This is a genomic window from Thioclava sp. (assembly GCF_048263065.1).
In the GTDB taxonomy this organism is placed as follows: Bacteria; Pseudomonadota; Alphaproteobacteria; order Rhodobacterales; family Rhodobacteraceae; genus Thioclava.
Window position 1 is genome coordinate 1 of the sequence record NZ_JBLXEM010000021.1, and the last position, 41,008, is coordinate 41,008.

Here is a 41,008-nt window from a genome sequence, read left to right on the forward strand (position 1 = left end):
AGATTGACGGGCGTGCCAAAGCGATGCGCGGCCTCCCAGATCACCAGCACGACGCCGATCAGAATGGCGGTGGCGTTGAGCATCGCCGCCAGAATTGTCGCGCGGCCATAGCCGAACGTGTAGCGGCTATTGCCCACGCGTTTGGCCAGAACCGTCGCGCCCCAAGCGATCAAAAGCCCCGCAACATCGGTCAGGTTATGCGCGGCATCCGCTAACAGTGCGAGCGAGCCAGTCAAGAACCCCGCCGCGCCCTCAATCAGGACATAACCTGAATTCAACCCCACAGCCCATCGAAACGCGGGTCCGAGGTCGGTTGGGGCTGCGTGCGTGTGCGCGTGATCATGCGGCATGGGTTAGTCCTTTCGCCGGATCGTGCCCGAAAGTTCGGTTGCGTCCGCTAATGTGTTGTAGATCGTGCCGTACTTCTGAAGATTGCGGTGCAAAAGATCAATCCGCTGGTCGGTCTCATCGGTTTCCACCGCGATTTCGTAGGTGATTTGCACCATCTTTGGTGGGGCGTCCTGACGCACACCGCGCAGCGAAACCTCAATTCCGCGTAGATCAAATTCCAGCATCGGAATGATCCGTTCGGTGCCCTTGAGAATACAGGCCGCAAGGCTCGCCAGCAGCATCTCGGCGGGATTAAAGGCATCCTGCCGCCCCGCCATATCGGTATCCAGAACGATGCGCGCCTCTTTTGTCATGGCCTCTGAGCCATGGCTGTCGATCCGGCGGGCGGTGACGTGATAATCCATGATATGCGTCCTTATGCAAAGTTCCAGAGCATCTTAGCGGCCATCAGCAGCAAGAGCACGGCAATCAATTTCTTGATTTGCGCGGGGTTAAGTCGGTTGTGCATGATCCGCTCTCCCAGATAGCCGCCCAAGATGGCTGCGACCGCCACAGTGGCCAGCAGTGGCCAGTTCATCGCGGTGAACGACAGATAGGTCAAAAACGCCCCCGCCGAGGAAAACGGAATAACAAAACTGATCGCGCGGGCCGATTTCTTGGCGTCATAGCCAAGCAGGATCAGCGCGGGCATCATCAGACTGCCCCCGCCCACGCCCAGCATCCCAGAGATCACCCCGACGCTACCCCCGATCAGGTAAAGCGGCCAAGAGCGGGTGTAGGTCACCAGCGTCGTGCGGCGCGAAAACAGCAGCAGCAGGGCGGCGGTAATGAGAAAGGCAATCAGCAAGCCTTCAATCACGGGGCGCGCCACAAACTGGCTGGACCAAGCGCCAATCGGCGTTGCGATCAGGATCGAGACCACAAGCGGCAGGGCAAATCGGAAATCCAGCACACCACGGCGAAAGTTCATCACCGAGGCGGTTACCGTCGAGGCGGTATTGACGAACAGCCCCAGCGATTTCGCCAGATCAATCGTCATGCCCAGCATCGAAAAGCTGGGCACAAGTGCAATCGCAGAGCCCACGCCGCCCATCGCAAATAGCGTCGACAGGATCAGCGTAAGCCCGAAATACAGGCTGTAATCGCCGAGGGTCATTTGCCTGACCTCAGCGAAAATGTCTCGGAGGTTTTGCCCTTGAGCGTGTCGGCAAGCCCCAGCAACCCGCCCATCAGGTATTTGGCGTTAAAGCCTTTCATCGCGAGATAGCTGCGCACAATGCCCGAGCGGTCGGAATTCGGACAGGCCACAACCAGCAGCTTGTCGCGGGGCAATTCATCGAGCCGTCCGGCCAACTCATCAGCGGGAATAGCCAGCCCGAATCCCATTTTCCAAACGCGGGTTTCGGACGCCACACGAATGTCGAGGAATTCACAAGTGCCCGCCTGCCATTGTTCAAGAAAAGCATCGGCGCTGATGCGCACTTCGCTCATATGGGCGGGAACGGCTTGGGCGGGGAGGAGGTCGAGGTCAGTCATCTTAGTGTTCCTTGGCAAGGTTTGCCATGTAATCGCGGGCCTTGTCGCCGCGCAGGTAGTCGACCAGCTTCAACATACCGGCCGTGAAATAGCGCGCATGATAGCCCTTGAGCGTTAGGTAAAGCCGGGCGATCTCGGCGCGGTCGTAATGGGGGCACATCGTTACGATGGTCTTGGTGTGGTCCAGCTCGTTCAGGCGGTCGGGCAACTCGTTGAGCGCAATGTGTTGGCCGATATTTACCGACCAAGCGGCATGTTCCTCGGGAAAACGGATGTCGATAAGCTGGACCTCGCCCTTGGCATAAAGATCAAGCAGCTCATCAAGGCTGATCTTCATCGCAAGGCGTTCGTCATAGTCAAAATCGCGTAGGTAGGTGTCAAAATCACGCTCCATCGGAGGCTCCTATTCGTAGGTGTTGCCCATAAGAGGGCCGCCGCGCGCCTTTGGGGGCGCGCGGGGATTTGGGGGGTGTTGCAAAGGGAAGGGGGCGGCGGTTTAGGCGCTCAGCCAGCCTGCAAGTTTCGCCGCGTCGGGCAAGCCGCCCGCATGCACCAGCTTTCCGTCAATTGCGATGCCGGGGGTCGACATCACGCCCGCCATTGCGATGGCTTTCGGGTCGGTGACTTTTTCGACCTCAACCTCGATGCCAAGGCTTGCAGCGGCGTCTTTCACCATCGCTTCAGTGGTTTCGCAACGTTTGCAGCCTGGGCCGTAGACTTTGATGGATTTCATGGGATGTCCTTTCAGAAGATAACATTAAAGAGAAAACCGACCGCCAGAATGCCGCTGGCGACGACGCCAACGAACACAGCGATCAGGCGCAGCGTCAGCACTTGGCGCAGGATGATCATTTCGGGCAGGCTGAGCGCGATCACACTCATCATAAAGGCCAGCACGGTGCCAAGCGCGGCCCCTTTTCCCAAAAGCGCCTCGACAATCGGGATGACGCCTGCGGCATTGGTATACATCGGCACGCCCATGATGACGGCGGCAGGCACAGACCACCACGCACCGGCGCCCATGATGCGCACCATCAGATCCTGAGGGACATAGCCGTGAATAAGCGCGCCCATCCCGATCCCGAGGATGATCCAGACCCAGACCTTGGAGAAAATCTCGCGCACGGCTTCGATGCCCAGACGATAGCGGTCAACCATGCTCAGGTGCTCTTCATCAACCAAAGTGGCGGTGTTGGCGCCGGAATGAATGTCACGCACCCAGTCTTGTAGCCAGCCTTCCAGATGAAGCTTGCCGATGATGAACCCGGCCACGATGGCAATGCTCAGCCCGAAGATCAGGTAAACCGCCGCCACCTGCCAGCCCACCAGTCCGACCAGCAAGACCAGCGCGACCTCATTGACCATCGGCGCGGCGATGAGAAAGGAAAACGTTACCCCCAGCGGCACCCCCGCCGACACGAAGCCGATAAACAGCGGCACCGCCGAGCACGAACAAAACGGCGTCACAATACCAAGTCCTGCGGAAAATATATTGCCCACACCTTCGCGGCGCCCCGACAGTAGTGCGCGGGTCTTTTCGGGCGAGAAAAAGCTGCGCACCACGCCCATCGCAAAGACGATCAGCGTGAGCAGCATCATCACTTTGGGCGTGTCATAAAAGAAAAATGCGATCGCCTCGCCCGTGTGGCTGTGACGCGCGATCGGAAACAGCGCGGTGATCCACTCTGAGGCCGGGATCAGTTGTTGATAAACCAGCCACCACGCTACGACAAAGGCGATGACGCCCAGATGCCAAACCCAATCGGGGCGGGGGGCGCGCTGCGGGGAACTCGTGATATCGGCGCTCATGCGGCAGCCCTTTCCTGTTTTTTGTTGGCTTCGAGAACCGCTTCGACGATCTGACGGATCTCGGGGGCCATGTCGGGGTTCAACCGATAACGCACCCATTGCGCGTCGCGCCGATCCACCACCAACCCGGCCTGGCGCAGCACCTGCATATGACGCGACATCCGGCTTTGCGTGGCATCCAGTTTCGGCATCAATTCGCAAACGCAATGCTCAGAGCCATCGGCGAGCAGAGCAATCACTCCAAGGCGGGTCGGTTCGGCAAGGGCGGATAGAACATTTAGAATCATCGGGCAATCTCCTTAATGCGCATTTGCGCATAAGCGGGAGGTGTCACCATGATCTGGATCAATCAAGCGGGGGCATATCCACGCGCCTCCCGCTGCCTGTTTACAGCGTTGCCATCCCTAGCGCAGTCGCCGCGATCTACGTTGATCGTCGCTCAAGAGCATCGCCATCTTCGCCAATGTGTAAAGGTGACGACGATGTCGCGCCATTTGCGCCATAGCTGCAAACTGTGTTCGGATAGATCGTCTGATGTTCAAAATCCGTTTACTTTTTGGTAAGGTTGATAACTTCGGGGAACCAAACCACTGCCAGAGCGGTTCCAGAACTGTCATGCGCTTGCGCAGTCGAAAGATTAAGGATTGATCATTTCGGAGACTGTCATGAGACCTTGGGATACCATTCTCGACCGTATGCTGCGCCACTTGATACGCGTTGGCACGTTGGAATTGACCTATCGCAGCGGCACGACCCGACGATACGGGAACGGCACGGGGATCCCTGTCAAAGTCACCGTTCGATCCCGCGACGCCGTCAAGAAGATCGTCGTCAACCCAGAACTGGGGGTTGGCGAGGGATACATGCTTGGCGATTATACGATCGAAAACGACGATCTGCGCGGCTTTCTGGCGCTTGCGATCCGCAATCAGACTGGCTCTGGGATGCCGTGGTTTGAAAAACCGCGCGAGGTTTCGCGGTTCTTTGGGCGCAGGTTCGCGCAGTTCAATCCGGTCAACAAGGCGCGCACCAATGTGGCGCATCATTACGACCTTTCTGGCGAACTGTATGATCTGTTTCTGGATGCGGACCGCCAATATAGCTGCGCCTATTTTGAGCATCCCGATATGACGCTGGATCAGGCGCAAGAGGCCAAGAAACGCCACATTGCCAAGAAACTTCTGCTCAAACCCGGCATGCGTGTGCTGGATATCGGCTGCGGCTGGGGCGGCATGGCGATCACGCTGGCGCGCGATTTCGGTGTCCATGTCGTGGGCGTGACGCTATCAACGGAACAACATGCGCTGGCGACGAAACGGGTGCGCGAGGCCGGGCTTGAGCATATGGTCGACATTCGCCTCACCGATTACCGCGACGTGCGCGAAACTTTTGACCGGATCGTCTCGGTCGGGATGTTTGAACATGTCGGCGTGCCCCATTACCGTGAATACTTCCGCCATGTGCGCGAGATGCTCAAGCCCGGTGGTGTGTCGCTTATTCATTTTATCGGGCGCTCGGGGCCGCGTGGCTCGACGGCCGGTTTCATCACCAAATACATCTTCCCCGGCGGCTATTGCCCGGCCATGTCCGAGGCTTCGCACGCGCTGGAACATGAGGGCTTAATCGTCACCGATCTTGAGGTCTGGCGGCTGCATTATGCCGAGACGCTGAAACATTGGTGTAAGCGGTTTGAGGCCAATCTCGACAAGGCCACGGCGCTTTATGACGAACAGTTCACCCGGATGTGGCGGTTCTATCTGATCGCCTCGGAAATGGCGTTCCGCTACGGCGGGCAAGTCGTGTTCCAATATCAACTGGCCCATGAGGTGGGCGACGTGCCGCTGACGCGCGACTACCTGTATCGCGATGACGCAGACGGACACGACAGCGCGCAAGATCAACGGATGGCTGCGGAGTAAAGCGTAAACAGTGATATACAAAAGCGATCACTAGCAGAATTCGCGCCATTCGCCATGTTTAAGCGTGATTTTTGGTGCCTTTGCGGGGGAGCTGCGGTCACTGTCGCAGTTTTGCTTCACCTCCCCGGCCAAGGGCTGGTCAGTGTCTGTGGTGTCCAAATTTTCTGCGCCCAAGATCCGCACTAATGCAGCCGGGTCGAGAACCTCGATCTCGTTTGCCATGCATTATCCCGGTGGCGCATCCAGCCCGCCATCGTGATCAGAGCTGGAAAATTCCAGCTTCCGGCGGTCCAAGGGTGGGGAGCAGAGCATAACCCCAGGGACTCCGTGCAAAGTTGGAGGAAACTTGGGGCAGGTCAGTCGCAAACTGTCATTGAGAGGTGCACTGCGCGAAAAACCGCTTGGGAAGCGGGGCTTCTCTTCCGTTCCCGTTACGCATCTATGCGAGAATCGGATACAGAAAACAATCTTGAACGAATGCGTTGACGCGCAGCATTTCTGATGGCTTCGGCCCAAACTTGAGCAAGATGGATCCGCGGCGATGTCAGGCGAAGGCCCTTTTGATCCTCCAGAAGGCTCGCTGCGCAGGTCCGTAGGACGTGGCGCGGTTGCCATTGCGCTGTCACAAATATTGCAAGTTGGCACGCAGATGGCCTCGGTCATGGTGCTCTCAAGGCTGCTATCGCCAACAGATTTCGGTTTGATGGCGATGTGCGCGCCCGTGGTGGCCCTGCTGGCGATGTTGCAGAATTTCGGTCTCGTTCAAGCCACGGTCCAAAAGAAGGATCTGAGCATAAGCGATGTGAATTTCCTGTTCTGGGTCAATCTGGGTTTCAGCCTCTTTCTGGCCGGTCTGCTTCTGGCATTTTCGCCACTGATCGCAATCTTTTATGGCGAACCGCGCGTTGGGCCGCTAATTGCGGCAATGTCCTCGACGATCGTGTTCTCAGGGCTTGGGGCGCAGCAAAGCGCAATTTTGACGCGTCGAATGCAATTTGGGCGCATCGCGATGCTCAGCGTCATTGGTGCCGTCACGACCTTGGCGGTGGCGATTGCATGGGCGCTGATCAGCCCGTCTTATTGGGCAATCTTTGCGGGCACGTTTGTGGGAACGATCGTCGCAACCGCGCTGACTTGGAGGGCGTCGGGATGGCTGCCGGGGCGACCACGGCGGGCCGACGAGATGCGGGCCTTGCTGGGGTTCGGGGCAGGGATCACCGGCTTTAACCTGACCAATTTTCTTGCGCGCAACCTTGATAATATCATGATTGGAAAGGTTTGGGGCAGCGTCGAGCTTGGCTATTACGACCGCGCCTACAAGCTGCTGCTTTTTCCGCTGCGACAGGTCTCAAACCCGTTGTCGCGCGTTATGATCCCGGCGCTATCGCGACTGCTTGACGAACCGCATCGCTATCGTCACGCCTATCTGCGCGTGCTGAACCTGTCGCTGTTGCTGATCCTGCCCGGGGTCGCTTGGGCCGCAGCGCTGGCAGACACCCTGATACCGTTCCTGCTGGGCGAGCAGTGGCGCGCGAGTGCGCCGATCTTCATGGCGCTTGGCTTTGCGGGGCTGGTGCAGCCGCTGAATAACCCGGCGGGGTGGTTGTTTATCAGTCAGGCACGCTCGAAAGACTACATGATCTGGGGGTTCGTCACCGCCGGGATTGCGATCACCGCCTTTGCCTGTGGGATCTATTGGGGGGCTTTGGGCGTGGCGATTGCCTATGCGATCAGCGAATATCTCAAAACCGTGCCGCTTTGGCGCTATATCTCGCGCCAAGGTCCGGTCAAGTCGCGCGATATCATGCGATCTTGCGGCCCGTTCATGCTGGCGGGGCATCTCAGTCTTGGAGCGGTGTGGTTGCTGCGCGATCAGATCGGCAATTCGACGCTTACGGTGCTGCTGAGTAATCTGGTTCTTTCCTACGCTTTGTTTATGTTGGCTTTGCTGCCCAGTGCGGCGGGGCGCGCGACGCTGCGCGAGGTGGCGGAACTTGTAAAAGGTCAGTGGAGCAAATTGCGTCCAAGCTGAGCCCTAGCCAGTCGGACAAAAGGGCTGCTTTCGAGATGAGAGGAAGATGCGCGATGCAGTATCGCTCTATTGCTGATATGAACGACGCCATTGTGCACGCAATGCACCGCCTGCCGCGTGATCTTGATCTGGTTGTCGGTGTGCCGCGAAGTGGAATGATTGCAGCGCAATTTATCGCGTTGCTGGCCAATATCCGGCTAAGCGATCTTGATAGCTACCTTGCGGGACGGGTCTATTCCTCGGGCGCGACCAAGGCTGCGGGAATGCGGCCCGACGGGCAGGGCGCGCGGCGTGTTCTAGTGGTGGATGACAGCATCAACGGTGGCACTGCAATGGCGCAGGCGCGGGCGCGCGTTGAAGCGGCTAATCCGGGCGATGAGGTGATCTTTGGGGCCGTTTATGGCTCCAAACCCCACCATCCCGAAGCGGACCTCGTGTTTGAGACCGTGCCATGGCCGCGTCTTTTCCAGTGGAATTTCATGCACCACAAGCTGCTGAAGAACAGTTGCATCGATATCGACGGCGTCTTGTGCCATGATCCCACGAGCGCCGAAAACGACGATGGCGCGGCCTATTTGCGGTTTCTAAGCGAGGCGCGCCCGCTCTATCAAATGAGTCGCCCGCTGGGCACTTTGGTGACAAGCCGACTGGAGAAATATCGCCCACAAACGGAAAGCTGGTTGGCGGCGCAAGGGCTGCGCTATGACCGTCTCGTTATGCTGGATCTGCCCAGCAAGGCCGAACGCCAGCGCCTTGGCGCGCATGGGGATTTCAAGGGTGCCCAGTATCGTGACAGCGATGCGATCTTGTTTATCGAAAGCGAAAACCGCCAAGCGATGCGCATCGCGGAAGTCTCCGGAAAGCCGGTGCTGTGCCTGCAAACGCATCGCCTGATTGAACCCTCGCAGGCCGCAGTCGTGGACGCGGGCCTGCGCGATGAGGCTCGCCCTGCGCGCCGGATCCTCAAGAAAGCCGCCTATAGCCTGCTGGGGCAACGACGGATGCTCAAGCTTAAGCAGCGGTTGGGGCGTTAAGCATCCTGCGTTGCGGCGTGCAAGACATCTAGTAGCGTGTCAATTTGGTGATCAGCGTCGATCTCGGGGCGCTGGGAATGGGCGCGCGCGGCCTCTGAGAGCGCTGCGTAATGTGCCGGGTCATCCCAAAACCTGCGTAGGGCGGCGACCCAATCATCAAGCGGTGCGTCGATATCAAGGATGGTGCCACCGGGACCGATGGCTTCGGGCAGACCGCCACGACTAGACCCAAGGACCGGGATCGCACTGAATTGCGCCTCGGTGGCGACCCGGCCCCATGCCTCTTCCCAAACGCTTGGCGCAAGCAGGACTTTTGCCTTGCTATAAACCGTTTTCATATCATTCGTGCGCGCGCGCAGCGTGACATTGGGTGTTTTGGCGATACGGGTGGTGATCCAGTCGCGCAGCTCGTCGTTGATCAACCAGCTTTCGCAAAAGGTGAACGGAATGTCGGGGCAGCGCTCGGCGATGTCAAACGCCAGATCGCGTCCTTTGACCGGGTAGGGATTGATAAAGGTCACCGTTTCGCGCGTGCTTGGCGTTTCATATAAAGAGCGCTGCACGAGGGGCGGGATAACCGTCGACTGAACGCCGAATTGGCGCTGATACTTTGCCGCTGTAAAGGCGGAGTTCGCGATGTGATGGGCGCTGTTCAGATCCGCCGGATCACCTGCGAGATCGTCAAATTCCACGTGGCGAAAATACAGCACGACGGGCACGCCCGCTGCCTCAAGGCTTTTGGCGATTTTCACCGTCTCGCCGCTTTGAACCACGGCGACATCAGGGCGAAACCGCGTGACCACTTCGCCTGCATCCGTCGGGTCCCAAGCGCGATACACCGCCAGACCCATCCTAGTGTCGCGCGAAAACCGATTGCGCCCGATCCGCCGTTTTATCCGCGAGTCCAGCTCGGTCCAGCCCCCGCCGATTAACTTGCTCATCACCCCCACCTCATGCCCGCGCGCGATGAGCGCATTGGCAAGTTGCATCGTGCTGGACTGCACGCCGCCCGAGTTTTGCGGCAAAAATGCCTTTCCAGAGGTAAATAGAATACGCATTTCAAGACCTTTCGGAGTACGTTTGCGCGCCGATGATCTTGAGAAGCGCGGCGATCTGGGCGTCGCTGTTCAGCTCGGGGCGTTGGGAATAGGTGCGCGCGGCGCTTGATACCGCAGCGTAATGATCGGCATCACTCCAAAGGCGCTGGATCGCGTCCACCCAAGGTTCAATCGGGCCGTCAGGATCAAGAATGACGCCACCGGGGCCAATAGCCTCGGGCAGACCGCCACGGTTGCTACCGACGACGGGGATCGCGCTGACATGGGCCTCTGCGGCGATCCGCCCAAACGCCTCGTCCCAGCGGCTTGGCGCCAGAATGATCGCGGCATCGGCATAGATCGGGCGCATGTCACGCACCGGCTCGCGCAGGGTGACATTTGCGAGCGACGCGGTTGCCGAGCGCAGTGCGGTGTCCTCTTGCGCGGACAGTTTCCACGCCTTGATAAATACGAACGGAATGTCGGGGCAGCGTTTGGCGATGGCAAGCGCGACATCGACGCCTTTATGCGCGTGAGGGTTCACAAAAGTCACGTTGCGGCGTGCTGGGGTCACCCGGTAACGCGCGCCCTCAATGAGCGGTAGCACCACCTGCGCCTCAAGGCCGTCGGTTTGGGCGAAATGCCGGGCTGTGAACTGTGAATTGGCGATGAACTGCGTCTTGCTGAGCGTGCCGGGGGCACCGCCCAGATCGTCTTGCTCGACATTGCGAAGATAAATGAAGGTGCGAACCGCATCGCGGTCAATCGCGCGCGCCATTCGCACCGGAAAACCAGATTGCAGGATCGCGACATCAGCTTTGAAATCGCGCGCAACGGCGGCTACGGCTGTCTCAGGAAACCAGGTGCGATAGACGGGGTATCCCATCACATCGTCGCGCATATAGGCTCGCCCCAGTTTCAGCCCGACGCGCGCGCGCAATCCCGTCCAGCCCTCACCGGTCAACCCCGCCAGCACGGCGACGGGATATCCAGCCGCGCGCAGGCGAATTACTAGCTCGTGCGTGCTGGATTGCGCGCCGCCATGTAGCTGCGGAAGGTAAGGGTGGGCGCTGCCAAACAGGATGCGCGTCGGTGTGTTAGGCATCAGCTGAACACCGTAAAGAGATTGATGCAAGCCGCATCGTCCAGATACGACACCGGAGCGCGATCCGTTCTGAGCTGGGCGGAAATAGGCCCCACCCTTAGCGTGGCATGTTGCGATTGCGAGGGGCGAATGCCGCGATAGGCGGTTTGCTCGCCGATCACGGCAATTCGTTTTACCGAGGATTGCGCAAGCAACCCTTGCAGAGAAAAGGCCACGCCAAAATCCGAGCCTGGGATATTCACATCGAAACTCTCTTCCTCGACTGCTTGCGGCGCCATGTTTAGCACGGCCAAGAGACCAAAGACCGATCAGAACACCGCCACCATATCGAGCGTGAACTCATAAGTGGCTCGGCGCTGGGTAGCCCGAAAACGAGTTGCGGCGACCAGCGCGTCTGCTGCTTAACCTCGCAAATATGCGTGACAGGGTTTGGTTGTGTCATCATCAGTCACCACGCATTTTTTGTTCGCCGGCTCACATCGCCGGTGTCAGAGTGTCTTTAGTGAGCCTGCCTGCGGGCAATGTTTCAAGCGCACCGACGATTCCTGTTTAAGTTGTGCACAAAAATTCACACAATTCTGGCGCGAATTCGCCGATACGATTTGTAGACAAGCGGTTTTTAGCTGCGCTGCGGCATGTTTTGCTGCGAGAGTGAACAAAACGTTACATCGGGTGTTAGGGTGTGACCTCTGAACGAGCCTCTCGCGTGATTCCCATGCAGTAATCTGCGGAAAATATGCAGGCGTTTCGTTTGGTAGGTCGTGCTTTTTCTTGATGCGTCTTGTGGTTTGGCGCTCTGTCAGACCATCTGATTGATCAGGTGCGATCATTGAAGCGATCCGGTGACACCTTGTCCGATGGGAGCAGGGCAGAGTGTAATTTTGAATGATTGCGGCGCAGACCGTTTGGTGGCGAACGCGATATGACGGACAATGATATGGGGGCCAAAATATGCCAAGTAGAGCCTTACGTTTCTTGACGACGTCGGCGGCTGAACAGGGGCGTTTCAGACTCGCGACGCCGACGAAAACTCTGAGTCACGGATGCAAGCCTTCCAGTGTGCCTACAAAGCGCTTGATGGATATCTGTGTGGCTGCGATTGCGATTATTCTCTTTTCGCCGCTGCTCCTTTGTGTCGCGATCATGGTCTGGCTGACCTCGCCCGGGCCGGTGTTTTATGGCCATGAACGGGTTGGCTACGGCGGACGGGTCTTTCGCTGCTGGAAATTCAGATCAATGGTTGTCGATGCCGATCTTGCGCTGGCGCATCATCTGGCGCAGTCCGCCGCTGCCCGGCGTGAGTGGGAGGAGACTTGCAAGCTGCGCAACGACCCACGCATCACTGCGATCGGTCAGGTCCTGAGAGCGGCGAGCATTGACGAACTGCCCCAGCTATTCAACGTATTGGTAGGGGATATGAGCCTTGTAGGTCCGCGCCCTGTCGCCAAGAAGGAGCTCGCGCGCTACGGTCGTTCGTCGCGCCACTATCTTAGTGTGCGCCCCGGTATAACTGGTTTGTGGCAAGTCAGCGGGCGCAGCAAGACGAATTATTTCCGGCGTGTCGCGCTGGATCGCGCATATGTGCAAAATTGCGGCATCGGCCTAGATCTGAAAATCTTGATGCGCACTGTCCCGACCGTGCTGAAGGCGGATGGCTCTTGGTAAGCAGAAGCCGTGCCATTTTGCGTCCAGGGTGCATTTTTGCGCTGTTGGGCGCCATCGCGATCTGGCTGAGTGTTACGACGCAAAGTCTTGCGCAGGAATTCCGGCTTGCCCCGCTGGATCAGGTCAGCTTGCGTGTGCTCGACTGGAACCCGATTGAAGAAACCGTGCGGGGTTGGGTCGATCTGTCGGGTGAGTATCACTTGGATGAAACCGGCCATTTGATGATCCCTTTTGTCGGAAAGGTCGCAGCCGAAGGCAAGACGCTGGACGAAGTCGGCACGTTGATCTCTCAAAAGCTGCGCGAACGCTTTGCACTTAGCGAAGCGCCCGATGCGACCCTCGATTTCATTGGCGTAAGAACCCTCACGGTCGGCGGCTATGTACGTGAACCCGGATCCGTCGCCTATCACCCCGGCATGACGGTGCGCCATGCGATTGCGTTGGCGGGCGGGCTGGAAGATTTGCTCAACCCCGGCACATCAGCCTTTCGCGACTATATTTCGAACCAAGGCGATCTGCGCCTCGCCCTTGATCGCCAGCAGCGCCAGCTTGCCGTGCTCGCAAGGCTCAACGCCGAACGCGACGGGGCCGAAGACATATCGGTTCCCGCGAAGCTGGCAAATCCAGATGGGCAGGCGCTGATTAAAGAGCAGACCGAAATTATGCAGCGGCGCCGCGCCCGGCTTGCCTCAGAGCGCGAAGCATTGGGCGAGCAAACCGATTTGCTTGAGGCGGAAATTGCCTCGCTTACCCATAAAACCGCGGCGCTGGAGCGACAGCGCGAACTGGCTGAAGAAACCCGTGAAACCGCGCGCAGCTTGGCCAAGCGTGGGCTGGTCAATAACGACCGGTTGATAGACGCGGAAAACACGCTGATCTCGGTAGAGAACCAACTTCTGGACACTTCGACGGCAATTTTGCGCGCGCGTCAGGCTGTCTCATCGACCCGACGCGAGCTTGAGGTGCTGATATCTGGCTGGACGTCGGATGTGATCGACCAGATCCAGACCGTCAGCGCCGAATCCGCCGAAACACTCGAACGCATCACCACGATCTTGCACTTGCTAGACGATGACTCCGCGCAACTGGCATTGTTGGAAGGGGCATCAATCACGAATGAGCAGGTCATTCCCGATCCGGTCGTCACGCTTTATCGTCAGGGCCGGGACGGGGTTCAGGCAGTGCAGTCTGACCTTGATACGCGGGTTCAACCGCGAGATCTGGTGGATATTGGGATCAGTGTCCCCAAGCGCGCGATGAAGCGTCCGCTCCCCGAGCGCCGCAGCAGCATCGACTAGAGGCTTCCGCTGGGCGAAGAGGGGCTTTGAGGCGGATCTTGGCGACGTCGAAAAAAGCGCGGAGTTGTTGCGGGCATCGGCCAAAGCGTCGCGTCTGACAGGGCGTGTTCGCGAGGGGCGTAACGGCGCGCAACACTCAGACTGGCACGTCCCTGCGCGGCGATCACGAAGATCAGCATGGTCATGATCTGGAATTGTTGAAAACCGACCACCTCGACCAGACTCATCACACTGAGCAGCACCATCAACATTGCGGCGAACAGCGTCTGCGCGCTTGCAACTCGGAGCACACGCCACAGCGACGTGACCAGTGCGACCAGAAAAATGGCGCCTTGCAGCACGACCCCGATAATCCCGATCTCTACCGCATTCGACAACCATGTGTTGTGGAAGTGGAACCCGGTTTTCGAGGCGATGCCAAACTCGCGCCACAGGCTTTCTGCCAGCGGGTTCCCAAGCACCCACACCGCCTGATAGCCCTGACCCTCTAGCGGATGACGGGCAATTTCGGAAAGCGCTGTCTGCCACAGATAGGTGCGTCCTGTTAGCGTGACATCCTTACCGCTGACCTCAAAAACCCATGCCAAAACCGCGTCTTCATTGGCCCATGCCAGCAACAGTGCCGAAAGGATGATCAACAAAATCAAGCCAAGCGCAAGCAATCTATAGCGGCGCGGCAACCGGCGCATGAACCCAAAAACGATGCCCGAGACCACTGCCAGCAATGCGCCAGATAGCCAACCAACGGAATTGGCCATCACCAGCAATAGTAAGCCCGGCAGCACCGAAACCAGCCCGGCAATGCGCCAGACCCGTGTTCCGTCCCGTCCCAGACCAAGCGCCATTCCCGTCACGACAAATAGCGCCGTCACCTGAGCGAGCGCGTTCTTGCTGCCGTAGATTCCAAGAAATCCAGCCCCGTCCAGCCGCTCTCGCCCCAGCACAAAGCTGGCAAGCGCAGCGAGGGCCAAGGCCATAAACAAGGTTCGCAACAGCGTTCTAGGCTGCAGGCGTTGGGCGATGACCAGCGCGATCACACTGGTCAAACCAAGCTGTATCCCATAGCGTAACGACAGCGCGGGGTGGGTCGACCACAAGACGCTCAAGACACACCACATCGGTAACAGCAATATCCATCCGTCGCGCCAGATTGCGCCAAGATTGGCATGTGGGCGGCGCGCTAACAGGGCTAAACCGGCAGACAGGAACAACAGCGCGCCCAATGAGCCGAGCCGGAATATGAACAGCACGGCGAGAAAGGCCACGAAGGCCAGCACCGGATCTACGCGAATAGCCAAGCATCCCGACGCGATTGACCGGGCTGGCGCGGCCGTCATTCTGCCTTTGCCTGCGCGCACAGAACTGACGCGTCAAACTGGCACCCTGCGCCGGGCGCGGTCCACGCGATCCAGTCGATTTCCATTTCCAGCGCCCGGCCAGGATCGGAAAACGACCCCATCCAATCGGTCAGCGTATCGCTGCTCCAATGGCTCAGAAAAAGTTTCTGCGCGTGATTTGGCAGCGGACCGCCTGCCGTTTCATGCACCTGTTCCCCATCAATAAACCAACGAATCCGATCTGGCTCCCAGATCACCGAATAGGTGTGAAAGGCTTCATCTGCCGGTGGTGAGACGGGCACGGTCTTGCCGTTATGCATCTTGCCGTCGACAAAGGTGTTAAAGCTGACCTTGCCGGGATCGCGCGTCAGAATTTCCACGTCGATTTCGTCATGTGGCTTGTCGTGAACCTCACCGATATAGGAAAATAGCGCGGCATTGACGCCCGATGCGCGATCGCTGCGCAGCCGCGCCTCAAATGTGCCGTATTGGTAGGTGGCTTTTGTCTGCACCTCGCTGCAGATATAGGGGCGCGCGTCGTTGTCGCTTGCTCGTAGCATCAAGACCAGCTTGCCATCGCGCAGATCCACGGCATCTTTGGACCACCAGCAATTTTGATGATCCCCGTTGGTCCATCCATCCGAGACATACCATCGCGATCTATCGAAACGCTCGAACCCATCATAGAAACTGTCCTGTGCGCTGGCCTGAGCGGCACCGATCAGCGCGCCCCCAAAGATGGAGGCTGCGATAGCCGAATTCGCGATAGATTTTCGTTGATGTTTCAACACTCGCCCTCGCTCAGTGACCGTTGCAACCTTGATCGCATATTGGCCGACATAAGTTTAGGTTTGCCTTGGCAAGCCTTGTTTCACTAGCGGATTTCAGCCGAATTATCCGCGCGCCGAAGTTCGGACGGGACTTGGCTGGCATTTGCGCGCACCCTGTCTTTATTGCCGGGAAAAGGAGGGCAGCCAACTCATGACCGACAGATCCGTTCGATCTTTTCAACCGGTGCCGAATCTCGTTTCGGTGGTGATGGCCAATTTTCGCGGCGCAAGATATCTTGAGGCCGCCATGCGCTCGGTTTTGGCTCAGACGCATCGCAAGCTAGAGTTGATCGTGTCCGATGACGCCTCCGATGATGACAGCTGCGCGATTGTGGAAAACCTTGCGGCGCGCGATCCACGTATCCGCCTGATTGAGGCGCAGTTTCAAGGCGGGCCGGCGCGGGTGCGCAATCTGGCGTTGGCGGCGGCGCGCGGCGAGTGGATTGCGATTGTCGATTCTGATGATTTGCTGGAGCCCGATCGATTGAGCGCAATGCTGGAGGCGGCCGACGCGTTGAACGCCAATATTGTGGCCGATGACATGGTGCCTTTCGGCGACGTGGCTGGTGCCACTGAAACGATGTTTGGTGACACGCTGACATCCGGCCAACGAATTATTTCTGCAATAGACATGATAACGTCGGAATGGCCCGATAGCCCGCAAACCCCGCTTGGTTATCTCAAGCCAGTGATCCATCGCACCGCGCTTGGGGCTTTGCGCTATGACGAGACGCTGCGCAATGGCGAGGATTTCGATCTGTATCTTCGCTTGTTATTGGGCGGAGCGCGGTTCGCCCTGATACCGCAAGCGAGCTATCATTATCGCCGCCATAGCGCCGCGATTTCGCATCGCTTGTCTGTCGACGTGCTTAAGCCGCTGCTGGAGGCGCATGATCGGCTTGTGCGCCAGCAAAGTGATGCGCCCCCCAAGATCGCCAAGCTCCTGCGCAAGCGACGCGTAAGGCTGGTTCGCTCGCTGCGCTATGCTCGGCTTGTCAGGGCAATCAAATCCGGCAATGCCAGACAGGCGTTGCTGCTGCTCGGCAAGCATCCGGTTTTGGTGTCGGATCTGGTCGAAAGCCTGCGCGACCGCCGTAAACGCAGTCAGGCGCGCCTGCGTCAGTCATCTGGCGAAAGCAGCAGCCGGTAGTTTTCGTTATTCAAACTGTGTCGATCGCGCCGAAGCGGGGCCAGCTTGTCGCGTGCGATGGCGGCCATGATACGGCCCAGTTGCCCGCCATCGACAAGCGTCCCGCGCAGCGCAGCGATCAAGCCTTGCGACGCCTTGCGGTCCAGAAAAACGCGATGCTCTAGTTTGGTGCGCAGCTCGCCACGATAGGCACGCATTGCCGCGCGTTCTGGCGCGCCAGCAGTGTTTTCATGACGTGCAATCGCGCCATGTAATGCGGCAAGATCGCCCGTGGCATGGCGCGCGCTTAGCGAACCCTCGCGAATGATCGCGCCGTAACCCGCCTGACGCGTGAGGCGGAATCGCGCGCCTGCAAGCAGTATGCGCACATAGAGATCGTAGTCCTCTCCCAGACGCAGGGTTTCGTCATAACGCAGCTTGTGTTTCTCAAGAAAGATTTTAGATATCAGAGGTTTGAGAAATCCCATCTCACCGCGCGCATAATCGCGCGAGGCCAGATTGCCGCGAATAAAACGTGCAGTGTCGAGTGTCTCAAAACCTTGTGTTGCCCCCGAAAGGGTTGCGAAATCAAGCGTATCGGCGCGGCTCTCAGAGAGGAAAACGACATTATCGGCGATCATGTCCCAATCTGGCTCGCCAAGTAGCCTCGACAGACGACCGGGTGCAAAGAAATCGTCCGAATCAAGAATGGCGAGCAGATCGCCCGCCGCGAGATCAATCGCGCGATTGCGCGCCCCCGCTGGGCCGGCATTCACATCAAGCCCCAGCAGACGAACCCGTCGATCGTGTGCGGCCCACTCTGCGACGCAGGCCCGCGTTTCATCTTGTGAGGCATCGTCGACAACAATGACTTCCGCCGTCTCTGGCTGGCTAAGCGCAGAGGCTATCGCGCGTCCGATCGTTTGGGCGCAATCATGGGCTGCGATGAGAACACTGACGGAGGGATTGCTCATAAGTGCGACCGCATAGCGGCTATTTGGGGCTGGTATTGTTGCCGTTCAGGTCGGTGCTGGTGTCTTGTTTTTGCGACCGTTCGAACTTGGGTTGATCTTGTTGTGTCTTCGCGCGCGACGCGAGTGCGCGCAGCGCGATCAAGCCCGCATAAAGCAGCTGCGACACTATCATGACGCTGACCCCAAGCCCGATGCAGGCCCAGCCTCCCAAGCCGAGGAACGCGCCAACGATACCCGTCGCGAAAGACGCGATAAACATCCCGATCGTAAAAGCGCCTATACCCACGGTCCCAATACTTCCCTGCAGTCCAAAACACCTGATGCGACGGACACTCTTGATCCTTAGCATCTTGGAGGGCGTCGAAATAGCCATTCTTGAAACATGACGGGCGGGGCGCGTCAATATTGGGCCAGTTAAGCCCGTTGCGCCAAAAATATCGGGCGATTGGGGGAGCGCACATCACTCGAAATACGCTGCAAATTCGTCGTCAAAGGATTCTGCCTGTCCGGGACCGATATAGCGCTTGAGTTGGCGCATATCGACATCGCCCAAAACCATTCCAAGCAGTCGCGAAGCCATTTCCGGTTCTTGCTGCAAGCTGCGACTGATAAGATCGAAGGGCGTGCTGCCCCATCGCGCCGTTAGCAAGATCTGATCCACGACAAGGAAAAGATCGCGCGCATCCACGACTGGCGAGAGCGGCGCCAGATCGACGACAACATGGGTGTAGTCCTGCGTGGCCGATAGCAAAAAGTCACGCATCGCACTCGAGGCCAAAATATCGGTCGGATGTGAGGCCGCCACACTGTCAGACCAGCCAATTACATCAATCGCCGCGTCTGCAAAGCTCGCCATGCAATCGCGCCAGTCCGAAGCGCCTGCAAGCACCTTGGCGAGGTCATTCTCTGTGCCCAGACCCAGCATGTGGCTAAGTCTTCGGCTGCGCGGGTCACCGTCGACCAACAGTACGCGGCTTTGCGGCACCGCAAGAATACCAGCAAGATCAGCCGCGAGGGTAGTTTTTCCCTCATACGGCAGGACCGAGGTCACGCCGATCATGCGACCCGAACTGCTTGCGAGCGAGGCGATAGACACATGGCGGATCGCGCGCAGCGTCTCGCAATAGCGCGAGCGCGGTTCTACAATATGCGCCAGCGGGTAGTGGATCAGACGCCTACCTGTTGGCGGGGCATCGGGCGCGCTCGCTGTCTGTCGCTCAGGCGCGGCAACCTCGCGGCGCGTCATCGCGCGCTTGCGCTGCGCCAATGAGATTGGCGGCAGATAGCCAAGAAATCTGAGCTTCAGCCCATCCATGACCTCCGCCGCCGTGCGCAGGTTGTGTTCGCGCGTCTCCCGGATCGCGGCATGCACCAGCCCCGCCAGCAACCCAAGCACGATCACCAGTGCTAGCACCCTTTTGGCAGAGGGCGCGGCCGCATCGCGGGGCACCTCCGCGGCAGTCAGAACCCGGATCTGACTGCTTGAATACAAGCGTAGCTGTTCGGCACCCTGAAACTGAGTGAGAAATGTCTCATAGAGCCGCATCAATGTGTCGGTGCGCTGTTGCAGAAGGCGGTATTCGATCTGAGCGCGCAGGGCTTTTGAATTTTCCTCGACCAGCGGCACAAGCGTTTCGCGCAGGGACGTCACGCGGGCCTCTGCGACCTGCTGCGCGCCGCGCGCGATCTCGGCCTGACGCGCCATTTCGGAATAAAGACGCTGTGCGGATTCGTCGATTTGCGCATCAAGGATGGCAATTTGGGGATGATCGGGGCCAAAGTTACGCACCACCCCGGCACGCCGTTCACTCAGCGCGGACAGCGCTTGTCCCATCTGGACCAAGCGCGCATCTCCGGGCAAACTTAGACGGCCCTGATCTGCCGATTTCAGCGCCGCCGCACCGCGCGAAAGCGCCTCGTCGTAACTTGCTACCAAGGCACGGCTGCTTGCCGCCTCACCGCGCGCGAGTGACAGCTCGGCGTTCAGGCGGTTCAGGTTTTCCTCGGTAATAAGACCATCTCCGGTTGCCACCAGCCCAGCCTCGGCGCGGTAAGCTTCGGCTGCCATCGCGGCTTTGCGCGCATCGGCTTCCAGCTCTGACAAGCGTTGCTGAAGAAACTCGGTTGTGCGGGTTGTCGCCTCAAAGCTCGTGTTCAACTGATCCGAGATGTAGGCCTGCGTGTAGGCATTGACGATCCGCGCAGCCAAAACAGGATCGTGCAGCGCGATCTCAATCTGCAAGGCGGTGCTTCGCCCGATCCGGCTGACGACGAGATCGGATTGCAAACTGCGCGCGACTTGGTTTCTCGCGGCGTTCGCGGCTGGATCATCACCCGATCCGTCTGCCTCTGTACCGCTGCTCTCGCGCTTGGGAGATATCAGACGCACACCGGCACGGATCGTTCCCGAAATCGTCCCCATGATCCGTGACGCCAGCGAGGTGGGCGCATTCAGATAGGCGGCGTTGTCGTGTAGTTTGAGAATGTCGTCGACCCGCAGCGCCAGATCGCGCGACTGAAAGATCTGTTGCGCCGTCTCGACAGATGCGTCCGAAACTGTTTCGGTCACGGCCAGGTTTTCGACCTGACCGCTGGATTGACCCGACAACAAAACTGTCGATGCGGCACGATAGGTCGACGGGGTCGTCGCAAGGTAGGCCAACCCCAGCACGCAAAATCCCGCGATCCACGCCAGCATTACCCAACGCTGGCGTCGTGCTGCGCGCGCGAGCTTGCGAAAGTCGATCAAGACCTCGCCATCGGCTGAGGCTTGATCCACGCCCTGTCGTGTGGCGTATTCGCTTGCGCGCGCGCGTGGATCATTCATGCGGTTTAGCTCTCTTGGAAATATGGCGCACGCCTTGGGCGCTGGGGGAGGGGAGACGCGGTGGCGCGCCATACAGGTTTATTTGGCGCAGCCCTGACAGATGCGCGATGACGCCAGCGTGAAACGCCCCGCGCACGATATTGCGGTTGCGCGCCAGGGGGGACGGAAACTGTACCAGTGCGGCGAGGGCGCACCATGCGGTTTTAGCCATCGCCACCGCAGCGCTTGCAATGCGCTTGATCGCTGAGGGGGCGTCATGATGCAAGCTGGCATAGGTCTGCCCCATGCGATAGCGACGCAGCACCAGCCAGCGCAGTTGAGCACGCGCTGGCGGAACGCCCTCGCGCACGATGGCATCGGGGGCAAAGGCCAATTGGGCACCGTTGCGCCGAGCCGCCTCGAACCATGCGCTGTCTTCGCCACCCGTCTGTCCGCGCGCCAGATCAAAGCGCAGGCCGCTAAAGGCAGGGGCCGCGCAATTGATCATCGCGTTGCAGCTGTGACCCGCAATAGGTCGCCCATCAACGCCGATTTCGGGCATCGTGTCGTGCACTTTTGCCAACTGCATCCAGCGCGCCGCGTCGTCTTGATAGATCGCGTGCACGGGCCCAATCACCGCATCGGCCTGCACGCGTGTCATCACTTCATCCAGTTGCGCAATCCAGTCCGGCTGCGCTATTTCGTCATCGTCGATGAAGGCTAACCGCGCGGCCTTGGCCCGACGAGCAACGTCCAGAATGGCATTGCGCGCGATTGAAATATTGCGCGCCGGAGCGTGGATATATTCGACTACGTGCGTTGAGCGCGCGCCAAATTCTCGCACGACCGCTTCAGCGCTCGGGACGTCATCATTATCGGCAATGATGAGCGTCAGTGACATATCTGCGGGCAGGTTTTGGCGCGCGAGGCTTTCCAGCGTTTCGCGGAGCGAAGGGCGTTGAAAGGTGCAAATCCCGATGGCGATGATGCGATCCGTCATGGTGCCGCCCTCGAGACTTGCGCCACGCTGCCCGTTGCCAAGCCCGACCAAAAGCCACAAGACCAAGCCAGATGCATCAGCGCCGCAATTGCTCCGGCCGGCAGCCCGGTCCAGCCATGCCCTTGCAACGCCAACACCAAACCACCCGCCAGACAGGCGCTTAGCCACAGCACTGCGGGCAGCGCAAATAGCGGGTGAAGAGGGGCGAGCAGAGCCAGCAGGACGGCGGGCAACACCGCGATGGGAAGAGTTTGCCGTAGACGTGGCCATATTCGATGCTTGAGTTGCGTCTGCGCACGCCCACGGCCGAAATTGAAATATTGGCGCGCCAGAGCCGTCACAGAGCGTCGCGGGATATAGCCAAGCCCGGTGCGCCCGGTCAGCCATATTTTGCGCCCCGACGCGACAAGGCGCCGGTCAAGTTCAGCGTCCTCATTATGTGAAAAGCCCGCGTCATAGCCACCCATGGCGCAAAACGCATCAAGGCGCATCAACGCATGGTGCCCGTGCTCGACCCTCGCACCTGCGGGGGCACTACGATGCGCCGCGCCGCCATTCCCGATCCGCGTGTTTTGCGCCAATGCGGCTGCGCGTTGGAACGGAGTCTCGCCAATCGCGCGCATTGCGACAACGACGCTATCGGCCGCAGTCGCTTCGGCCTCGTCCAGCAGGATATCGCAATAATCCTCGGGGTAGCGCGCATGCGCATCGATGCGGATCAGCCACGCGGCATCCTTGGCAAATTGTGAAACGGCAAGGTTCACAGCAGCACTTTGCAGCCGCGCAGGGTTATTGAGCAGGTGCAGGCCGTCAAATGATGCTTGCAGGCGGGCAACGATATCGCGTGTCCCGTCCAAGGATCCGCCATCGACCACGACGATCGTCACCTTGCGACCGGCGCTCGCTGCGCGTTCACTGAAGGGGCGCAAGCCGTTGATCACCGCAGCGATATGGGCCGCCTCGTTCAGGGTCGGTATCACGACCAGCACCGCGCCCATATCTGCATCGATCTTGGATCGGGCGGTGGCGAGGTGCGCGGGCACAAAATCGGCATTCATGGCGTGACACCTGCCGGGCTTGCAAAGCGGCGCGCGTTTTCGGTGTCACTCGTCACACCTGACACAATCGCGCCAACCAGATCGCGGCAATCTTCCGGCTCAACGCGCCAGACTGAGAGAGATATTTTCTGTTGCGCCGCGCGCAGGCTGGCCAGTCGGGTCTGATCAAGCGATGCGAACATTTGTGCCGCAGCTTTTGGCGATGCGGTCGCCATTTGCAGGCCGATCCCCAGCCGTTCCGTCATGCGTGCAACTTCGGTTCCGGCAAGGCAGATCGGGGGCACGCCATTCAAGCCGCTTTCATATAACCGATTTGGCAGTAGCCAGTCCGAATTCGCGCCCTCGTCATAACGATCCACCAGCCAGGCAAAGTCTACCTCGGCGTAAATATCTGAAAGATCATCGGGATAGCGGTAGGGCCCTTGAAAGCTGAGGTCAGGATTTGCTGCAACAGTTGCGTCGAAATCCGGCACCGCGTCGTAGGCAGGTTGACCGCGCAATACCACCTTGTAGCGCCCCGGTGTCGCACGGGTGAGCCCGTCAAGGCACGCAAGAGAGGTCGCGCAACGCAGGATGCCGAACCAGCCAATGGTGATCTCCTTCCCCTTGATCTCGCGTGTCTGTCTTTCCTGAAAAAGCGGTGTGTCTGGCGCGGGCATTACCTTATTTTCGACCAGACGCATGGGGGCGTTGGTCTGGTGATACGCCTCGAAATAGCGGGTCACGAAAGCGGGCGAAGAGACCAGCACAAGGTCCACCGCCCGACATAATCCGCGTTCTAGCGCGCGCAGCGCCCTGCCGAACAGATCGTCGCGCAGCATCAGCCGATGGATGTCCAGCACCTCATAAATCAGTCTCGGCGCGTGCTGGCCCTTGCGTCGCGCGCGCTTCACCAACGGCACCGCCAGTGCGAGCGTTTCAAGATTGCGCGCGATGATCGCATCGTATTGCTGAGCGTCTGGCAGCCGTGCGCCAAACCGGGCATGCAGCACGCTCCATGCGCGTCTTGCCATGCGCGCATTGTGTGTGTGACCCAGAACACAAGCGGCTTCGGGAAGTGGGCCGTTGGCGCGACGAAACCCTGCCAACGTCACATTGGCACCGCCGCGGCGCAGCATCGCAACACGACGCCAGATCGCTGGATCGTCGAGATCATGGGCGATATAAAGGATCTGAGCGATCGGCGTCTGCCCGGTTTCGGATCGATCACCATGCAAGCCCGTATTAGCCAAATTGATGTCCTGCGGTCGGGAGGTCTTTCGCAGAACCTATCACGTTCCGGTGCGGCTGCGGCCAGAAACTGGGCTGAACCCGCGCTGTTGGCTGAATTTCGCCACCGCTTAGATTGAAATCTGATTTTGGGGCGACGGGTCTCGCTCTTATTGATCTTACGGGCTTTGCAAGGTTGTCGTCGGATGCCCTGATCGAACTTGGCGTCGCTATCCTGGCTGTATTTCATCACCATTGTGAGTCCGGAGGCTGAAGGCATCAGCCTTGACGTATCGATATGATGTTGCGGAAAATCGATGGCGCTTCGGACGGAAAATGATGGTGGTTTGTTCATGGACCGATAGAAACCGCTAAGTCACTTTGAAGACTTGAAGCGGCCCATACCCTTTTCGCATCGCCGCGCGTGTCAACCGCTCGCGAAAGCCAGCGCTTCTTGCCTCAGATTGACATCACGACTAGCGTCCAAGTGCTTTTTATCTTCTGGTGCAGGACTGTCGCGCCGGATCCCGATTGCGATCTTCGGACCAAAGCTCTGGCACGTGTAGATACGCCTCTCCGCGCGGGACATTTGTTTTAACCTTGCTGATTTGGGACGAAGGATATGCTCATGACAAAGAAGCAACGCGAGACACAACGCAAGTTGCGGACCCTGAGATACGCAGCGGGGACCGGCCATGTTACCAAGCCCTGCCGCTATTTTGGGATCGGTCGATCCAGTTTCTATCGGCGGCGGTAAGCTTACGGCTTTTAAATCCAGCTTGGTAGCTGGGGTGCATGAGCAGACTGATATCCCCAACCTACAAGACCAGAAACTGGTCAGCCAATAACGAAGCGCTCAAACGCGAAGGTTCGCTGACGATCTGCTGGCCGGTAGGCGCCTGACGGTGAGCGCCTGCCATCACCTGACGGGCAGCGGATTGACCTGCCATCGCCGCCAAACCGACCTGCCTTTCCATGAAAGGTGAAGGGCGCCCTGAGAACGATCTGCGGAATCGCTTTGGCCCGAACGAGCGAAGCCCCGGGCTGTTCGGCACCGCGTTGCGGCAGACGACCGGGTTCGTCGAAAGCCCGTTGCGCGTAGTCGGCCTTGACTGGTCGGTGCCGGACTTTAGCACCCTGTTGCGTCGTCAGAAGACCTTGGCCGTGAACATCACGCATCGCCGCTCCAAGGGCCCACCGAACTTGCTGATCGAGGTGCCCGTGCCGTGATCCTGTCTCGCACAACGCCAGGCCATGGAAGGCCGTGGCCAATGGCACCACGGAATGAGGCCCTGCGCGCCGCCAAATACCTCGGCCGTGCGTCATGGCGACAACAAACGCCGCGACCATCGCCGACGCCGCGTCGAGATTATGTTCGGCCGTCTGAAGATTTTACTCTCATTGAGTGTGTCGATCGATTGTTGGACAACGGGCAACACGCTGCGACCGGGGCCGAAGGTCTTCCTCTCCAAGCGACATGGCTGAGAACATGGGGTGCTCAATTTGCGCAACGTCGAGGGCGCAAAAGGGCTATGCGCCGCCCGGCAGTCGTTTACTTGCAAACGATGGGAGGGCGCGCGCTGGCGCGCCGATCCGGCTGGAGGTTGCGACAACGACTTGATCCAAAACCCGTAGCCTGCCTTATCGTAGGCCCTTGAGGGCGCGCTGGGACGTTGTTGCGATGATACCATGCTCCGGACCGTCGCTGACATCAATCATTTTACGAGAAATGCGTTGACTGGGACGGACCCGTTACCGAAATCTGGAGCGTGAAAGCAGTTGATCGCCAATGGTTTTTCTTGGAGCATTCAGCAATCTTCTCATGTGAAAGATGCTTAGGCGTGCATTGCAGAATTTCGGCGGGTCACGACTGGTTTGGTGTCCATTCAGCCAGATCTCGCATTCCTCGTCGTTGTGGCAGTCATAGCAATCAATGATATTCTTGCGGTTTGCGGCATAAAGGGCGTCGCAGAGATCCCCTTTGGGCAGAGAAACGCCACTTATTGCAAGCATACGGCGCCGCAACGTCATACGCTTTTCAAAAGCTCCGACGGTGGTTGCAAGCATGTTGTCGGTCATTGCACCTTGCTCCTATCTCTGCGTAGTCCGGTTCGATTTTGGACTGCTGATCTGGCGATTGTCCGGGCGAATCTCACTGAAGCGGCGCTTACCCGGAAAGGCTCATCGAGCGGCGAAATAGCAAGAGGCTTGCGGTAAAGAAGACAATCCCTAACCCCGCCATGAGTGCCAACTCGACCCAAATGGCATCCAAGCCTGCACCGCGGAACACCACCGCTTTGGCAAAGGCTAGAAAATGTCGCGACGGCAGCGCCATTGTCAGCTTTTGCACGATGTCCGGCTGGCTTTCGATCGCGCCCATGCCGCCCGAGAGCATGATGATTGGGATGACAACCATGATGACCAAAAGCGCAAACTGCGCCATGCTGCGCGCAACGGTGCCAAGAAACATTCCGATGGCGGCAGCGGCGGCTAGGTAGGTGGCGGTCCCCGCCAGCAGCAGCGGCACGGATCCCGCCATCGGCACCTGCAAGAGTTGTTCCACCACGAAGAACAGCGACAGCGTAAAGGCCGCCAGTACCACGACGACATTGGCGAGCACCTTGGACAGCGCGATTTCGAGCGGCGTCAACGGCATCACCATCAGGTGCTCGATTGTGCCCTGCTCGCGTTCTCGCAACATCGCCGCACCCGTCAACGCAATGGTCAAAAGCGAGAGCTGGTTCAGTAGCGATGACACCGCTTTGAACCAGACCGGATTGCCATTGGGGTTGAACGCACGGCGTAGTTCGAGCTGCACGGCCGGGTCAGGCGCGTCCGGGTTGCCCGAAAGGAAGGCGCGGGTTTCGGACGTCAGGATATTGGTAATGTAATCGATGCCAAGCTGCGCCTGAGAGACGGCAGTGGCGTCCACCTCAAGCTGGGCGGCGGGCATCTGGCCCGCAATCACATCCGCCTCGAAACCGGGCGGAAAGCCGAGAACGAACATGACTTGTCCGGCATCCATTTCGCTCTGCACCTGATCAGGGGCAATCATGAACGGTGGTTGAAACCAGGGTGGGCCGAGCGCAGAGGTCAGTTGCCGGCTGAGCGTGGAATTGTCCTCATCAAGAATGGCAATGGCGGCGTTGTAGACGGTATCTCCGGCTCCGCTCGCCTCTAGCATGACGGCGACGACAAAGGACCACAGGATCAGGATAACCATCACCGGATCGCCCAGAACGCTTTTTAACTCCTTGCCTGCAAGCCAGAAGATATTTGTCAGCCGCCGCATGATCATCGCTCCTGCTTGCGCAGCGCCAGCACGGCCAACGCGGTCAAAACTGGCCCGAAGGCGGCCAAGCGCAGCAAGTGGCCGGAAAGCTCGGTCAGGCCAAGACCTTTGGTAAAGGTTCCCACGCTGATCCCCATATACCAAGTGGTGGGCCAAAACGTTCCCATGATCCGCGCCGCACCCTCCAGCGAGGACACCGGCGTAATCATGCCGGAAAATTGCAGCGTTGGCATGACTGACAGGATCGCCGCCGCGAAAACGGCCGTCACTTGGGTGGCCGTCATCATCGACACCAGCAGGCCATAGCCTGTCGCAGCGACCGCATAAAGAGTTGCGCCCAGAACCAATGCCACTGGGTCACCCTTGAGCGGCACACCCAGGACGGTCACGACCAGTGCCGTCAAAATCACGAAATTCAACAGAGTGATGCCAATGTAGACCAGTTGCTTGCCAATCAGAAATTCAACGCGGCTGGTGGGGGTGACATAGAAATTGGTGATCGTGCCGATCTCTTTTTCACGCGCCACGCTGACTGCCATCAGGACCGCTGGGAATAGCAGCAGCAAAAGCGGCGGAATCGATGGGGCGATCGCGGGAAGGCTTTCCAGCGCCGGATTGTATTGAAGCCGCGGGATCAGTTGCACCGGGGCTACCGCATCTTGAGATTGCGACATCGCCAGCACGTTCAACGTCGGGGTCTCCTGCGCATCACTGGACAGGATGTTGGCATGTGCGCCTTTGACATAGCTTTCTACGGTGCTCGCGCGATTGGTGTCGGACCCGTCAATCAGCCCCGCGATCTCGGTTTCCTCGCCACGCCGCACGGATCGGCCAAAATCAGGTGGGATTTGCAGCGCCAACGCCAACTCGCCGCTTGCCATCCGGCTTTCCAACTCGTCTGTCCCCGTGATCGGCGCGTGTTCGGAAAACCATGCCGAGTCCTCAAACCCCGAGAGATAGGCACGGCTTTCCGGGCTTTGGTCCAGATCAAAGGCCGCGTAGGGAATGTTGCGCACTTCTTGTGAAATTCCAAAAGACATAATAAGCAATAACAAGGCACTACCGACAAATGAGAACACCAGACGCACCGGATCGCGGCGCACCTGCATTGCCTCGCGGGTCGTATACGCCAACAGCCGCGCAAGGCTGAAACGCGGCGAGGACGTGGCCTGAGTTTGCGCAGCCTCAGTGGTCAACAAGCCTTCATCCGCCGGTGCCTCGGGTGGTGCGGCGTCGATCATGTAGGCGATAAAAGCGTCTTCCAGAGTTTGCACCCCGCGCGCCGCGATCAGCGCCTTCGGGGCATCCGACACCAACACTTTTCCAGCATGCATCAGCGATATTCGGTCGCAGCGCATGCCTTCATCCATGAAATGTGTCGAGATGAAAATCGTCACCCCGTCACGATGCGCCAGTTCCAGCAGCATCACCCAAAAGGCATCGCGTGCCTGCGGATCGACGCCGGATGTCGGCTCGTCGAGGATCAGAATGCCGGGCGCATGGATCACCGCAACAGCCAACGACAAACGTTGCCGCACGCCCAAGGGCAAAGACGCGGCCCCTTGGTCGAGATAGGGTTCTAGTCCGAAACGCGGCACCAGTTCTGCCATCCGTTTCGCCGTCAGATCGCTGCCCAGATGAAACAACCGCGCGTGCAGCAGGAGATTCTCGCGCACCGTCAACTCGCCGTAAAGCGAGAAGGATTGCGACATGAAGCCGACCCGGCGGCGCGCATCAAGATCCTGCGCATCGACTGGTTGACCAAAGATCCACGCCTCACCCTCGGTCGCGGGCAAAAGCCCGGTCAGCATCTTCATGGTCGTTGTCTTGCCGCAGCCGTTGGAGCCGAGGAAGCCAAAAATCTCGCCGCGTGCGATCTCAAAGCTGACGTTGTCCACGGCAGTAAAGTCACCAAAGCGTTTGGTCAGGTTCTGGGCGCGGATGGCGGGCGCTGCCGTCGCGGCATCGGTGCCCGGGTGGGGGTCGGCGGGGGCAGGGGGGCCGGCATCGCCCGTCGTGCCGCCCAGCAGCGCGACATAGGCGGCCTCGATGGTGCTGGTCCCCGTGCGCGCCTCTAGGTCGGCGGGACTTCCCTCGGCTAGGATCTTCCCCGCATCCATCGCCACCAGATGCCCGAACCGCGCCGCTTCTTCCATATAGGCTGTGGAGACGAGCACGCTCATCTCTGGGCGGTCGGCGCGGATCGCGTCGATCAAATCCCAGAACTGGCGTCGCGATAGCGGATCAACCCCGGTCGTTGGTTCGTCCAGCAGCAAGAAGTCCGGATCGTGGATCAGCGCGGCACAAAGCCCCAGCTTTTGCTTCATCCCGCCCGATAGCTTCCCCGCAGGCCGAGCCATGAACGGCGCCAGGCCGGTGGCGCGCGTCAGTCGTGAAATCCGCGCGTTGCGTTCAGCCTTGTCCAGCCCATAGAGTTTGCCGAAGAAGTCCAGATTTTCGCGCAGACTTAGATCATGGTAAAGGTTCTTGCCCAGCCCTTGCGGCATGAATGCGATCCGCCGGCCAGCGTCGGCCCGGTGGCGCGCGCTGGCCATGTCGCCACCCAGCGTTTCGACGTGGCCCGTCTGCAACTTTTTGGCTCCGGCGATCAGGCCCATCAATGTGGATTTGCCCACGCCATCGGGCCCGATCAGTCCGACCATTTGCCCGGCGGGCAGGTCCAGCGTCACCTCATGCAGCGCCTGCACCTTGCCGTAGAGGTGGCTTACCCCCTTCAGCCGTGCGGCATGTGGCTTTGGGGCGGTGGTCATTGCTCAGCACCCGAAACCGCAGTGCTCACGCCGCTTGATGCCGCCCCATCCTGCGGCGCAGGCAGGGCCGAGACAAGCGGCGGCGTCAGCCCGTCGGGCCAGTCGGGAACGGTGCCGTCCGTCCCCGCCAAACGCACCCACGCCACGCCACGCACGCCGGTTTTGACCTGAGCAAGACGTGCAGCCACAAGCTCTTGCGGAATGCGCACGCGGACCCGGAACATCAAGCTTTCACGCTCCTCGATGGTCTCTACCTGTTTGGGCGTGAATTGCGCCTGTGGCGCGACGAAGCTTACAATCGCGGGCACCGCGAAATCGGGCATGATATCAACCACGATGCGCGCCTCATCGCCAAGCCGCACCCTTGGGGCATCGCTCGCGGACAGGAAGAACTCCATATAGACATCGCCGAGGCTGACCAGTGTCAGCACCTTGCCACCACTGCCCAGCACCTCGCCCGGCTGCGCCAGACGGTAAAGTACGCGGCCCGCTTCCGGTGCGCGAAGTGTGCTGTCGGTGATGTTTGACTCGATGCCGCGCAGGTTTGCGTTTTCGGCGTCCACGGCGCGTTGCTTGGCAATGAGCGTCGCCTTGGCTGCCTCAAGACTGGCGACATCCACTTGCACCTTCGTGCGGCTGATATCGAGATTGGCCTGCGACACCACATCTCGCGCGCTCAGGGTCTCGTTGCGGGTCAATTCGCTTTGTGACAGCGCCAGGTTCGCTTCTGCCTGAGCTACGCCGGCTTGCGCTACGCCCACAGCAGCCTCTGCGCTGGCTATTGCCGCCTGTGCCTGCATCTTTTGCGCTTGCAATACGTCGGTGTCCATCACCGCCAGAACGTCGCCGGGCTGCACCAGATCGCCTTCGCGCACGCTGATTTTTGAGACACGCCCGGCCATCTGCGTCGAAATGTCAACCAGATCCGCCTCGACCCGCCCATTGCCGCGGGCAAATCCTTCGGGCGGCAGATCGCTTGGAGCCAACAAGACCTTCCAGACAGCGTAACCCAGAAAAGCCGCCAGCACAGCCAGCACGAGAGCAATCGAAATCTTGCGTGACATGAGTCAGGTATCTCCTTTTGGATCATTTTGCTGCGCCTCCGGCGGGTGACCATGATAAAAATCAAGGAGCACCGAAATGGCTTGCTCTGCGGTTTCAACCAAGGTGAACAGCTTGCGGTCCTGCGGCGCGATCATGCCCTCGGACACCAGAAAATCGAAATCTATCGCACGGTTCCAGAACTCAGGTCCGAAAAGCACGATTGGAAGTTTGGGCATCTTGCCGGTTTGCACGAGGGTCAGAACTTCGAACACCTCATCAAGCGTACCAAAGCCGCCCGGAAATGCGACAAGTGCCTTGGCGCGCATGAGTAAATGCATCTTACGCAGGGCGAAATAATGAAACCGAAACGCCAAGTCGGGCGTGATGAATGGGTTTGGTTTCTGTTCGTTTGGCAGAGTGATGTTAAACCCTGCCGAGCGCGCGCCGACATCGAAGGCGCCGCGGTTTGCGGCTTCCATGACGCCCGGGCCACCGCCAGTGACAACGACAAAGTCGCGTCGATCTTTCTGCTGGAATTGCTGCGACAGCAGTGTGGCAAGGCGGCGGGCTTGGGTATAATAACGCGACAGGCGCATTTGGCGGTCGGCATCGGCAACGGCCTTAACGGCTTCCACGTCGCTCGGATTGCCAGATTGGTGAGATAGGGCTTCGCTCAAACGCGTTTGTGCAACTTCTGGCGACACGATACGGGCGCTGCCGAACACCACCACGGTTGAGCGGATAGCCTGATGTCGCAAAGCGCGTTCGGGCTTCAGCAGTTCCATCTGCAAGCGCAGCGGGCGCAAATCATCCTCTTCCATCAGGTCAGCGTCCCCATAGGCCAGTCGATATGCGGGGTTCTCAAGGATCGCCGCCGTCAGCGCGTCACGTTCATGCTCACTGATCATAGCGGGCACCGAATTCGGGCGCTGCAAGATCGACGCTAGATCCAAGCTCGGGAACAGTCACGTGCCACCCATTGTTCGCGCGCAGCTTTTGCGCAAATTCCGTGGCCGCCCCGGCTTCCCCGTGCACAACGAAGGTTCGCCGCGGAGGAGTCTTGAAGCCTTTTGCCCAAGCCAAAAGCGCTGTGCGGTCGGCGTGGGCCGAAAACCCGTTCAACGTGCGAATGGTGGCCCGGACAGGCACATCATCCCCAAACAGACGAACTCGTTTCGCGCCTTCCACCAGCCGTCGGCCCAAAGTGCCCGCGGCTTGGAACCCGGTGATCAACACCAAGCTTTCACGTCGAGGCAGATTTTCGCGCAGATGATGGCGGATGCGCCCCGCGTCGCACATTCCGCTCGCCGAAATGATAATGGCACCGGATCGAATATGGTTAAGGGCCTTGGATTCCTCGACGCTCGCAGTGAAATGCAGGTAAGGCAGATCAGCGCCGACTTTGTGCCAGCCTGCCAGTTTCTTCGCCTGATCGTCGAACAGTTCAAGATGCTGGCGGGTGATCCGGGTGGCTTCGGTGGCCATCGGCGAGTCTACAAAGACATTCAGATCGTGCAATCGTCCTTCGCAGGTCAGGCGGTGCAAATGGTAAAGCACTTCTTGTGTGCGCCCGACCGCAAAGGCGGGAACGATGATGTTGCCGCCCCCGGCATGGCGGGTGTGCTCGATGATCTCGATCAGATCATTGACAGACGTGGTCTGATCCGCGTGATCCCGGTCGCCATATGTGGATTCGATGAGCAGATAATCGGCATCTTCGATGGCTGTCGGATCGCGAAGAATTGGCCGCCCTGGTTGTCCAAGGTCGCCGCTAAACACGATCTTGGTGGTCTTGCCGTCTTCGTCGATCCAAACCTCGATGATGGCGGAGCCGAGAATATGCCCAGCATCGCGGAAACGACAGCGCATTCCGGGCTTGGGTTCCAGCATGTCGTCATAAGAGACCGGGCGCACCTGACGGAGGCAATCGCGAGCGTCCTCCATCGTATAAAGAGGTGCAGGTGGGGCAGTCTTGCCGTGCCGGGATTTGCGTCGGGCGCGCTCTGCGTCGGATTCCTGAATGTGGGCGCTGTCGGGAAGCATCACGCCAAGCAGATCCGCTGTGGCCTCGGTTGTGTAGATCGGGCCCGCGAAGCCCGCGCGCGTCAGCTTGGGAAGCAACCCGCTGTGATCGATATGTGCGTGGGTCAAAAGCACGAAGTCGATTGTTCGCGGATCGAAGTCAAAGGGTTTGCGGTTGCGTGCAGGCGCCTCGCGCCCGCCCTGAACCATGCCGCAATCGACCAGAAACCGAAGACCCGTGGCTTCGATCAGATAACACGAGCCGGTGACTTCGCGGGCGGCCCCTAAAAAGCGGATATTCATGACGCCTTTGTCGTTCATCATTGACCACCTGTGCCCGTTGCGATGCCGCGCCGATAAATGGCAAAGACGCGCGGCGCGTCGGCGCGCATCCGCTCCATGTCGCCCGCGATCAAGGACTGCATCACCAACCCTTGTATTGTGCCGATGAACAACGTGGCTGCGGCGTCGCTATCCAATTCTGGGGGCAGTTCGCCACACGCCTTTCCCGTCTCGATAAGGGCGTTCAGACGGGCCGCATACTGCTTTAGCAAAGCCTGCGCCAAGCGCTTGGCAGGTGTCGCACTGGCCCCCTGAAGTTCGCCAAACAGCATCCGAGGGGCACCGGGATGGTCAGCGACAAAGGCCACATGGGCAAGGAACATCGCCTGCAGCGCCTCCAGCGGCGAGTCGATCCCTTTGGCAGCCTTTTCGATTCGTGCCATCAGGCGTTCAGCGACCCATTTCATCGCCGCCTGCCAGATCGCCTCTTTGTTGGGGAAATGGCGAAACAGCGCGCCTTGGGTCAGGCTCATATGCTTTGCAATTGCGGCCGTCGTAATCTCGCTCGGATTGGTCGAGCCGGCAAGATCGACCACCGCCTCGACGGTGACATTTCGCCGTTCGGCTGCTGGAAGATTCCTTGGTCGGATGGATTTGTTCATGGGCGAATCCCCGCTTGCCAAGCCGTGAAGGCGAGGCACCCCATAGACAGGACCATCGCCAAGCCGCCACCAAGAACGAAGATCGCAGACGCTCCGAACAGCACCTCCAAGAAGATCCCCAACGGCATCAACATGCCCGCCAGCGCCAGCCCGGAAATCAAACGGGTCGAGACAGCAGTGACCGGCAGACGCAACAAAACAAGTCCAACCGCGATGTTGATCAGCGCGAACAGATTGCCATGCGCATGGGCCAGACGGGGTTCAAAATGTTTGCCGAACGCGGATCCCGCGAGCCACTGCTCTTTGCCGGGCGTGAAGTCGCGCAGGAAAATCAGGGAAAAGTCACAAAGCATGAGCATTGTGAGGAACAGGAAACCTGTTGCGATGTTGGTCTTGCCGGTGAACATGATGGACCTCTCCTTGCCTCCGGTAGGTGGACCTTCGCCTTACTTGTCAGTATGGCTTGAAAAAAGAAAGTAATCAATTACTATCTTTTATACCAGATGAGTCTTTCACAAGATGCGGTCCGGGCATCCGTCGTTATCAAAGCCGCCCGGTTTAGATGTAGGAGGCCTGACTGATGGATGAGAAAAGCAAGGATCCAGTGGTAACGCTGCACAAGGTTCGTGACGAGATTGGGTTTGGGAACGCAGGGGCGCGTCGCGGAGCAGTCCAGCCTCAGACCCCAGCAAACGACGCCGATGGTCGAGATCCGACAGCAACGACTTTGACGAAACCGAAAGCGGTTGGGCAGGCGCAGCAAACCGGGCTAGGCGCGGATGCGGTTTCAACCGGTCACGAAGCCCTCGATCACGTCATGCACGCCTCTCTTGCTCGTTTCACACACGGGCTGTCGCCGACAGCACTGATGGGCGCGTGGTTTGACTGGGCCACGCATATTGTCGCCGCACCGGGCAAGCGCCTGCAACTTGTGGACAAGGCCGCCGACAAGGTCCGTCGGCAAGCCATGTTTGCAATAAAATGTGCCAGTTTGACTGACACGGCCAAGCCCTGCATCGAGCCGTTGCCGCAGGATAACCGGTTCAGCGCCGATGCTTGGCAGACAAAACCATTCAACATGATCTATCAGGGCTTCCTGCTTCAGCAGCAGTGGTGGCACAATGCGGTCACCGGCGTTCCCGGCGTCACAGCCGAACACGAGCGTCAGCTTCAATTCTTGACCCGGCAGTTGCTTGATACTGTCTCCCCGTCGAATTTCCTGCCTACCAATCCCGAGTTGCTGCAAAAAACGCGCGACGAGGCTGGCATGAATTTGGTTCGGGGGACGCAAAATTTCCTGAAAGATATGCAGGAGATGATGACCAACGCCTCTCCCGAAGGTGCCGAGGAGTTTCTGCCGGGCCGGGACGTCGCGGTGACGAAGGGCAAGGTCGTCTATCGCAATCGGTTGATCGAGCTCATTCAGTATGCCCCGCTCACAAAGACCGTACACCCCGAGCCGATCCTGATCGTCCCGGCGTGGATTATGAAATATTACATCCTCGATCTCTCGCCACAGAACTCGCTGGTAAAGTACCTCGTGGGTCAGGGATACACCGTCTTTATGATTTCGTGGAAGAACCCCGACGCAAGCGACCGCGACCTGACAATGGAGGATTATCGCCAACTCGGGGTGATGGCCGCTCTCGACGCGATCAAGGCAAGCATTCCGGGTCAGAAAATCCATGCCGCTGGCTATTGTCTGGGCGGCACCCTGTTGGCCATTGCCGCCGCCGCGATTGCCCGAGGAGAGGATGATCCGTTCGCCTCTCTGACGCTTCTCGCCAGCCAGGTCGACTTCACCGAGCCCGGCGAACTGCAGCTTTTCATCAACGATAGCCAACTCTCTTTTTTGGACAGCATCATGTGGAAACAGGGCTATCTCGACACCACCCAGATGGCCGGAGCGTTCCAGATGCTGCGCTCCAACGACCTGCTTTGGTCTCGTGTGATCCGGAACTATCTGAAGGGCGAACGGCGGTCGATGAACGACCTCATGGCATGGAACGCCGATGGAACGCGCATGCCATATGCGATGCATTCGCAATATCTGCGCCAGCTCTACCTTAACAACGATCTGGCTGAGGGTCGTTTCGAAGTTGACGGCCGTCCAGTTGCATTGTCCGACATCCGCGCCCCGATTTTTGCCGTCGGCACCGTGAAGGATCACGTCGCACCGTGGCGTTCCGTTTTCAAGGTACAGACTCTTACCGATGTCGACGTGACCTTTGCACTGACCAGCGGTGGGCACAACGCGGGCATAGTGAGCGAGCCCGGCCATCCGCGCCGGTCCTACCGGGTCCGGACAAAGAGGGCGATGGACCGTCATGTCGACCCACAGACATGGTTAGCAGAGACCGACACGCAGGATGGTTCGTGGTGGGAGGCGTGGGTGACATGGCTTGACGGGCGTTCTCGCAAACTGACCGCGCCACCCGCAATGGGCAATGCGAAGGCAGGCTATCCGACCATCACAGATGCACCGGGAACATATGTATTCCAAAAATAGAAATTCGTGGTCTTGCCGAAAGACCCGGTAAAGGATGAAGTAAATGGCTTCCAAACGAAACACTAGCTTGTTGATTGCGGCCATCGTTGCGCTTTTGTTTGGGGCGCTGACCATCCTCTCGGGGGGGCGCGCGCTGTTCGGTGGGGTTGAGGCACGCGCGGCAATCGGCGATGCCGTGCCGTTTGTGTTGTGGTTCAACTTCGTTGCTGGGTTTGCCTATGTTTTGGCCGGGATCGGACTGTTCTTGCAACGCCGCCCGGCGGTTTGGTTCTCGATCGCGATTCTGGCGGGCACCGTTGTGGTGTTGATCGCCTTGGGCGTCCATATACTGCAAGGCGGTGCCTACGAGATGCGCACCCTCGGTGCGATGATCCTGCGTGCGCTCGTATGGGCTGTTATTTCCGCAGTCGCCCTGCGACATCTGGGCCAAGGACGACGCACTGCAATTTAACGAAGCCCCCGAAAATTAACTAAGCCCCCAAAAAACCGCTCAACTACGAAACACTTGCCGAGCGTTTCCAAGCCTGTGTTGCAGCGTGTCACTGAAAACGTAGAACAAAGTGAACCGCCGCTGGAATCGAGGCAACGGCCGCGCTTTTGGCAAATTCACCTACTTCTAAACGCTCACGCCAAAGATTTTCCCGACAACGGACGTGATGGCCATCGCCGCCGCGCCCCAAAATAATACACGGGCTGTTGCGCGCAGTTTTGGTGCTCCGCCAACTTGGGCCCCTAAGGCACCAAGACCTGCGAGGCAGATCAAGGTCGTGATAACGACGGTTGGAATGATTTTATCGCTTGGCGCTATAATGGCGGCGGCAAGCGGCAGGGCTGCTGCAACGGTAAATGTAAGTCCAGAGGCAAGCGCCGCCTGCAATGGATTTGCGGTATGCACTTCGGACAGTCCAAGCTCATCACGCACATGAGCGCCGAGTGCATCTTTCGTGGTCAATTCCCGTGCAACCAAGGCTGCAGTTTCGAGGGACAGTCCACGTGACTGATAGATCGATGCCAGTTCCGCTTCTTCCGCCTCTGGGGTGTCGATGAGGGATTGTTTTTCGCGAGCGATGTCGGCGCGTTCAACATCGGACTGTGAACTGACCGAAACATACTCGCCTGCGGCCATCGACATAGCGCCCGCAGCAAGCCCAGCAGCGCCGGCCACCAAAATAGCTGTTGGGCTGGGGTCTGCAGCTGCGACACCGACAATCAGTGATGACACTGAAACGATACCGTCATTGGCGCCTAAAACAGCCGCACGCAGCCAACCTGCGCGATTGATGTAGTGCAACTCTTCGTGCGCAGATTTGTAGGGTAGGGTCATCATGATCTCCGTCAAGAATAGGCAATGCACATCTCCATATCGGCGGCTTATATATTTGATGCACTGTCTTAGCTATCGACAAAACTGTCATACGAGCACCAGCTGTTCCATCCCGGGCGATCGCATAAGGCGGGATTTCTTCCGCGAAATTTGGTTCGGACTCTATCGCTTCTCATTGAGTGGCCTCGCCCGGCCTTCGCCCGTAAAGATATCAAACTCTGCGAGGTAAGCGCCGGGGTGGAAGAGGTAATCGCCGGGGTGGAAATTGGTCATACTATGCTTTGTAGCTGGGAATTTGCAGTTCGGGCGAGCCTTGGGGGACACGGCGGCTCGCCCGACCTCGCGGCGCCATGATCAGACGCGTGTGGGCCCGGTGATCATGGTTCGTGCGAGGTTTTCAAGCTCGTCATCAATCTAGCTCCGAGCCAATCACCTTGCCCGAGATCGGATCGAGACGAAGTTTTAGTTTACGGCCGTCGCGATTAAGCACGTCCGCCTCATAGCCGTCGCGCTCCATCTCAATCTTGCGGATCTGGTAGCCCTCTGAGCGAAGGCCGTTTGATACCTCGTCCATATTTTTCCATTGGTTGCGAATCTGGTTCGCCTCGCCAGCGCGCTCGCGGTAGTTGGAGGGCGTGTCATATTCGGCCTCACCGTTGCGATACTCTTTGCGGTATTCGTTGGTCTCACGTTTTTGGCTTTGAACTTTAATGTTTTCGCGCTTCTGGGGCAGTATAATTTGCCCAGATTGTGCGCCCATTGCAGACGGGCCCTTGCCAGCCGGCCCCTGTGCCTGAGCCGCGCCCAAAGCAAAGCAACCAACGGCTGCGGTAATGGCGGTGGTGAAAATTATGCTGCGTTTCATTGTCATCTCCTGTGAATGAAACTGGGCGTGTTTGCCCGATGGACCAACAATGTCATAGGCGTGCTGATACTGCCCTGACGGGATCTGTCAGCGTTCTGTCAGGTTTGTTGGGTTACAAAGGCAGTATGAAACAGTTCATCACCATCCTTCTCGTCTTGCTGGCCAGCCCGGCACTTGCCGAGCGCGCGGGCGGCGGATCGTCCGGCCATAACGGCGGCGCCGACCATGATCGGGCGCGCAGTGCCGTCGAGCGTAACGAGATTCTGTCGTTGAAACAGATATCCTCGGCTATTCAGAAGCAATATGGCGGGCGCATCATCAAGGTCGAACTTGAAGAGAACGATCACCTCTATGTCTATAAGCTGAAACTTATCACGCCTCAGGGACGGATCGTTGAGCTTGAGGTCGACGCAGCGACCGGCTTGCTAGTCGGGAACAATGAAAAAGATGACGGCGAGGACAACTGATGCGTGTGCTGGCGGTTGAAGATGACCAGAGAATTGCGGCAGATCTGAAGACCGCCCTTGAGGCGGCCGGTTACCTCGTTGAGACGTGCGCGGACGGGCTTGATGCTTGGTTTCTGGGAGATACCGAAGACTACGATCTCGTCATTCTCGATCTCGGCCTTCCACATATGGATGGATTGAGCATTCTGAAAAAATGGCGCGCCAATGATCGCAAGATGCCTATCCTTGTGCTCACGGCGCGCGGTGCCTGGAGTGAGCGGGTCGAGGGAATTGACGCTGGCGCCGACGATTACCTGCCAAAACCGTTTCGCATGGAAGAACTCGTGGCGCGGGCGCGCGCACTAATCCGCCGTTCGGCTGGGCGCGCCTCGGCGAGCCAGAGCGTTGGCGATTTGACGCTCGACAGTAACCGAATGAGCGCCTCAATAGGTGGCGTTCCGCTTTCGATGACTGCGCTCGAATTTAGACTGCTTTCCTATCTCGTGCTGCATCGCGACCGGGTTGTGCCGCCAACGGAGCTACTTGAGCATCTTTACGGCGACGACGATTCTCGGGAAGCGAACGCGCTTGAGGCGGTCATTGCGCGCCTGCGCCGCAAGCTTGGGCCGGGTATAATTGGCACGCGACGCGGTTTTGGTTACTTTCTCGAAGGAGCTTGCGCGTGAGGCGTCTCTCACTCCGGCTGCGACTGGCGCTCGCGGGCGCGCTTGCCGTCGTGGTCGCATTGGTCATTGCCTCTATTGCGCTGACGGCCCTTTTCGCGGCCCATGTTCAGCGCCGCGCGGAAGCCGAGCTTGCGGTCCAGCTCGATCAGGTCGTGGCTGGGTTGGGACGTGACGCTAATGGTGCCCTTGCGTTGCAAAATCCGCCTGCAGATCCGCGCTTTGATCAGCCGCTGAGCGGGCTCTACTGGCAACTTGTGATCGGGGGCACGATCCTACGCTCGCGTTCGCTCTGGGATTACGTTTTACCCCTTCCTCCCGATGAACTGCCCAACGGTCAGGTCCACATCCATCTTCTTCCCGATCAGGCGGACGGCTCGCTTCTCACCCTTGAGCGCAGCGTCACGCTAGCGCCGTCTCTTGGACGCGAACAGGTTCGCGCTGCGGTCGCGCTTACTACGGCAGATCTCAATCAGGCACGGACCGATTTTCTGCGCGATCTCGTCCCCTATAACGTGATCCTCGCGATTGCCTTGATTGGGGCCGGCTGGGTTCAACTGTTTTTCGGCCTGCGTCCGCTTGCTGCGGTTGGTAAACGGGTTCTCGCAGTGCGATCTGGCCACCAGAAACGGCTTGGCGCTGATTTTCCGAAGGAAGTTTTGCCGCTTGCCATCGAGGTTGATGCTTTGATCGACGCGCGCGAAGCAGAACTAGAACGCGCAAGGCGGCGCGCTGGCGATCTCGCCCACGGGTTCAAGACGCCGTTGCAAGCCCTTCTGGGAGAGGCCGATCGCCTCCGAATGAACGATCAAAACGAAGCTGCGCGCGCGATTGAGGAAATAGCGGACTCGATGCGCCGTCATGTGGATCGGGAACTGACACGCTCCCGACTCGCAGGGGGTGCGACGACAGCAAAAACCAATGTTGAGAAGGTCGTGCAGAGGGTCATTTCCGTCGTGAGCAGAACGCCCCTTGGTGC

40 protein-coding genes and 3 pseudogenes are annotated in these 41,008 nt (G+C 58.9%); 14 read left to right on the top strand and 29 right to left on the bottom strand.

What is annotated here, in order from left to right; all coding sequences use genetic code 11:
- The 8 genes from ACN0SD_RS16540 to ACN0SD_RS16575 form a co-directional block, all read right to left on the bottom strand.
- Window positions 1-350 (bottom strand): cation diffusion facilitator family transporter (locus ACN0SD_RS16540; RefSeq protein ID WP_417809329.1); only part of this gene is annotated, 350 nt, incomplete at its 3' end.
- 3 nt (window positions 351-353) lie between these two features.
- Window positions 354-755 carry an OsmC family protein gene (locus ACN0SD_RS16545; RefSeq protein ID WP_417809330.1) on the bottom strand — a complete coding sequence of 134 codons (402 nt, stop codon included), beginning with the start codon at window positions 753-755 and terminating at the stop codon, window positions 354-356.
- Between the two features lie 11 nt (window positions 756-766).
- A complete protein-coding gene (locus ACN0SD_RS16550) occupies window positions 767-1,507 on the bottom strand; it encodes a sulfite exporter TauE/SafE family protein (protein ID WP_417809331.1) in 741 nt (246 codons plus the stop codon).
- Window positions 1,504-1,887, bottom strand: a complete 384-nt coding sequence (locus tag ACN0SD_RS16555) for a rhodanese-like domain-containing protein (RefSeq protein WP_417809332.1) — start codon at window positions 1,885-1,887, stop codon at window positions 1,504-1,506. The genes ACN0SD_RS16550 and ACN0SD_RS16555 overlap by 4 nt, the downstream gene beginning before the upstream one ends.
- Window position 1,888: 1 nt before the next feature.
- A complete protein-coding gene (locus ACN0SD_RS16560) occupies window positions 1,889-2,281 on the bottom strand; it encodes a rhodanese-like domain-containing protein (protein ID WP_417809333.1) in 393 nt (130 codons plus the stop codon).
- A gap of 102 nt (window positions 2,282-2,383) precedes the next feature.
- On the bottom strand, window positions 2,384-2,620 hold the full coding sequence (locus tag ACN0SD_RS16565; protein ID WP_417809334.1) for a thioredoxin family protein: 237 nt from the start codon (window positions 2,618-2,620) through the stop codon (window positions 2,384-2,386).
- Window positions 2,621-2,631: 11 nt separating this feature from the next.
- Window positions 2,632-3,696: a permease gene (locus ACN0SD_RS16570; RefSeq protein ID WP_417809335.1), complete on the bottom strand. Its 1,065-nt coding sequence runs from the start codon at window positions 3,694-3,696 to the stop codon at window positions 2,632-2,634.
- Window positions 3,693-3,983, bottom strand: coding sequence for an ArsR/SmtB family transcription factor (locus tag ACN0SD_RS16575; protein WP_417809336.1), 291 nt, complete (start codon window positions 3,981-3,983; stop codon window positions 3,693-3,695). Before ACN0SD_RS16575 ends, ACN0SD_RS16570 begins: the two co-directional genes overlap by 4 nt.
- A gap of 378 nt (window positions 3,984-4,361) precedes the next feature.
- On the opposite strand from ACN0SD_RS16575, the gene ACN0SD_RS16580 reads away from it, so the two are divergent.
- From ACN0SD_RS16580 to ACN0SD_RS16590, 3 genes are all read left to right on the top strand, one after another.
- Window positions 4,362-5,615, top strand: coding sequence for a class I SAM-dependent methyltransferase (locus ACN0SD_RS16580; protein ID WP_417809337.1), 1,254 nt, complete (start codon window positions 4,362-4,364; stop codon window positions 5,613-5,615).
- Between the two features lie 541 nt (window positions 5,616-6,156).
- Complete coding sequence (locus ACN0SD_RS16585; protein WP_417809338.1) at window positions 6,157-7,647, top strand: lipopolysaccharide biosynthesis protein; 1,491 nt, start codon at window positions 6,157-6,159, stop codon at window positions 7,645-7,647.
- Between the two features lie 53 nt (window positions 7,648-7,700).
- Window positions 7,701-8,681 (top strand): phosphoribosyltransferase, encoded by a 981-nt coding sequence (locus tag ACN0SD_RS16590; RefSeq protein ID WP_417809339.1) that lies wholly within the window; start codon window positions 7,701-7,703, stop codon window positions 8,679-8,681.
- Here the strand turns inward: ACN0SD_RS16590 and ACN0SD_RS16595 are convergent.
- Genes ACN0SD_RS16595 through ACN0SD_RS16605 form a run of 3 tightly spaced genes read right to left on the bottom strand, consistent with a single transcriptional unit; the run spans window position 8,678 to window position 11,101 of the window.
- Window positions 8,678-9,739 (bottom strand): glycosyltransferase, encoded by a 1,062-nt coding sequence (locus ACN0SD_RS16595; protein WP_417809340.1) that lies wholly within the window; start codon window positions 9,737-9,739, stop codon window positions 8,678-8,680. The genes ACN0SD_RS16590 and ACN0SD_RS16595 overlap by 4 nt on opposite strands.
- A gap of 1 nt (window position 9,740) precedes the next feature.
- Window positions 9,741-10,823 (bottom strand): glycosyltransferase, encoded by a 1,083-nt coding sequence (locus tag ACN0SD_RS16600; protein ID WP_417809341.1) that lies wholly within the window; start codon window positions 10,821-10,823, stop codon window positions 9,741-9,743.
- Window positions 10,823-11,101, bottom strand: a complete 279-nt coding sequence (locus tag ACN0SD_RS16605; protein ID WP_417809342.1) for a hypothetical protein — start codon at window positions 11,099-11,101, stop codon at window positions 10,823-10,825. The genes ACN0SD_RS16600 and ACN0SD_RS16605 overlap by 1 nt, the downstream gene beginning before the upstream one ends.
- 799 nt (window positions 11,102-11,900) lie before the next feature.
- Here ACN0SD_RS16605 and ACN0SD_RS16610 point away from each other — a divergent pair.
- Window positions 11,901-12,488: a sugar transferase gene (locus ACN0SD_RS16610; protein WP_417809343.1), complete on the top strand. Its 588-nt coding sequence runs from the start codon at window positions 11,901-11,903 to the stop codon at window positions 12,486-12,488.
- Window positions 12,482-13,786: a polysaccharide biosynthesis/export family protein gene (locus ACN0SD_RS16615; protein ID WP_417809344.1), complete on the top strand. Its 1,305-nt coding sequence runs from the start codon at window positions 12,482-12,484 to the stop codon at window positions 13,784-13,786. The genes ACN0SD_RS16610 and ACN0SD_RS16615 overlap by 7 nt, the downstream gene beginning before the upstream one ends.
- On the opposite strand, the gene ACN0SD_RS16620 is transcribed toward ACN0SD_RS16615, so the two are convergent.
- Both ACN0SD_RS16620 and ACN0SD_RS16625 read right to left on the bottom strand, forming a co-directional pair.
- Window positions 13,783-15,084, bottom strand: coding sequence for an O-antigen ligase family protein (locus ACN0SD_RS16620; RefSeq protein ID WP_417809345.1), 1,302 nt, complete (start codon window positions 15,082-15,084; stop codon window positions 13,783-13,785). The genes ACN0SD_RS16615 and ACN0SD_RS16620 overlap by 4 nt on opposite strands.
- Window positions 15,085-15,119: 35 nt before the next feature.
- Window positions 15,120-15,911 carry a family 16 glycosylhydrolase gene (locus tag ACN0SD_RS16625; protein ID WP_417809346.1) on the bottom strand — a complete coding sequence of 264 codons (792 nt, stop codon included), beginning with the start codon at window positions 15,909-15,911 and terminating at the stop codon, window positions 15,120-15,122.
- A 193-nt stretch (window positions 15,912-16,104) separates the two neighbouring features.
- On the opposite strand from ACN0SD_RS16625, the gene ACN0SD_RS16630 reads away from it, so the two are divergent.
- A complete protein-coding gene (locus ACN0SD_RS16630; protein WP_417809347.1) occupies window positions 16,105-17,103 on the top strand; it encodes a glycosyltransferase family 2 protein in 999 nt (332 codons plus the stop codon).
- Here the strand turns inward: ACN0SD_RS16630 and ACN0SD_RS16635 are convergent.
- The 6 genes from ACN0SD_RS16635 to ACN0SD_RS16660 all read right to left on the bottom strand — a co-directional run bounded on the left by ACN0SD_RS16635 (window position 17,073) and on the right by ACN0SD_RS16660 (window position 24,152).
- Window positions 17,073-18,056 carry a glycosyltransferase family 2 protein gene (locus tag ACN0SD_RS16635; protein WP_417809348.1) on the bottom strand — a complete coding sequence of 328 codons (984 nt, stop codon included), beginning with the start codon at window positions 18,054-18,056 and terminating at the stop codon, window positions 17,073-17,075. The two genes, ACN0SD_RS16630 and ACN0SD_RS16635, sit on opposite strands and share 31 nt — an antisense overlap.
- Window positions 18,057-18,075: 19 nt before the next feature.
- Window positions 18,076-18,429: a hypothetical protein gene (locus ACN0SD_RS16640; protein ID WP_417809349.1), complete on the bottom strand. Its 354-nt coding sequence runs from the start codon at window positions 18,427-18,429 to the stop codon at window positions 18,076-18,078.
- A gap of 87 nt (window positions 18,430-18,516) precedes the next feature.
- On the bottom strand, window positions 18,517-20,883 hold the full coding sequence (locus ACN0SD_RS16645; protein WP_417809350.1) for a Wzz/FepE/Etk N-terminal domain-containing protein: 2,367 nt from the start codon (window positions 20,881-20,883) through the stop codon (window positions 18,517-18,519).
- Complete coding sequence (locus ACN0SD_RS16650) at window positions 20,876-21,862, bottom strand: glycosyltransferase (protein WP_417809351.1); 987 nt, start codon at window positions 21,860-21,862, stop codon at window positions 20,876-20,878. Before ACN0SD_RS16650 ends, ACN0SD_RS16645 begins: the two co-directional genes overlap by 8 nt.
- Complete coding sequence (locus ACN0SD_RS16655; RefSeq protein WP_417809352.1) at window positions 21,859-22,920, bottom strand: glycosyltransferase family 2 protein; 1,062 nt, start codon at window positions 22,918-22,920, stop codon at window positions 21,859-21,861. The genes ACN0SD_RS16650 and ACN0SD_RS16655 overlap by 4 nt, the downstream gene beginning before the upstream one ends.
- Window positions 22,917-24,152, bottom strand: coding sequence for a glycosyl transferase (locus ACN0SD_RS16660; RefSeq protein WP_417809353.1), 1,236 nt, complete (start codon window positions 24,150-24,152; stop codon window positions 22,917-22,919). The genes ACN0SD_RS16655 and ACN0SD_RS16660 overlap by 4 nt, the downstream gene beginning before the upstream one ends.
- 605 nt (window positions 24,153-24,757) lie before the next feature.
- Between ACN0SD_RS16660 and ACN0SD_RS16665 the strand changes: the two are divergent.
- The 3 pseudogenes from ACN0SD_RS16665 to ACN0SD_RS16675 form a co-directional block, all read left to right on the top strand.
- Window positions 24,758-24,883: pseudogene (locus ACN0SD_RS16665) on the top strand (IS481 family transposase); the annotation flags it as partial.
- Window positions 24,884-24,924: 41 nt separating this feature from the next.
- Window positions 24,925-25,344: pseudogene (locus tag ACN0SD_RS16670) on the top strand (transposase); the annotation flags it as partial.
- 60 nt (window positions 25,345-25,404) lie between these two features.
- Window positions 25,405-25,518: pseudogene (locus ACN0SD_RS16675) on the top strand (IS5/IS1182 family transposase); the annotation flags it as partial.
- 363 nt (window positions 25,519-25,881) lie between these two features.
- On the opposite strand, the gene ACN0SD_RS16680 reads toward ACN0SD_RS16675, so the two are convergent.
- The 8 genes from ACN0SD_RS16680 to ACN0SD_RS16715 form a co-directional block, all read right to left on the bottom strand.
- Window positions 25,882-26,208 carry a DUF6455 family protein gene (locus ACN0SD_RS16680; protein ID WP_417809354.1) on the bottom strand — a complete coding sequence of 109 codons (327 nt, stop codon included), beginning with the start codon at window positions 26,206-26,208 and terminating at the stop codon, window positions 25,882-25,884.
- A gap of 88 nt (window positions 26,209-26,296) precedes the next feature.
- The gene (locus ACN0SD_RS16685) at window positions 26,297-27,421 is read right to left on the bottom strand and encodes an ABC transporter permease (protein ID WP_417809355.1); all 1,125 of its coding nucleotides are present in this window, start codon (window positions 27,419-27,421) and stop codon (window positions 26,297-26,299) included.
- A 2-nt stretch (window positions 27,422-27,423) separates the two neighbouring features.
- On the bottom strand, window positions 27,424-30,192 hold the full coding sequence (gene rbbA / locus ACN0SD_RS16690; protein ID WP_417809356.1) for a ribosome-associated ATPase/putative transporter RbbA: 2,769 nt from the start codon (window positions 30,190-30,192) through the stop codon (window positions 27,424-27,426).
- Window positions 30,189-31,256: an HlyD family secretion protein gene (locus tag ACN0SD_RS16695; RefSeq protein ID WP_417809357.1), complete on the bottom strand. Its 1,068-nt coding sequence runs from the start codon at window positions 31,254-31,256 to the stop codon at window positions 30,189-30,191. The genes rbbA and ACN0SD_RS16695 overlap by 4 nt, the downstream gene beginning before the upstream one ends.
- A gap of 3 nt (window positions 31,257-31,259) precedes the next feature.
- Window positions 31,260-32,144 carry an LOG family protein gene (locus ACN0SD_RS16700; protein WP_417809358.1) on the bottom strand — a complete coding sequence of 295 codons (885 nt, stop codon included), beginning with the start codon at window positions 32,142-32,144 and terminating at the stop codon, window positions 31,260-31,262.
- Entirely contained in the window at window positions 32,134-33,579 is a 1,446-nt protein-coding gene (locus tag ACN0SD_RS16705; RefSeq protein ID WP_417809359.1) for an MBL fold metallo-hydrolase RNA specificity domain-containing protein, read from the bottom strand. The genes ACN0SD_RS16700 and ACN0SD_RS16705 overlap by 11 nt, the downstream gene beginning before the upstream one ends.
- Window positions 33,579-34,202 carry a TetR/AcrR family transcriptional regulator gene (locus ACN0SD_RS16710; RefSeq protein ID WP_417809360.1) on the bottom strand — a complete coding sequence of 208 codons (624 nt, stop codon included), beginning with the start codon at window positions 34,200-34,202 and terminating at the stop codon, window positions 33,579-33,581. Before ACN0SD_RS16710 ends, ACN0SD_RS16705 begins: the two co-directional genes overlap by 1 nt.
- Entirely contained in the window at window positions 34,199-34,609 is a 411-nt protein-coding gene (locus tag ACN0SD_RS16715) for a hypothetical protein (protein WP_417809361.1), read from the bottom strand. The genes ACN0SD_RS16710 and ACN0SD_RS16715 overlap by 4 nt, the downstream gene beginning before the upstream one ends.
- A gap of 173 nt (window positions 34,610-34,782) precedes the next feature.
- Between ACN0SD_RS16715 and ACN0SD_RS16720 the strand changes: the two genes are divergently transcribed.
- Window positions 34,783-36,711, top strand: a complete 1,929-nt coding sequence (locus tag ACN0SD_RS16720; protein WP_417809362.1) for a PHA/PHB synthase family protein — start codon at window positions 34,783-34,785, stop codon at window positions 36,709-36,711.
- 43 nt (window positions 36,712-36,754) lie between these two features.
- Window positions 36,755-37,162 (top strand): hypothetical protein, encoded by a 408-nt coding sequence (locus ACN0SD_RS16725; RefSeq protein WP_417809363.1) that lies wholly within the window; start codon window positions 36,755-36,757, stop codon window positions 37,160-37,162.
- Between the two features lie 165 nt (window positions 37,163-37,327).
- Here ACN0SD_RS16725 and ACN0SD_RS16730 read toward each other — a convergent pair whose 3' ends face one another.
- Both ACN0SD_RS16730 and ACN0SD_RS16735 read right to left on the bottom strand, forming a co-directional pair.
- Entirely contained in the window at window positions 37,328-38,035 is a 708-nt protein-coding gene (locus ACN0SD_RS16730) for a VIT1/CCC1 transporter family protein (RefSeq protein WP_417809364.1), read from the bottom strand.
- A gap of 409 nt (window positions 38,036-38,444) precedes the next feature.
- Window positions 38,445-38,900: a PepSY domain-containing protein gene (locus ACN0SD_RS16735; RefSeq protein WP_417809365.1), complete on the bottom strand. Its 456-nt coding sequence runs from the start codon at window positions 38,898-38,900 to the stop codon at window positions 38,445-38,447.
- Window positions 38,901-39,025: 125 nt separating this feature from the next.
- Between ACN0SD_RS16735 and ACN0SD_RS16740 the strand changes: the two genes are divergently transcribed.
- The 3 genes from ACN0SD_RS16740 to ACN0SD_RS16750 all read left to right on the top strand — a co-directional run.
- A complete protein-coding gene (locus ACN0SD_RS16740; protein WP_417809366.1) occupies window positions 39,026-39,367 on the top strand; it encodes a PepSY domain-containing protein in 342 nt (113 codons plus the stop codon).
- Window positions 39,367-40,032 carry a response regulator transcription factor gene (locus tag ACN0SD_RS16745; protein ID WP_417809367.1) on the top strand — a complete coding sequence of 222 codons (666 nt, stop codon included), beginning with the start codon at window positions 39,367-39,369 and terminating at the stop codon, window positions 40,030-40,032. Before ACN0SD_RS16740 ends, ACN0SD_RS16745 begins: the two co-directional genes overlap by 1 nt.
- Window positions 40,029-41,008, top strand: a 980-nt coding sequence (locus tag ACN0SD_RS16750; RefSeq protein WP_417809368.1) for a histidine kinase dimerization/phospho-acceptor domain-containing protein, incomplete at its 3' end; no start/stop codon positions are given. The genes ACN0SD_RS16745 and ACN0SD_RS16750, both read left to right, overlap by 4 nt.

Bases quoted from the DNA above. Each gene is read 5' to 3' on its own strand.
- ACN0SD_RS16545 (WP_417809330.1), bottom strand. From the start codon at position 755: ATGGATTATCACGTCACCGCCCGCCGGATCGACAGCCATGGCTCAGAG.
- ACN0SD_RS16550 (WP_417809331.1), bottom strand. From the start codon at position 1,507: ATGACCCTCGGCGATTACAGCCTGTATTTCGGGCTTACGCTGATCCTG.
- ACN0SD_RS16555 (WP_417809332.1), bottom strand. From the start codon at position 1,887: ATGACTGACCTCGACCTCCTCCCCGCCCAAGCCGTTCCCGCCCATATG.
- ACN0SD_RS16560 (WP_417809333.1), bottom strand. From the start codon at position 2,281: ATGGAGCGTGATTTTGACACCTACCTACGCGATTTTGACTATGACGAA.
- ACN0SD_RS16565 (WP_417809334.1), bottom strand. From the start codon at position 2,620: ATGAAATCCATCAAAGTCTACGGCCCAGGCTGCAAACGTTGCGAAACC.
- ACN0SD_RS16570 (WP_417809335.1), bottom strand. From the start codon at position 3,696: ATGAGCGCCGATATCACGAGTTCCCCGCAGCGCGCCCCCCGCCCCGAT.
- ACN0SD_RS16575 (WP_417809336.1), bottom strand. From the start codon at position 3,983: ATGATTCTAAATGTTCTATCCGCCCTTGCCGAACCGACCCGCCTTGGA.
- ACN0SD_RS16580 (WP_417809337.1), top strand. From the start codon at position 4,362: ATGAGACCTTGGGATACCATTCTCGACCGTATGCTGCGCCACTTGATA.
- ACN0SD_RS16585 (WP_417809338.1), top strand. From the start codon at position 6,157: ATGTCAGGCGAAGGCCCTTTTGATCCTCCAGAAGGCTCGCTGCGCAGG.
- ACN0SD_RS16590 (WP_417809339.1), top strand. From the start codon at position 7,701: ATGCAGTATCGCTCTATTGCTGATATGAACGACGCCATTGTGCACGCA.
- ACN0SD_RS16595 (WP_417809340.1), bottom strand. From the start codon at position 9,739: ATGCGTATTCTATTTACCTCTGGAAAGGCATTTTTGCCGCAAAACTCG.
- ACN0SD_RS16600 (WP_417809341.1), bottom strand. From the start codon at position 10,823: ATGCCTAACACACCGACGCGCATCCTGTTTGGCAGCGCCCACCCTTAC.
- ACN0SD_RS16605 (WP_417809342.1), bottom strand. From the start codon at position 11,101: ATGGCGCCGCAAGCAGTCGAGGAAGAGAGTTTCGATGTGAATATCCCA.
- ACN0SD_RS16610 (WP_417809343.1), top strand. From the start codon at position 11,901: ATGGATATCTGTGTGGCTGCGATTGCGATTATTCTCTTTTCGCCGCTG.
- ACN0SD_RS16630 (WP_417809347.1), top strand. From the start codon at position 16,105: ATGACCGACAGATCCGTTCGATCTTTTCAACCGGTGCCGAATCTCGTT.
- ACN0SD_RS16635 (WP_417809348.1), bottom strand. From the start codon at position 18,056: ATGAGCAATCCCTCCGTCAGTGTTCTCATCGCAGCCCATGATTGCGCC.
- ACN0SD_RS16640 (WP_417809349.1), bottom strand. From the start codon at position 18,429: ATGGCTATTTCGACGCCCTCCAAGATGCTAAGGATCAAGAGTGTCCGT.
- ACN0SD_RS16645 (WP_417809350.1), bottom strand. From the start codon at position 20,883: ATGAATGATCCACGCGCGCGCGCAAGCGAATACGCCACACGACAGGGC.
- ACN0SD_RS16650 (WP_417809351.1), bottom strand. From the start codon at position 21,862: ATGACGGATCGCATCATCGCCATCGGGATTTGCACCTTTCAACGCCCT.
- ACN0SD_RS16655 (WP_417809352.1), bottom strand. From the start codon at position 22,920: ATGAATGCCGATTTTGTGCCCGCGCACCTCGCCACCGCCCGATCCAAG.
- ACN0SD_RS16680 (WP_417809354.1), bottom strand. From the start codon at position 26,208: ATGACCGACAACATGCTTGCAACCACCGTCGGAGCTTTTGAAAAGCGT.
- ACN0SD_RS16685 (WP_417809355.1), bottom strand. From the start codon at position 27,421: ATGCGGCGGCTGACAAATATCTTCTGGCTTGCAGGCAAGGAGTTAAAA.
- rbbA (WP_417809356.1), bottom strand. From the start codon at position 30,192: ATGACCACCGCCCCAAAGCCACATGCCGCACGGCTGAAGGGGGTAAGC.
- ACN0SD_RS16695 (WP_417809357.1), bottom strand. From the start codon at position 31,256: ATGTCACGCAAGATTTCGATTGCTCTCGTGCTGGCTGTGCTGGCGGCT.
- ACN0SD_RS16700 (WP_417809358.1), bottom strand. From the start codon at position 32,144: ATGATCAGTGAGCATGAACGTGACGCGCTGACGGCGGCGATCCTTGAG.
- ACN0SD_RS16705 (WP_417809359.1), bottom strand. From the start codon at position 33,579: ATGAACGACAAAGGCGTCATGAATATCCGCTTTTTAGGGGCCGCCCGC.
- ACN0SD_RS16710 (WP_417809360.1), bottom strand. From the start codon at position 34,202: ATGAACAAATCCATCCGACCAAGGAATCTTCCAGCAGCCGAACGGCGA.
- ACN0SD_RS16715 (WP_417809361.1), bottom strand. From the start codon at position 34,609: ATGTTCACCGGCAAGACCAACATCGCAACAGGTTTCCTGTTCCTCACA.
- ACN0SD_RS16720 (WP_417809362.1), top strand. From the start codon at position 34,783: ATGGATGAGAAAAGCAAGGATCCAGTGGTAACGCTGCACAAGGTTCGT.
- ACN0SD_RS16725 (WP_417809363.1), top strand. From the start codon at position 36,755: ATGGCTTCCAAACGAAACACTAGCTTGTTGATTGCGGCCATCGTTGCG.
- ACN0SD_RS16730 (WP_417809364.1), bottom strand. From the start codon at position 38,035: ATGACCCTACCCTACAAATCTGCGCACGAAGAGTTGCACTACATCAAT.
- ACN0SD_RS16735 (WP_417809365.1), bottom strand. From the start codon at position 38,900: ATGAAACGCAGCATAATTTTCACCACCGCCATTACCGCAGCCGTTGGT.
- ACN0SD_RS16740 (WP_417809366.1), top strand. From the start codon at position 39,026: ATGAAACAGTTCATCACCATCCTTCTCGTCTTGCTGGCCAGCCCGGCA.
- ACN0SD_RS16745 (WP_417809367.1), top strand. From the start codon at position 39,367: ATGCGTGTGCTGGCGGTTGAAGATGACCAGAGAATTGCGGCAGATCTG.